Genomic DNA, 56,650 nt, shown 5'->3' with positions numbered 1-56,650 from the left:
AACATGCTGGCCTTTTTTGTGCGTGAAAGCAGCAGATAGCGATTTTTCTTGCTTAGACTCTTACAAACTACTGACATTGTGAAATATTTTGATGGTAATCTCACGCCATGCAAAAGTTTCTGATTGTTTGTTATACACTCCTCAGCTCACCTGTCTGGGCTAATGCGTCATTCCCTGAACAGCTTAGTGCGTTCAGGCTGTCGCTATTGGCTGAACGACCAATTGCTACTTATGCCCTTAATGCTATTCACAGCGAATATCCAAAAGCACTGTTAGTACCTGACAGCCTTCTACCACAGTCCTATAACTATCCGCTGAAAGATCTTAAACGCCTTTATCAGTCATCGGAAAAGTGTAAAGGGCCATGGCCGCTTAGTCCGCTTGTGACAGACCCTTTAGTATTCACCCGCGCTATGTGTTTCAACACCCAGTTACCTTCTGTATGGTTTTCTCGCTCAAACCTGATCCATCCGGGCGGAGGCAGCTATGCAGCAAAATATGTGGAGAAATTCCCGGACCGCCGTGATGAGTTGCTGCGCTTTTTCCATATAAAAGAAAGGTTACTTTCTCCTCCGGAAACTCTGCTCGGGCGCCTTCAGCGCATGCCAGAAAATGGCGTTAATGCATTAAATGGTGGTGCAGAGTCGATTCTTTCTGGTGAAGACTTATGGCTACGTGAGGGTAGTCAATACAAGGTGTACAGTGCAGATTCGTGGATGCCGTTGTTGGAAAATCAAAACCTGTTGGCCTCACCGATCGATGAGAATGGCTTCTGTCTATCGCGTATTGGTAATGTCTGTTGGAACCAGAAGCTTGCGCCATCCTATTGGTCGCAGCTTGTTATTGCGCTGGCTGTTATCAACTTACTGTGGATCGCGGGATGGGTATTTAACCGCTGGACAGTTAAACGCCGCCTTATGCAGGAACGTATGCTGGTTTTGCAGATCCTGACTCATGAACTTCGCACTCCCATTGCGAGTCTGGGAATGACGGTAGAAGGATTTCGTCGTAAATTCGACAGTTTACCTGAGCCCCTTTATGATGAGTTTCGTCGACTATGTGAAGATTCTATGCGATTAAAGCAGCTTGCAGAGGCGAGTAAAGATTATCTGCAATCAAACCAGCAGCAACTGGTGAGGGAAGACATTCCATCATTGCAAGACTGGCTTGGTTACCTGTGTGAGGAACGCCAGGTAGAATTGCAAGTAAAAGATGATGGACCGATTACGGTCAACGTTTATTGGTTGACGACATCACTCGACAACCTTATTAGCAACGCTAAAAAATACGGTGAAGCACCTGTTATGGTGTATGCCGAAAAAAATAGCGGCCTGTTAGCAATTCGTGTACAGGATCAGGGAAGACTGACCGCAAAAGATTGGAAAATGATTCGAAAACCCTTTGTCAGCGAGAAAGGCTTGGGGCTAGGACTGACAATTGTTGAAGCAATGATAGAAAGGATGGGGGGCAGACTGACTTTGTCTGGACCACCAACCACATTTACTTTGGAGATACCTTGTGACCCAACAAACGACTCTGTTGCTGGTTGAAGATGATGCAAACTTGGCAGATGGTCTTCTCGCCAGTTTGGAACAAAACGGATACAAATGCCTTTACGCTGATTGCGCAGGTAAAGTAGAAGTACTTTGGGAGAAAGCTGATCTAGTCGTTCTCGATCGCCAGCTACCGGAAGGCGATTCTATGGAATGGCTTCCTGCGTGGAAAAAGATCAAAGAAGTCCCAGTTATCATGCTGACTGCGATGGTCTCGGTACGAGATCGGGTGGGTGGTTTGGACTCAGGTGCAACTGACTACATGACGAAACCCTTCGCAGAAGCAGAGCTGCTGGCGCGTATCCGTGTTCATCTTCGTCGCTCTGTTACAGAAGATGAAACTTCTGCCGTTGATGATATTGTTGTCGGTAAGTTGCGAATCAATCTGTCTACACGTTCTGTAATTTGTTCTGAGAGCGAAGTCATTCTGACGCGCACAGAATTCGACTTGCTGGCATTTTTGGCCAAGCATGCGGGTCGAGTATTTACCCGTGATGAGTTACTTGATCAGGTCTGGGGTTACAGCCATTACCCAACAACGCGTACTGTTGATACACACGTACTGCAGCTTCGCCAAAAGTTACCTGAAGTAGAAATCGAAACACTTCGTGGCGTGGGCTACCGGATGAAAATGCACTGATGAAACCAACGGTATTCCTCTTTATTATAACGATCTTTCCTTTCGGCATTGCTGCAGCTTGGTTTAGCGGGTCAGATGCATTGACCTCTGCCCACCAGCGTTTACTTGAAGGGAATACCGCCCAAAGTTTTGAAGCCATGGTAGAGGCCTGGCAACAAGACAATACAGATACAGAACAGCGTCATCTTACAGAACTACTCTCTTTGGCTATCAGTGAAGATTGCGGCAGGAGTTTAAGCACTCTCTCACTTCCCAGTTGGCTTCAGGCGATTGTGATTCGTAGAGAAACAGTACAAACCCCAAATCGGGTGTATTACCAATTCTCAATCTATGGATCTTCTGATACCGGGATCTTAAATGTCACCTTTTCAGAGTGGCCCGAGAAGAAGCTACTCAATGCCAATTTGATACCTGATGACGCCAAAAGCTTTAAGCTTGATATTAGAGGTCTATCTGGGGCAGTTCATGCCGGACTCTACAAGCTGGATGTTACCTCGACCGAAGGTGAAAATTGGTCTTCATGGATTTTGGTTTCCCAGCCTGAGCCTATTCAGAAAATCAGTTGGAAAGACAGTCGTAGCTGGCGAATCGCGCCACCGACAGACTTGAAAAGCACTTGCCCCAGACCATTTTTGTCGATGAATCTTTATCAGACCGATGTGGGCGAAGATGCTCCTATTTGGTCAGAAGAGAAAGATAAGAACCTACCGACATCATTACCAGTTATTGACGTACCTAACGGACAATACTGGTTTTCCGTCGCGCTCATCGAAAGGCGTTGGCAAGGAGCCATTCTGTTCGAAGACGTCCAACGAATTGCTAGGTTCATTGATTTGCCTGATGTGGACTTGAGAGAGCTATCTCTCAAGGCAGGGCAAGAATGATATTTCAGTATTAGTCATCCGACCATAAATCAATCGAATAACTCATTGATGCGATTGATGTCACATCTTAAAGAATTGTCTTTATATTGCTAAGAGCCCTCTACTAACATGTCTAATTAAAGCAGACACAATGCCGATTACGAGTGCATAACTCACTGTGTCTCCCGCTTTTGAACCTTTGAGATGGAATTCTTGTCATGAAAAAGAGTTTACTAGCACTCAGCATTGCGCTGATGTCTATGCCAGCGTTAGCTGCAAACTACAGTATTGATAGCCGAATTGACGCTATGGGTGGGGCTGGTACAGCCGCATCAGATTATCTTTCTGCAGGTTTTCATAACCCTGCGCTTGTTGCCATGGATCCTACCAGTTCCTTTGGTGTGCTTTTCCCTGTTGTAGGTCTTCAAGCGCGAGATCCCGATGAACTGGTTGATAGTCTGGAAGACTTTGGCGAAATATACGACGCTTACACTGCTAACCCAACAGATCAGGCGAATCAGACTGCCACTGCAAATGCACTGAGTAATGTACAAAACAAACTTGCTTATTTGAACGGTGGTATTGGTGGGGCAATTACAATACCTACGTCTACTGTCTCTGGCACGTTCTTTGTAAAAGGCTATACCGAAGCCGTTGTTATGCCAGAAATAGAGCAAAGCGATATTGATGCCATCAACAACGGTGTTGTACCTGCGACGTTAGGTTCTAAAGGACGCGTATTGGCGTTTGGTGTGGTCGATGTTGGGCTGGCTCTGGCTAGTAATTTGGAATTTGCTGGTCAACGAATTGCTATTGGTATAACGCCTAAGTCCCAACAGTACTATACATACCACTATGAAGTGAACGTCGACAATTTTGAAGGAGACGATTGGGATTCGGATGTCAACCAAACAGAGGAAAGTGCCTTTAATGTAGATTTAGGGGCAGCATGGCAAACGGGCCCGTTCCGGCTTGGTTTTGCAGCCAAGAATCTAATATCACATGAAATCAATACCGTACCAGTGTCTGGAATTCATAGTAGAGTTTACACTTATCACATCGAGCCACTTTACACAGTGGGTGGTGCGTTTGTGACCGATTTGTTTGTTGCAGCCATTGATGTAGACCTTAATGAACAAAAGCGTTTCTCTGCTCCAGGTGGTCCGGCTATTGTGGACAATACTCAGTTAGTACGTTTGGGGGCTGAGTTTAATGCATTGGGCTGGGTTCAGATGAGAGCGGGTTACATCAACGATCTTGAAGATACTTTGGATGGCACAGTGACATTGGGCCTCGGCCTGTCACCTTTCAATACTGTAAACCTTGATTTGGCGGCGCAGTTGATAGACAGCAATAGCTACGGTGGTTCCGTTCAACTGGCATTTACCTTCTAAGGCAATTGGCAGTAGAATGTGCGGCTTCTAAAACAGATTGATTTCGAGGTCGTAAATGAACGGTATGCCAACGCTGAGCCATGTTGAACAACAAGAAGCAGCGGAACGAATTCACGCACTGATGGCTCAGGGCATGAGTAGCGGAGAGGCCATTATGCTGGTGGCCAATGAGATTCGCGAGCGCGAAGCGTCCAAAAAAGATGAATAATGTGAAAGCGGCCAATATTTGGCCGTTTTTCTTTTTATTTCCTAACGTTATCCTACGAACTGAATTTTTAACCTTGTTTATAATAAGGGAATTATTAGGGTAAAGGGGCGACGTTGAACGATCGGTTAATGCTGGCAAAGAAATTCGCTCGCGCACGTCATGAAGGACAGCGCTATGGAGAATTTCCTTATTACATTCATTTGGACGAAGTTGAGAGGCTAGCACAACCTTTTGGCATCAATGCCATGATCGTAGCTCAATTGCACGATGTGCTAGAAGATACGACGACAAGCGTTGACGAGTTAGTCCATGACTTTGGTGACAAAGTTGCGCTAGCGGTTAGCTACTTAACAGATCCTGTCGCCGGAGATCGAAGCGATAAAAAACGGCAACTTAATCAGCGATTTCTTCAACTTGATGAATCTGATGAAGCGGCAAGACTGGCCTTAATCGTAAAAGCCTGTGATAGATTGTCTAACGTTAAAGCTTGCCGGCTTTTCCATCCGGAAAAATTCGTGATGTATCAGAAGGAACATTCTGAATTTCGCAAAGCTGCCTATCGATATGGCTTGTGTGAAATGATTTGGTGGGAACTGGATATGCTGATTGAAGTCGGGGACAAGATAGCCCGATATTAAATCTCAGGTACCGCAGACAGACAAAAAGCGCTCATCAAGAGCGCGTTTTGTGTTGTTAAGGACGAGTTTATTCGTCGTCGTAAATAGTCGGAATTGGCTGGCGTTTGTGCTGTGTGGCATTGTAGATAGCCACCAAACGATCTTTCACGCGATCTTCAACAGCTTTTCCTTCCAGAAAATCATCGATCTCGTCATAAGTCAGTTGAAGCGCATCTTCATCTGCTTTCTGAGGCGAAAGTTCTTCAAGGTCAGCGGTAGGGGTTTTTACGACCAAGAGTTCAGGTGCACCTAAGTGAGCGGCTAACTGGCGAACTTGCCGTTTACTTAAGCCAAACAGTGGCGCTAAATCACAAGCACCATCACCAAACTTGGTGTAGAACCCTGTGATGTTCTCAGCAGAATGGTCAGTACCTAGCACCAATCCACCCACCATACCTGCGATTTCATATTGGGCCACCATACGAGCACGTGCTTTCACATTACCCTTAACGAAATCGACCTTGGCATTGTCTGTTGGAATTAACCCGGTACCATCCAGCGCGGTCAGTGTTGAAGCATGCAAGCCATCAACACCATCTTTAATGTTCACGCTGACAGAGTGTGTTGGTTGGATAAAGCTTAGTGCCAACTGGGCTTCATCTTCATCCTTCTGAACACCGTAAGGTAAACGCACAGCAATGAACTGATAATCAGATGAACCTGTTTCTTCATTCAGTTTCTCAACGGCTAATTGTGCTAGACGGCCACACGTGGAAGAGTCGACGCCGCCACTAATACCCAAAACCAGAGATTTAGTACCAGAGGCTTTTAAACGGCTTTTGATGAAGGTGATACGACGCTTAACTTCAAATTCAGCATCGATTGTTGGCAATACTCGCATTTCTTCGCGGATAGCTTGTTCCATTTCAAGACAGACCCTTGTTACATGTTTCGTTTATTCTGCAACATCCTACGCGCAAAATCATGATCATTCTTATCTTAAAGTTCGCTTAGCGAAGATTTCCCCGTTTTAGGGCGTGAGTCATGTGTTTTTTTCACCAAATTGATGCAAAAAAGGCGATCTAGATGGTTTCTTGTTCATCCAATCTCGATTTCACTGCAAATAGATTGAAGGGTGCGGATTGAATCGGTTATCAATAGAGAATGGATGCAGAACAACGTAAGAAGAAATGAGTAAAGTGGAATTACGGCAAAACATTGCCATCTTTGGCAGTGCATTTAACCCACCTAGTTTGGGGCACCTCAGTGTCATCCAGCGATTGAGTCATTTCGATCGCGTTTTATTAGTGCCAAGTTATGCCCATGCTTGGGGTAAACAAATGGCGGATTTTTCTAAGCGCTGTGAATGGGTCAGCGATTTCATTGATGAATCAAACTGCGATAATTTAACGCTTTATCGAGAAGAAGAAACCTTGTGCGCAGAAGAATCTGTGACTACCTGGGCTCTGCTTAACCATATTCAGCAGCAACATCCCAACTCTGATCTCACCTTCGTGCTTGGGCCTGATAATCTTTTAAACTTCTCCAAGTTCCACAAATCGGCAGAGATTTTGCAAAGATGGAATGTTCTTGCTTGCCCTGAGAGTCTATCCGTAAGGAGTACGACGATCAGGGAGCGATTACTGGCAGGGGAATCCATTGATGACCTGACTACGCCAGCACTGGCTAACAAATTGAGGTCTGAAGACTTCAGCCAGCTATAAAAACAATGACTTTGTCGGCGCAGATTTTTTGATAAAGCCTTGAGCGAAATCCCGACGCGATAGGCAATTTGGAGGCGCACGATAGAGCAAGGGAAGATGCATACTCATGATTTCTTTATTAATATCAAAATTGATGGCAGCTGCTTTTATTGTTACGCCGTCGTTTGTTTCGGCTGCTTTCATTGAATCCGGTAATGCCATTGACGACGTGGATGTCGTTGAATCCATCAACTTTTCACAAACGCAAAATCGCAGCGTGATCGAATGGCAGGTGGAAGATCAGGTAATACCAACTATCTGGGACAGCTGGAAGCATGACTGGGACATACCACACTTCCTTTCCACACAAACGGGAGCCTCGTACTACGGATTTGGTGTTTGGAAACCGGAAGAGTACCAAAAGCAAAGCTTTACTGAGATTGGAATGGAAGATTGGATTTTAAACCACGGTTTGAACTTCAGTTTTACCACCGAATCTAACAACAGCGATACTCGGTATCGGTTGGATATGCGATGGCATGAAGATACCAATACCGAGTTTCTGCTACAAATGCAGGTGCCAATTAAATAGCACCAACCGTTCTCTCTATCAGCAGCATCAGTTCCTTTTCAGGCATTGATGCTTGCTGTGCAATGTTTTTCAGTTTGTGGCCCGACTTCATTTTCTTTACGCAGTCTCTGACTTTCAGTTGTAGCGCAATCTGATCTTCACTAAAGCCCGTACATTCCAAAACTTCACTACGCTTGAGTCGTTCGTTGCCATCAAGGCGGGCTATGGCATCTGCTAACTGCAAGGTCTTGGTATCATACTTGTCATCCGGTGTGACTGAAGAAAAGTAATCGCGTGCACAGCGCAGCAACCTGCCGTGTGCGCCATCCCAGCTATTGTCGACCGTTTGCCCCAATTGCTCTGCAATACCCGCTACCAACAAAGATGGCGGAACGTAACCGGCAGAATTAGGCATTGATACTGTGGATCGAACAGAGAAATCAAATGAAGAAATCACTGAGTTTTGTAATATGGTGACCGCACTCAGGCAATCGGAAGGTAGCCAGAAGCCTTGTCCCTTACAAACTGGAAGTTCAAATTTGCCCAGGCGGATTAAAACCAAACCCTGGTGGACCAAAATATAGGAGGACTGAGGCTGTTTTTTTCGAGGACCGACATTTAGGTAGTCGGTTTTTTGGTAAAAATATTCTATGGCTTGCTTCATGTTATCTTTCTCTCATTGCGAGGCGCACATAGTGTTGGGTTTTCTAAACGAGATCAAGCAAAGAGAGGGGTTAGTCGCGCCCTGTTGCCCAAAAATCCTCCGCATTGTTACAACTATTAGTAAGGGAGGTGAGGTAAGACCTCCAACCTCTGTATAATGCCGATTAAAACAATGTTCGAAATCCTATATCTGCGTAAAATAGCGCGGTTTTTATCGGAGCAAGTAGAATCACGTGCAACAAACTAACGATCCTTTCTTAGAAATTCGTCCATACAATGACGATGAAGTGCCTGATGCGATTGATCGTCTGATCGAAGATGAAGAATTCATCTCAGCCATTTTAAAGTACCGCTTTCCACAGTTTTCTGGCATAGCAGGTTGGCTCCTTAAGCCGATCTTGAAGCGATACCTTCATTCCAAGTGGAATAAAATCAAAACTGTTCGCGACGTTCAGCTCCATATCGCCACATACATGGACTCAATGATCAAAAGCACGTCAGAAGGTTTGACGACAAGTGGTTTGGACAAATTGGATCCTAACAACAGCTATTTGTTTGTTTCTAATCACCGCGACATTGCGATGGACCCAGCGATGGTCAACTGGTGTCTGCATGAGAATCAGTTTGATACGGTTCGCATCGCCATTGGTGACAACCTGCTTAAAAAGCCTTGCGCAACTGAATTGATGAAACTGAATAAGAGTTTTATCGTTAAGCGCTCTGCGAAAGGCCCACGAGAAATGATGAAGGCATTGGGTCAGTTATCTGCTTACATCAAAGCCTCTTTGGATGAAAAGCAGTCTATTTGGATTGCGCAGAGAGAAGGTCGTGCGAAAGACGGCAACGATAAAACAGATCCTGCGATTTTGAAAATGTTCTTCATGGAAGGGCGTCGTCAGAAAATTGAATTCGCTGACTATGTGGCTTCGCTGCGTATAGTTCCGGTGACAATCTCTTACGAAAACGATCCATGTGATGCAGCAAAAGCGAACGAGCTTTACCGCAAGCAGCAAGAAGGTGGATACGAAAAAGGTGAGTTTGAAGATATCGAAAGCATCGTTCAAGGCATTGTTGGCCAGAAACGCAGAATCCATGTCGCGTTTGGTGACGTGATTGGTAACGAGTTCGATTCACCTGAAGCGCTGGCTGCAGAAATTGATCGACAGATTTATCAAAACTATCACTTGTTCCCAGCAAACTACATTGCTGCGGGCAAAGAGCACAGCTCAATCACCGATAGTGACCGTGCCCAGTTTGATAGCAAGCTTTCGTCATTGCCTGAAGGTGTAGCTCAGATTGTTAAGGCAATGTACGCCATGCCGACCGATAAAAAAGCTGACGCATGACGTTGATTTATTGAACGAAAAGGGTATGTGACATTGTCACATACCCTTTTTCTTTATCAGCTTAAATGACTCGAATATTTTCCGAAAGGAAGTCTACAAAGTGTCTGACCTTCGGTGCCAAATACTCTCTACGAGGGTATACGGCATAAACGGGCAGCTTCAATGTCGGCTTCCAATCCTTCATCAATACCGCCAATTCGCCATTCTCAATTTCACTATCCAATAGATAAGTAGCGATATAAGCGATGCCTACGCCTGATTTGGTCGCTTCCAAAACTGCTGGGGCGTTGTTAATACGGTAAGAGCCTCTGACAGTCACTGATTGTTCGCTACCATCTCGTTGAAATGGCCACTGATCGTAGGTGCGTTGAACACTTTGGTAAGTGATGCAATTGTGCTCGCGAAGGTCGGATGGGTGTTTGGGTGAACCGTTTGCCTCAATGTATGCTGCTGAGGCGACCAACTTAAACTGGCAGTCGCCCAGTTTTCTAGCGACCATTCCTTCTGGTGGTGCTTCATGAATCGCCAGCCAACAATCAAACCCATCTTCAACAAGGTTTGGACGGTGATCGAATAAATGTACTTCCAACTCGAGGGCAGGAAACTGTGCTTGAAATGTAGAAAGTAACTTTGTGATCTGGGCATTACCAAATGACTGAGCAACACCAACCTTTAATCTTCCAGAAACCTCATTTCTAAAACCAGCAACCATGGCTTCGGCATCTTGCATCGTCTCGACAATCTGACGTCCAAAAGCAGCATATTGTTCGCCTGCTTCGGTTAGAGCAACAGAGCGGGTATTTCTTTGCACCAATTGAACGCCCAATCGTTCTTCGAGATAGCGAATTTGCTTACTGACTTGAGACTTTGAAATCCCAAGGTACTCGGCAGCACGGGTGAAGTGCTGTTCATGCGCCACAGTCGCCAAGACCACCATTTGCTGAAGGTTATCTAACATATGGAATTTTCGTTAGTTATCGAGAGGAGGATAGCGTATCACATCTCTTTCAAATTAATTGAGTGACGTTGTCACAAAAAGTGAATCTCCTTTATTTAAATTTGATGTTAGTAGGTAACTGCCAACATTCCTTCAATGTGGAGATAGGAGGGGCATGAACAACATTTTTCTGCGCTGTTGTCATCAAAAATTCATTCAACCAAAAGGCTAGAAGAAACTGCGTAAGGGTTGTGTTCAATGATCCGCACTCTAGTGCTGAACCTGCCCAAATCAGATTCCAGATCGCGTTCTGAAAGGGATTTACGAAATGAGTTGATAGCCAAATTCTTGGTTCTGATTCTAATAAGACATTTTATAACAATGCCTTATGTTGTTTGTTTTCAAGTGGAAACAATATTAAGCCATGTAAGTGAGCACTAACATACATTTGTTGTAAACCTACAGATCGAGAGGATCTTTTGTCGTTATTTTGAATAGATCGTGAACATGACTAAATAGAGAATTAATCAAATCGATATGAAGGATTGATAAGAATTGTTTCTATTCATGGGGCATGAGATTTAAAATTGCGGGAGAAATTCAGGTATTTGATGTGAAACTCATCGATGGCCTGGTTCATTAAGGAGGTTTGTTTTCGGATGTTAGAAGTACTGTTTCGTTTCTTTGTGCTGGGATGCATGAGCTTTGGTGGTCCTGTCGCTCATATTGGCTATTTTCAAAGAGAGTTTGTTGAAAAACGTAAGTGGATTGAAGAAGAAAAGTTTTCGATGGCGTTAAGCCTATGTCAGTTCTTACCTGGGCCTGCAAGCAGTCAGCTCGGGATGTTTATTGGCTATCATCGTGCGGGCTACATTGGGGCAATTGCCGCTTTTATTGGCTTTACCTTCCCATCTTTTGCCTTATTAACGGCAGCAGCTATTTACAGCGCGAGCCTAGGGGAGTCTTCGGCGTTGGCTCTACTTATCTCTGCTGCAAAACTGTTGGCAGTCGTAGTTGTAGCTGATGCTATCTGGACGATGGCACGAAAGTTCATCAGTGACGCTGTCACATTTGTTGTTTGTGTGGCTTCTGCTGGTTGGATCCTTTGGCAGACTGGCCTTGTGGTTCAACTGATGCCAATACTTATCGCCGGTATTCTTGGTTGGTTGTTTATTCGTAAGCCAGATGTAGCGATTGAAGCCAAAGAGCCAACAGGTATTAAGCAAACGGCCATTCTTTTCGGGGTGTTTGCTGCGCTATTGGTACTTCCTGCTCTAAGTGCCGCACCGGTTATCAGCTTGTTTAATCACTTCTATCAAGCAGGCAGCTTTGTATTTGGTGGTGGTCACGTTGTGCTTCCACTGTTGCAACCTTTGATTGGCGACTCGGTTTCTAGTGATGCTTTGGTTGAAGGTTACGCAGCAGCACAGTTGGTTCCGGGTCCGATGTTTACCATTGCTAGCTACATTGGTGCTTCAATGGAAGGGGTCAATCCAATCCTGGGTAGTGCAGTAGCAACCATTGCAATATTCCTTCCTGGGGCATTGCTATTGTTTGCTGCCATTCCTGTTTGGCAGGCTGTGATGAACCATCACAAGTTTGCTGGTTCCGTTGTACTGATTAATGCGGCAGTTGTTGGTCTTCTAGTTGCAGCATTTTACCAACCAGTTTGGATGTCGGCCGTGCATGGTGTTTCTGACATTGTGGCAGTGATTGTTGGCTTTACGGTTCTGCGTAAGTTTAATTTGTCAGTATTCTGGCTGCTTGCAGGTATGCTGGTTTACGCTTTTGCTAAGAGCATGATGTAACACTAAATTGGTCACTCATCATTGAGCCCGCAAATGCGGGCTTTTTTGTTTTTACAGGAAAAATCCACCCATCTTAACGCACTATAACTACTTATCTTTGCGTATTATTGATAGTATAGGAATGACGTTACTTGATGAATTTTTGGGGTTTTCTTGGGCGGGGATGAAGACAGAATAGCTCTCGGCAAAGATATTAAAGCGCCGACGCTTTTCGGCGCTTTGGTAGAGCCCTAAAACTCCCAACGCTCAGTCTTGCCTGCCTCTGAGGCATGTTGGGCAAGTTCTAACGCGTATATACCTTTTACCGCGTCATACGCGTCGATTGGCGGTGTGGTGCCGTTCAAAATGGCGGATGCTAGGCTGGCAAAAAGCTCAGAATAGCAACCATGTTCCAATTCGATATCTTTCTCTGTTCCGTTGTCACCGATTTCAAGCTTGCCAATATGTTGCTGGCGGCCGAATTCTGAATTTGTTACCGTGACACCGTCACGCAATTGCTGTTCCTGAATATCCAAACCGAAGCATGAGAAAGTCGCTTTGTCTCCTTGAACGACAAAGCGAGAGCCTTTGCCTGAACGGTATGGGCTCGAATTCAAAACCACTTCTTTGTCAGCGTAATGCAGCGTCATCTTGAAGTAGTCAGTAGCTTGAGATTGTGGACGCATCGCTTTGCAATGAGCGGTGACTGCTAAGGGTGAGCCGAACAAGTGAAGCGCCTGGTCTACTAGATGAGAACCCAAGTCATAAAGAATGCCCGATCCTTCTCCTGCCTGTTCACGCCAGCGTTGACGAACTTCAGGACGAAAACGGTCGAAGTTCGATTCGAAAACACGAACCTGTCCTAGTTCATCAGATTCAATCAACGCTTTTACTGTTAGGAAATCCCCATCCCAGCGTCGATTCTGGTAAGGACAAAGAACTTTACCGCGAGCATTGGCGATTTTGATTAGCTCCAAGCCTTGTCCGCTGTTTACCACGAAAGGTTTTTCGAGCAATACGTGGCAATCCGCTTCCAGTGATTGTTTGGCAAGATCGAAGTGCGTGTGGTTTGGTGTGGTGATAATGACCAAATCCAACTCTGCATCACGAAGCATTTCTTCAATGTTTGAGTAGTACGCCGCGGAGGGGAGCTTCTCTGCCACTAAATCATGATTTGAAGAAACAACCGCGACAGGTTCGAAATCTGGATGAATAGAGAGAAAAGGAAGGTGGAAAGTCTGGGCAGCAAAGCCAAATCCTACGATGCCAGTACGAATCATTTGTCGTTCCTTGTTTTGTGTTCGTTTAGCGTTTTAATTTTTCCAGGGGCTGTTGACCTTTGGTGGTGAAATTTTGTTCTAGCCATAAGCGTTTTAGGCGCGGCGAGGTGTGTGTAGCCTAGTCATTCTAAGCAAATACACCTCAACAAAGCATAAAACGCTTAGGGCAGAACCCTTCGGGCAGCGTTTGTGGGGAATTTCTGCTGCGTTATCGGCTTCTCATGTAGGCTACTACACATCGACGCCTCTGCCTTGCATAAAATCTCCACAAACTGCTGCAAAAATCATCACCAAAGGTCAACAGCCCCTAGTATACGTGAGCAGATATAAAAAAGCCCTCATCAGAGGGCCACTTACGGAGTTTGCGAAACTTAAGCCAGTACAACAGGGTAATCACCCTTTGGATGAGGCATAACCGAAACGGGCCAGCCGTAAACTTCCTCGATTATTTCAGGCGTCAGCACATCTGTTGGGATGCCATCTGCCGCTATTTTCCCTCTATTTAATATTAAGATACGGTCTGCATACTGTGCAGCGAGGTTGAGATCATGGATCACGGCGATCACGGCTGATCCGGCTTGTGCCATCTCTTTCGCCAAGCTTAAAGTCTTATGTTGGTGGCCAATATCCAGCGCACTCGTTGGTTCATCCAGCATCAATATGGTGTCTCTTGGAGATTTTGCTATTTGTGTTAGCACGCGGGCGAGGTGTACGCGCTGCTTCTCGCCCCCGGAAAGGCTTGGGTAAAGCCTGTTTGCAAGATGAAGTACATCGGTCTTTGCCATATTCTCAGATGCGATCTCAGCGAGTTCGGCTTGGGATACACTCAACGCCAGCCCACCAAGTTCAACCACTTCCCGAGCGGTGAAGGCAAATGTCAGGCTACTGGACTGTGGGAGTATCCCCATTGATGTGGCGAGGTGTTCAGGTTTCCAATCTTTCGCGAATTTTCCATAGAAGCGAAGTTCGCCATTAAATGGCCATTCGCGGCTAATCAGTTTAAGCAGGCTACTTTTACCGGTTCCGTTTGGTCCAAGAATAATAGTTAGTTCACCCAATTTGAAAGACGTGCTGAAGTTATCCAGTAGAACCTTGTTACCCAGCGTGAGCGACGCATGTCGAATATCAATACCCATTATGCCAAACGACCTTTTTGTTTAAGCAGCAATGCCAGGAAGAAAGGCGCCCCTAGAGACGCTGTGATAATGCCTACCGGGATTTCAAGTGGTGCAACAATAGTGCGAGCGATCATGTCGGATGCTAGCAGCACCAAACCACCTAAAATCGCTGAAACCGGAATGAGGGTACGGTGATTTGGGCCTGTCAGCATGCGTCCGATATGGGGAACAACAAGGCCAATAAAACCAATCATGCCGGAAAGGGCAACTGTCACGCCGACGCCTGCAGCTGTGAGAAGGATCAGATTACGCTTGAGCGATTGGACGTTAATGCCGAGATGACGGGCTTCAGCCTCACCAAGAAGTAGGGCGTTTAAAGGTTTTGCGTAACGTTGGAACAGGAAGCCCAATACGGCTAAAGAAACAAAAGCCAACGCAATCGCATCCCATGAAGCGCCTGCTAAAGAGCCCATCGTCCAAAGAGAAAGGTCGCGAAGCTCTTGGTCGTCAGCAAAATAGTTTAGAAGCCCCATGCCAGCACCTGCAATCGCGCCAAGTGCTACGCCAGCGAGTAACATAATGGTGACTGAAGTGCCATTACTACTGGTGCCCATGTAATAGATGGCAAAGGTCGTTAGCGCACCACCCAGAAAAGCAAATACCGGTACCGTACCCAGCACCAGAAATGCCGTATGGGTAATCACGCCACCAAATAGAACTATCGCAATGGCTGCTCCAAGAGAAGCACCGGCAGACACCCCGATAATACCGGGATCTGCCAGGGGGTTTCTGAAAAGCCCCTGCATGACTGTCCCGCACATCGCAAGAATACCGCCTAAAGCAATGGCCAGAAGAGTACGTGGTAAACGGACTTCCTGAATGATCACAGAGACATAGTCAGGAAGGTCCGATTGAACGGGAAGTAGTACTTTCAAACTGTCTGAGAAGCCTATATTCATCGGCCCCAAAGTAATTGAGCTCACGACAGTGATGTACAACAAGATCGAAGAAACGATCATCATCCACCGCGCTGAAACGCGGCGAGTCAGCAAATCATTCATGGAAATGTACTACTCACCAGCCACAATGCGTTTGTTAAGGTCGGTAGCGAGATCTAGGCTTGCCAACCCAAAGCCACCAAGAATTGCGTAGCCAGAAATAGGGATGATGTTGTCGTTCTTGAATGCGGGTGTTGCGCTTAACAAAGGCTGCTGTTTCACCATACCTTCAATACCGCCAACCTGCGAAAGGGTGCGTTCTGATACCAGAATGTATTCAGGCTGCATCTCTACGATCGACTCTGTAGACAGCGGCTTGTAGCTGGTGGTTTCTTTGGCTGCAGGGTTCATGCCGCCAGCCAGCTCGATCACTGTGTTCACCGTGGTTTCATCACCCGCGACGGTCAGTGGGTGGCCATCAGACATCATCATGAACATCACTGAAGGGCGTTTTTCAGGTGCAGAAGCGTTTAGCATTTCAATTTTCTTTGCTACATCCGCTTTAATCTCAGCGCCTTTGACTTCGGTGCCAGTAATCGACGCGACTGAATCCACGCGCTGATTAAAGTCTTCAATGGATGTCCCTGTTGGCAGCTTTTGAACATCGACTTTTGCCGATTTCAATAGGTTCAACGTGCTTTCCGGCCCCATCTCTGGCGAGCCCACGAGATGGGTAGGGCTTAGTGCTAATAGGCCTTCGGCTGATAACTGGCGGTGATAGCCCAATACGGGAATCTCTCTGCCATCAAGGTAATGGCGGCTGGTTAAATCTACTGCAACCACTTCTTTTTCTGCGCCTAGTGCAAACAAAAGTTCAGTGACGGTTGAGCCAGCGCTGATGATCCTTGCACCCTGGGCGAACGCCGATGAAGTAAATAAGCCAGTAAAAAGCAGCGCAGCTGCGCCAAGTTTGAAATTCTTTTTCATTGTTCTTCCATCACAATATTGGTGGCGTTGATATTGTTGTTTTGCATGAAGGCGAGGACTTTAAGCATGCTTTCCACATTGGCTTGTTTGTCCGCAGCGATCACCACCGGTTTATCAGGGGCTTGCTTAATGGCTTCCAGAAGCTGTGTCGTAAAGGTTTCCCAGTCGTGAAGATGCTCACCTTGAAGCGCCCATGAAGGCTCGCCACTCAACACGTTGATGGCGATAACTTCACGGTTTGGAGATTCCAGAACTTCTGAATCATTGGTTTGGGGAATCGCGATATCCATGGTTTTAAACTGGATGTTTGCCGTAAGCAGCAAAAACACCATCACGATAAAAATAATGTCCAGCAACGGCGTGAGATCCGGCGTGAATGATGTTGATTCACTTTCAGGTTGAGAGCGGATCATGCGGCGCTTTCCCTCGGTGACTCTGAGCTTGAACCAGCGCAAGGCTTGCAATGCTTCGGACAGTCCGCGCTTTCATCGAATGACACACCGGCGAGATGCAAATTGAAGTGGTTCAGCACGTATTCAATTTTTGCCAGTGTGCGATCTGCCCACAGCGCAAAAACTTGTGATGAAGCAATAGCTGGTAGGGCAATCAGCAAACCCGCTGCCGTTGTAGACATCGCCAATCCCAAGCCATCGGCCAATTCTGCAGGTGAAATACCACCTTGTGTGGCTGAAAGTCCTTTAAACATTTCAATCAGGCCTACAACGGTTCCCAGCAGACCAATCAAAGGACTCAGCACGCCAATAATGTTCAGCAATTTGAGACCAGCAGTGAATTGACGGCGTTTCTTTTGCAGCCAGATAGAAACAGCTTCTTCACGCAAAGATTTAGTGAAATGACGATGATTGATCAGCATGCAGATCCCTTGGGATAGGGTGCTTTTATCCTGCTGATGACGTTCTACATACGTTTCTAGCTGTTTGTCATTGGTCAGCGAAAGTGAGTAGATCTCTTTTTGCAAAGGTTTGCTGCCCGTTTTGGTATTCATAACAACGAAAACGATGCGCTCAAAAATGAGCATCAACATGAGTGCGGAAAGCAGTGTCAAAGGCCAGGTCATGATGCCCAGTTGAGCGTGGATTGACGTGAAAAATTGTAAGTCGAACATGATTAATCCAAATTAAAACGAACAGGAATTCTTACTCTGTGCGCCAGGGCGACACCATTTTCTTCGTGGCCGTTGAAGCGCCACTTTTTCACTGCATCCATTGCAGCGCCATCAAGCAATTCAAACCCGGAACTTTTTAGTAGGGAGCGATGGGTTTGATGGCCTTCTTCGTCCAGCCAGACTTCTATAAGCACTGTGCCCTCCATCCCTTTACGTTTTGCCATTCTCGGGTACTTAGGTTGGGAAGGGCGGACTTTAAATGTGGGCCTTTCGACCAACATAGGAGAAGATGATTTTGCCTGAGTAATCTGGTTTTCTTCGCTTATCTCCTCAGCAGTCTCTTCCGTTTTTTCCTCTGGTTTTTCTATTGGTTTTTTCGGCGGAAGAGGCTTTGTTTTCTCTTCTTTGCTTTCCTTATTCGTCACCTTCTCAAGTGGCTTTTTCCTGGTTTCTTTTGGCGGGCTGACCTCTGGTTTCACCTTTTTCTGAGGTTGGACTTCTGCCTTTTTTGGTGGCTCCTTTTTTACTGAAGGAGATTTAACCGGTTTAGGTTCTGGCTTTGTCGTTTCTTGCTGTGGTGGGTCTTCAACAGGAGTAGGTTCTGGTTCTTTTGGTATCTGTTTCGTCGACGCAATGAGCTGGATAGCCACACGGTTACCCGTATTGGCATCGTTAATTGTGAATTGAGGCGAGGGCGGTTGAGCCCAAATCGCCAAACTGTGCAGTGCAACTGAAACGACACCACAAACTACGTACCGTCGAGTGTTCACACGTACTCCTGAAGAACTGATTTTAATAAGTGATTAGGTGCATTATGCATGAAATGCTAATGAGATCAATTATCAGTTGCATTATTATCTTTTATGAATATGATTGAAATCACTAGGAAACAGCTCGCAGTTTGACGCTGTTAATGTTAAAGGTTGCAAAATGAGATGAATGTTGATCTTCACAATCCGGAATTGGTCGGGCTAAGAACACCTGATCCACTTCGTTTTGCTTTTCAACGCAAGAAGAGTGCGCATGCCGGTGGCATGATGCGTTCAGTTAATTCTGAAGATATCCAAACCACGCTTGAAAAAGCACATGCAATCCCAGCGTCATCGGCGCATGCACCACGCTGTCTGTACATTCACATTCCGTTTTGTCGCGTGCGTTGTACCTACTGCAACTTCTTCCAATACGCATCCAGCAAGTCATTAATTGAAAGCTACGTTGAAGCACTGCGCGCAGAAATTCGATGGAAAGCCTCGCAAGTCTGGAGTCAGTCAGCGCCGTTCCAAGCGGTATACATTGGCGGAGGAACCCCAACCGATCTTAGTGGCGAACAAATCCGAATGATCGTCTCTGATATCCGCAGCCAATTTCCGCTGACACCGGACTGCGAAATCACACTAGAAGGTCGTATCAACCGTTTTGGATTGGACAAATTTGAAGCGGCACTGGAAGGGGGCGTTAACCGATTCTCATTCGGCGTTCAAAGCTTCAACACTCAGGTTCGTCGAAGTGCGAAGCGCCTTGATGACCGGGAAGTGGTGTTGGACAAAATCCAGCAATTGGTCAAATACAATGCGGCTCCTATCGTTCTGGATTTACTTTATGGTTTGCCTCACCAAACTCTGGATATCTGGCAGCAGGACTTGAATGACTATCTCGAGTCCGGTGCTCATGGTGTCGACCTGTATCAGCTTATCGAAATGCAGGGCTTGCCAATGGCAAAGTTGGTTGAGCAGGGCAAATTGCCGTATCCGGCAGATACACAAATGAAGGCCAGTATGTTTGAGATGGGCGTGAACTTCATGGCGAAGCACCATCAGAAACGTCTCAGTGTTAACCATTGGTCTTCAGACAACCGCGAACGCAGTATTTACAACTCGTTAGCGAAAACGACTGCAGAGATCATGCCTTTAGGGGCCGGGGCTGGTGGCAATGTCAATGGCTGCCAGATGATGCAAACCCGCGATATGGATACCTACATCTCAGCGATTAATGAGATGCATTACCCTGTCACCATGATGACACTGGCACCTGCCAATAGAGGTGTGTCTGCTGAAGTGAAAAGCGGATTTGATGCGGGTGTGCTGGCTCAACACAAGTTGGATTCAGTGGCTGGGCAAGGCTCGTTTGAAGCGCTGTCTCCCTTGTTCGAAGCGTGGCAGGAAAACGGGCTGGTCTATCTTGAAAAGAATGAAAATGGCAGAAGTTATCTCACGTTGACTCTCGCCGGACAGTTCTGGGCGGTCACACTGGCCCAAAACCTGATTGAAGTATTACAAAACCAAACAGCGCAGAAAGTGCAAAGAAAAGCGGCAAATGTCGCAGCTTAGGAGTAGTTAAACGATGCAACAAGCGATCATCGTGACGGAAGAAACCAAACAGCGCGTGGCTGAATATCTGGCCCAGGATGAGCACACACCAGTATCAAACATGGTGGACTCACTGAAACTGACGGAAGGTGAAATTACGCTGGCACTCCCGGAAAGTATGATTTCCCACGCGAAGGGTGAACTTGCGCAGACCATTCTGGAAGCAATGCCAGCATGGGGTAAGGTCACCACCATCGTACATTCCGGCGGTTCTGTCTTTGAATTTAAAGCGCCATTTCCGAAAGGAAAAGTTGCACACGGTTACTACAACCTGATGGGGCGCGAAGGCCAGTTACATGGTCATCTTCGTCTAGATTTGGTCTCTGACATTGCGTTTGTCAGCAAGCCATTCCGCGGTACCGAGAGCCACTACATTGGTTTCTTCGACAACACTGGTCACTGTGTATTTAAGATTTACCTTGGCCGTGACAAAAAGCGTCAGCTATTCCCAGAACAAATTGAACTGTTTAACGCCATGAAGCAGGAGTTGGCAAAATGAGTGACAAAGCAGAACGTCTACAAAACCGTCTAGGCCCAGAAATTCAGGAGTTTCGTGATTCTCGCAACACGCTTCAATTGGGCACTGTAGACAAAGAAGGTAAACCACATACCAGCTATGCGCCTTTCGCTTTCTCTGAAATGGGTTACTACATTCTGGTTTCAGATCTTGCTACTCATGGTCAAAACCTCAAGCACCGCAAAGCCGTCTCTATCATGATGATCGAAGACGAAAGCGAGGCGCGCTCGATCTTTGCGCGTCGCCGACTGTCATTTGACACCAATGCTGAATTGATTGAGCGTGATTCAGAGCACTGGACCACAGCAATTCAAGTGATGCGCGATCGTCTGGGCGAGATGATCGACAACCTCAGCCAACTCGGCGATTTCAATCTCTACCGTTTGAATCCAGTCATCGGCCGTTACGTGAAAGGCTTCGGTCAGGCATTTGATGTGTCGGGCGAAGACATGCTTTCCGTGATCCACCTGAATGAAGGTCACGTGAAGAAGATGAAAGAAAAGAACGCTTAATCTCTTTTATCAGGCCCTTATTCTGAGGGCCTGATCTGATTTATCCCATAACGATAAAAATCGCACGGAAACCAGTGTGAGTAGGTTTCTTTTGCCTGAAGAAAACTGATTGGGATTTCTCAGGCGCTTTAAAGAGTGGAAATTATGACTATCAAGAAAAACAAGCTGGCGATTTTGGTCGGCCTTCTCTGCGCGGGCAGTGCTTCAGCCCAAGACGTTTATACCTTTGACGAAGTGGTTGTCTCTGCGACCCGAAGTGAGCAAAACATCAGTGATGTAGCCGCTTCTGTTGACGTAGTGAACAGCGAAACAATCGAAGAGAACCTTGCTCAGGACCTCGAGCAGGCGATTGCGAATGAGCCGGGCGTGTCGATGCCGGGCACGGGTCGTTTCGGTAACTCAGGCTTTAATATTCGTGGTTTGAGCGATAACTACGTAAAAACCATGGTGGATGGTGTTGAACAACCTTCATCTTTCAACCCTGGCGCAGATGTGATGCGCAAATACAACAACACTGTTGAGACCGACACCTTGCAGCGTGTAGAGATAAGCAAAGGTCCTGCCTCCAGCCTATACGGCAGTGATGCACTGGCCGGTGCTGTGATCATCCGCACCAAGAACCCGGGCGATCTTCTGGTCGCTGAGGGTGATGACACCTATGCCAGCGTTAAAGGCGGTTACTACAGTGCTGATGAGAGCTACAAAGCGACTGCAACTCTGGCAAACCGTACTGGCGATCTGGAAACCTTGCTGATTTTCACACATCGCGATGGTCACGAAACAACGACCCACGGCAGTGGTGCTGATATTGAAGGCCGCGAACGTGGACAGGCTGACCCATTTGATATCAACTCAGACAACCTTTTGCTGAAAGCTTTCTATCAGTTGAATGATGCGCATCGAATAGGCCTGACCGGTGAGATTTATAACCGAGAAGCAGATGGGCTGGTGCTGTCTAACGAAGGCTATGAAATCATGCCAGGCTTCGTATATACGCGTAACAGCGCCAGTGATGAAGACAAGCGCAAGCGCGTAACCTTCGAGCATGAATGGCAAGCGAACAACGTCGCGTTCGACCACCTGAAGTGGCAAGTGACCGCGTTGGAAAGTGAAAGTAATCACAACACCTTTGACGAAACGCCACAGCCGCCAACGTCATTTGGTCATGGATACCGTCAGCGCATGCGTAACGGTGTAGATAAGAGCGCCCAGTTTGATGCTCAGTTCGACAAGGCTATTGAACTTGAGAACAGTTTCCACGAAATCAGCTATGGCATGAATTACATCACTAACGAGTTTGATCTGGATTACCGCGATTATTACCTAGAGGGCTACAAAGCGGGTACGTCAGTAGATAAAACCGGTGAAGTGCCAAACGCAGAGTCAGTGAAATGGGGCATCTTTGTACAGGATCAAGCTTTCTTCCTGGAAGAACGACTGGTAGTGAATGCGGGTCTTCGCTATGACAAGTTTACCGCAGAGCCAAAACAAGCTTCCGAAGATAATCCAAAGTCCAAAAGTGATGCGTTAACGGCGAAACTGGGTGCGGTTTATCACTGGACCGAAAGCCTGAGCAGCTTCGGTAACGTCAGCCAGGGTTACAAAGCGCCAACGCTTCAGGATTTGTACTACTTCTACGAAACTGACGCTGCTAGGGGAGCTGTGTTCGAGGCAAACCCTAACCTGAAGCCGGAAGAGAGCATTGGTTATGAAACTGGTCTGCGCTTCACTCAGGACTTCGGTCGCATTGAGTTCTCTGTCTATTACAACGACTACAAGAACTTTATCGAAACGCACAAATTGGCAGATGACAACGGTCAGGGTAAAGAGCTTTGGACCAAAGAGAACATCAGCAAAGCTGAAATCTATGGTGCTGAGCTGAAAACACATCTTGCATTGGATGTTCTGTTTGGCGCCCCGACAGGTCTTTACAGTGATATGAGCGTGGCTTACACCCAAGGTGAAGACAAAGAAAACGGGGAAGCACTGGATACAGTTTCGCCGCTTACAGGCTACTTAGCGCTGGGCTATGCCGACGTTGAAAACACTTACGGTGGTAAGTTGTCAGTGAAAGCTGTTGCGGGTAAATCCGGTTCTGATTGGAGTAACGCTAACGGGACTGAAAACGTGAATGCACCAGGTTACGCTGTAACAGATGTGACAGCATTCTACCGACCGATGACCGATCTGACGCTGCGTGCCGGTCTGTTTAACGCTTTCGATAAGAAATATTGGGACTACAACGACCTGATTGGTGCGGAATCAACTACTGACGGACTTGATCGTCGCACGCAACCAGGACGTAACTGGGGTATAGAAGCCGAATACGTGTTCTAACCGCAGATTAACCCCTGACGATAAACACCCCGGATTTCTCTGGGGTGTTTTCGGTTGCGGCTAGGGTATAGACTCAACATTAGAAAAATTAAAAAATGACAAAGAATTCTGGAGATACAGTGACTAGCAGTACGCTAACAACCATTTCGACACGTTGGTTGATTGAGCAGGCGAAAAAGCACAAGAAACGCCTGATTACCGCCAACCTTATCGCTATCTGTGCGACGCTCATCAGCGTGCCAATTCCTCTGTTTATGCCGCTAATGGTCGACGAGGTGCTGCTAAACAAACCGGCCGGTGGGGTGAATTTCTTCAATCAGATTTTGCCTGAGTCACTGCAGCAACCAGCCAGTTATATCGTCATGGTGCTGATACTGGTGATTGTGATGCGGATTGTCAGCCAGGCGCTGAATATCTGGCAAAGTCGTCAGTTTACGCTGGTTTCCAAGTCCATGACTTGCAATATCCGCCAGCAACTCCTCGATAAGCTTGGCCGCATCAGCATGAAAGAATACGAAGAGCGTGGCAGCGGCGGAGTGAGTTCTCATCTGGTGACGGACATCGAGACTATCGACTCTTTCCTCGGCAACAGTTTAAGCCGTTTTGTAGTGGGTGTTCTGACGGTCTTTGGCACGGCAATTATCCTACTATGGCTCGACTGGGCGCTTGGCTTGTTCATTTTGCTGGTTAACCCGTTAGTCATTTACCTCTCCCGCAAGATGGGCCAACGCGTTAAGCATCTGAAGAAGGCAGAAAACCAATCTTTTGAGCGATTCCAGCAACGTCTGGTAGAAACGCTGGATGGCATCTATCAGCTCCGTGCTGCTAACCGTGAACGTGCCTACCTTGATGTTCTTAAGACAGATGCCGAAGCGATTCGCCACGATGCCGATAAGTACGCTTGGCAGTCAGAAGCGGCGGGGCGTGTTTCCTTCCTGATGTTCCTGATCGGTTTTGAGCTGTTCCGTGCGGCGGCGATGCTGATGGTACTGTTCAGCGACCTGACTATTGGCCAGATCTTCGCGGTGTTTGGTTATCTTTGGTTTATGCTAAGCCCGATTCAAGAACTTTTGGGTATTCAATACGCCTGGTTCAGTGCTTCTGCAGCGATGAAACGCCTGAACGGTTTACTCGCTCTGGATGAAGAGCCACGTAACGCATCCGAGAAAGATCCGCTGGAAAGCAAAGACACCTTTGGCGTGGAATGTCGCGACCTGACCTTCAGTTACGACAGTGAGAAAACGGTGTTGAATGGTCTTTCTCTGAATATTCCTCAAGGCAAGCGCGTGGCGCTGGTTGGCGCATCAGGTGGCGGTAAATCCACACTGATTCAGCTGCTGCTGGGGCTTTATCGCAAATCTGACGGTGAAATCCTGATTGATGGCAAACCTGTCGAAGAGATTGGTTATGAAACCCTGCGCCAGCATACGGCCGTGGTCTTGCAACAACCGATGATCTTCAACGATACATTGCGTGAAAACCTGACATTAGGACGAACTGATTTCTCCGACGATAAGCTTTGGCAATCACTGGAAATTGCTCAGTTAAGTGATGTTGTCGATAAACTGGATAACGGCTTGGAATCCCAGCTGGGCCGGCAAGGCCTCAAGCTTTCTGGTGGGCAGCGTCAGCGCTTAGCCATTGCCCGTATGATCCTGACCAATCCTAAGTTGGTGATTTTGGACGAAGCGACCTCAGCGCTGGATACTGCAACAGAAGCAGCGTTGCATGAGGCGCTGAACAACTTCCTTCAAGGCCGAACCACACTGATTGTGGCGCACCGTTTGTCCGCAGTGAAACAAGCTGACCTGATTTATGTACTGGAAGATGGCAAGGTGGCACAAAGCGGTAACCACAGCGAACTGGTGCAGGAAGAGGGGGTTTATCAAACCCTGTATGGCAACCTCCAAGTCGGCTAATTACAAACAACGCCTTAAACGAAAGCCCTGCATCAGCAGGGCTTTTTACTTGCCGGAGCGGTACGGATTATTTCACTGTCAGCGAAGCGCCTTGGGTTTTAATCACGTCTTGATACCAGAAAAAGCTTTTCTTACGTTTTCGTTCGAGAGAGCCACTGAAATCGTCGTGTCGGTCGACATAAATAAAACCATAACGTTTACGCATTTCCGCGGTGGAATTCGCGACGAGATCAATCGGTCCCCACGTTGTGAATCCCATTAACTCCACACCGTCTAACATGGCTTCACCTGCCTGAACTAAATGGTCATTAAGGTAAGCAATGCGGTAGTCATCCTGAATCTCACCGTTTTCATCCAATTCATCGATTGCGCCTAGTCCATTTTCAACGATGAACAGAGGCTTCTGGTAACGGTCATAGAGGAAATTCAGCAGAATACGTAGGCCTTTCGGGTCGATGAGCCAACCCCATTGACTCTTCTCCAGATAAGGGTTTGGCACGCTGGCGACGATATTTCCGACTTCTTTTTGTTTAGGATCTGCACTCGCACAGCCGCTGGCGTAATAACTGAACGAGATAAAATCGACTGAAGCACTGGCGATCACGTTCAGATCGCCATCTTCCATTGCGATTTCGATACCATTTTCTCTGAAGTAACGAAGCATGTAGCCCGGGTATTTGCCGCGCGTCTGAACATCACCAAAGAACAGCCATTTGTTATTCTCATGCATGGCAGCGATGACGTCGTCTGGGTTGCAAGTAAATGGGTAATTGATAGCTCCCAACAGCATGTTACCGATCTTAGCGACTGGAATAATCTCATGGCAGAGCTTCACCGCTTTTGCATTAGCCACCAACTGATGGTGAATCGCCTGATAGATTTCCTGCTCGCTGGCATCTTCCTGAAGCCCAACGCCGGTAAAAGGCGCATGTAGCGACATATTGATTTCATTGAATGTCAGCCAGAGCTTAACTTTGTCCTTATAGGGGTCACGCGACGATTCGGAAAATATTGTACGCTAAGAGTATAAATGAGCTATTTATCAGTCACCTAGCAAAATGCAACTCCAGCCAGTCCAAGTTACGACCAGTGAATATGCTTTTCCCCGGCCCACTTTATCTGCGAATGGGCTCACTTTAGATGAGAATTAAATCGCAAAGATAATCCTTCGACCCACTTTAATTGAGAATTCAAAAAGAGAGGTTTGACGTACCCAACTCGGCAGATTTAGGCACTACTTTCACGTTGAATAGCGTGGACAACGCTTGGCTTGAACAAATTCACGGGTCAATGAATCTCATGTCCAACTAATGAGGCGTACACAACGATTGTCGACTACCTATAGTCATATTGGGTGTACGGCAATAGGTAGAAACACCGTTATTGTCTGCTGCAAGTCCTCGCTGCGCCATGCCGTACACTCCCTTTCCTTCGCTCTTTCAAAGGGTGAAATAAATACTATTAAAACAATGCATTAACCCCCTTAGCGTTGTTTTCTGTTCCGTTGGACTTCGCTCATGCAAGGTAATAATTCCGCATATTACTCTCGCTCCGATGGCGTTTTCTTTGATACCCGTATCACTGTTCTTTCCGATACACCGGCTAGTTTAGCGGTGTCAGCAATACTAAGCTGATTTGTCACTCTAAGTTGGTAGATTTTATCGTGAAGATCCTTATCTGGCTGGCGTCCCTTGTACTTCCCTTCATTTTTAGCCTTTGCAATCCCTTCACGCTGTCTGCGCCTTCGGTCCTGATAGTCCTTTCTAGCAATGGCGGCCAACATATCTAGCATCATATTGTTAATGGCCCTGAGCATAGATGAAGTGAATTCATCACTGAGGGGGGAAACGAGCGCGGCATGACTAGTCGGTAAATCCAGGCTGATCACTTTGAGATCTTTTTCGTGCAGCATCTTTTTCAATGTTGCCCAACCCGCTTCATCCAATCTTGAAAGCCTGTCGACTTGCTCGATTAAGATTGCGTCACCATACGTTGCATCTTCAAGTAACTGCATCAATTGCGGCCTTTTGAGTGAAGCCCCCGATTCGTTTTCAATATACCATCCAGCAATACGGTGCCCTTTTTCAGTCAGAAAGTTTATTAACCTGTTCTTGGCCCTTTTCGCGTCTTGCTCTTTCGTTGAAGCTCTCAAGTATCCAAAGATGTACATTCCGCTCCCTTAGTGACACATAAGTCATGATCTATATCATAGTGACAGATAGGTTATGACATTGCACGTTTTAGGGGAAATCTTAGCTATGACAACAGGGTGTACCTATATGGCAGAACATCATTGGCTGGTTAGTGACTATTAGGGTCAGTATGAGTTCAGCCTGGTCCAAATCAGAACCAGGCTAAAGTGACTGAGAATCAATTCTTGTATATGAACAATGGGACACTTATCTGGTTAGAATATCTTGTAAAGTCTGAATATCGGGATGAAGCACATTCAAAGAGCGACGAAATGGGAGTTAAGATGAAAATATTGAAGTTACTTTTATCAACATTTTTAGCGCTTCCATGTATCGCTTATGCCACATGTGAAGAAGGCGTCTCTAAACAAATTAGACAAAATGGTCATCTGACTGAGTCTGATCGAGCACGGTTATTGGATGATTGCACTAAATTTCAGAAATATAGAAACAACCTAGATAAATATGCTGATGGCGCATACATCCTCAATCCAGGTAGTTTTTCTTGCGAAAAAAGAGAGGATTATGTCAATGCATACAATTGGGTTGTAGAGCGAGGGGGGGAGGTACTCTCCGTCTTTACTCGATAAGTACAAATCCTGCCGTACAATTAAATTGCCTACCCTTGTTGCAGTGAGAACACCAAAAGACCCTTCTGATCCAGTTTTAGCGATTCTATACGCAAATGAATACAGTGTTTACTATTTACACTCGCAGTGGGTACATGCATCCGAATTAGTGCCGTACAAAGAATTAATGGGTAATAAGGTTAAGTGATTTTATGTTTAGTGATCGAGAGCATGAGATAAGAGCGATTGAGTTCCTTGATAGTGGCATGTCGGGCATAGATGCATTTCCCGAGTCGACTGGAATTAACAAAGCCGACCTCCTCCAGATGTATATGGATGCAAGGAATATAGTCAGAATGAATGTCGAGGACCTCTCATTGCGCAGAGCTGCAGAATCTGTTTGTTCAACTTGTATCGGGGTAGTCAGGTGCTCAGGTGTTCTAGGCGAGGAAAGTAAAAAATTAGTTATCAATCAAAAGACCTATGAGCCTGAAGCCTTCCAACAATACGAACATGCCATAGACCTATACCGAAAAATGCAGGAATACTCCTAATACATCTGAGCCCTTTTGAAAGCAACAACAGTCCGCTATTTCTCTGGATACTGAATAAGAAGCTCAGGGATTTCAGGAGGCATGTCGGCCTGTTGCTCCCGGGCAAGGGCATCGTGTTTTCTGGCCGCCAGTAACGCAGGGATATCCAGTTTCACCCCATGGGTGGTTAACCAGTGTTCAGCGCTTCGTGGGTCGAGCGGGTGGCGTAGAATCCCCAGCGGCCTTCCCCTAACAGACAGTATTCCTGTACCAGCCGGTGCTCATGAAAATGGTAGTAGTAGCCTTCGGTCGGAAACCCGAGCCGGGCCCCTAACTGTACTGCCGGTGTCACCGGAATGAAGGCATCGCGCACAGCCGCTTTGCCCGTGGGTTTGAGGGAGACGGGAGCGCGTCGGCTCACGCCCATTTCCGGTGCTGCAACCCTGGTGATAAGGCGTCTGGGATGACCGGTTGTGGCCCGGGCGATAAACGCTGTGCCCTGCTCGGAAGGCTGTTTGTCAAAGCTGCCGATTTCCGCTTCACCCTGTGTGCGGCCAAGCGCAAACTGACAGCCCACTTCCTGGTTGAGTGTGGCTTCGGAGCAGGCGACTTCAAAACGGTATTCATAGGCCAGTGCCGGTGCCCCGGAAGCGTCATCGACGACCGGCTCTGGCGAGTAGGGAGGCTCAGGCAAGGGAGGGTGTAACGAACCATTGCGGGATGCACCGCCACGCATCTTTGTGCGGGCCACAAAGGCTTTCTGGGCCTGGGGAGAAAGCTGGGAAGTGGCGGCAGGATTCACCGTCCAGGCCATGTCTCCCATACGCCCTTTCACCGCCTGAAGGGCCGGTACTGCCGGCGCATCGCTGAGCAACACCAGATGGCCGTCGTACAGTTGGGATTTGAAGCTGTCGAGGGTCATGCCCGTGGGCACCACTCGTTCCAGCTCCCGTGCATCCAGATGACGGAACCCGCCTTCCACTTTGCTGAATTCGTAGGTCATCAAATCCGTGACCTTGACTACCCGTAGACTCACTGCCTTCGTGTTCCTGCTTCCCTGTTATCTGAATACGCATGATGAAAGAGCGGGGTGTATTCGTCCAGACAAGTATGCAGGTTTTCAGTGAGTTATCCGGCAAATGAGACAGGATATCTTCTGTGTTCCGATTCAAATAGAGAGTGTCCCCGGAGGCATAGCGTATCACTTTACGCCCCCATCCCATACGGGCTCATTAACCGAAAAAGGACTTCATCTTGCCACGCAAAACCTTGTTTACCCCGTCAGAGCGCCAGCTGCTGCTCGCCTTCCCTGAAGAAAGACAATCTCTCATTCAATGCTATCTATTCAGTGATGCGGATTTGGCCCTGATTAACCAAAGGCGGGGAAAGCACAACCGATTGGGATTCGCCGTCCAGCTTTGCTATCTTCGCTACCCGGGTATTTCGTTGCCACCAGACGGCCAACCCCCGGCTTCCTTGCTCCGCTATGTCGGTGAACAGCTCCAGATATCGGTCAACTACTGGGCGAATTATGCGAAAAGAAAAACAACCCGACGTGAACACCTTCTGGAGTTGATGTCTTTTCTTGGTCTGACACCTTTTACCCGGGCACATTTCCGGCAGGCGGTTCATCATCTTCTACCCCTCTCGGTACAGACGGACACTGGCAGGGTGTTGGCCATCGCGCTGATGGACTACCTGCGTCAGTGCCATATCGTGATCCCCACCATTGACGTCATTGAAAGGATTTGTGCTGAGGCCGTTGCCCTTGGCACCCGGCGTATTTACCGCGCATTAACGGCGCGTCTGTCTTCCGGGCAGAAAGAGCAGTTAGACCGTTTGTTGCTACCGAAAGACCAACAAGGACAAACCTTTATCCATTGGCTTCGCCAGCCTCACGGAGTGCCCAATGCCAAACATATCTTGCTGCATATAGAGCGCATCGAGTACCTGCAAGGCCTTTCCCTTCCAGAAGGAATAGCGACATCTGTTCACCAAAGCAGACTGAAAAAGATGGCCAGGGAAGGGGGACAAATGACCCCACAGCACCTGAGAGACTTTGAGCCACTGAGACGCCATGCCACTCTGGTTGCTGTGGTCCTCGACACACGGGCCACCCTGATAGATGAGTTGATTGATATGCATGACAGGGTCATGGCCAGCAAGGAGAACATCGCGAAACGCAAGCATGCCGATCAGTTCCAGCGCTCTGGGAAAAACATCAATGATCAGCTCAAGGTACTGTCATGGGCAGGAAGGGTACTGCAAACCGCGAAAGCGTCAGGCCTCGACCCCTTCAAAGCCATTGATGAGGCAATGGGGTGGGACGTGTTTATCGGCAGTGTCGAACATGCAGAGCAACTCAGTCAGCCCGAGTTTGACCATCTGTCGTTGCTGATAGACGCCTATACCCAACTGCGTCGATATACGCCAGCACTATTGGAGACGCTTGAGTTAAGCGCAGCTCCGGCCAGAAGCACCTTACTCGCAGCGGTCAACCTGCTTAGACGCATGAACCGGACACAGGCCAGAAAACTGCCTGAAGACATCCCGACTGATTTTATCCGCAAACGCTGGGCCTCTTTGGTTTTCGGGCCGGATGGCGTCAATCGCCGGTACTACGAACTGTGTGTATTTTCAGAACTGCGTCATGCACTGAGAGCCGGTGATATCTGGGTTCAACACTCACGGCAATTTATGGACTTTGAGGCTTACCTGTTGCCCCAAGACACCTTTCAACGCCTTCGGGAGGATCATGCGCTGGGGTTATCGGTAGACACTGACGGCCAGCGGTTTCTTGAGAAGAAAAAAGCGCAACTCATTAACGCGTTAAAGCAAGTGGATCAGGACGCCGCCAACAACCGTCTTCCGGGCGCGCTGGTCACCTCTAGCGGCATGCGGATTTCTCCTCTGGTGAACAATGTACCGGACGAAGCAGAATCATTGATCCGTAAAGTCGCCGCCTTGATGCCGAAAGTTAAAATCACGGAGCTGCTGCTGGAAGTCGACAGTTGGACAGGCTTTACCCGTCACTTCACCCACCTGAAAGGAGGACAACCGGCACAGGACCGTATCATGCTGATGACAACACTGCTGGCAGATGGCATCAACCTGGGGCTGACGAAAATGGCGACCTCTTGTCCAGGAACGTCTTACGCCAAACTTTCCTGGCTTCAGGCATGGCACATACGTGATGAAACTTACAGTGGTGCATTAGCCGCATTGACCAACGCACAGCACCATCACCCGTTTTCCCGTTGGTGGGGAGATGGCACCACCTCTTCTTCGGATGGCCAGCGGTTTAAAGCCGGAGGGCGCGGGGAGTCAAAAGGCCATGTTAACGCGAAGTATGGCCGTGACCCGGGAAGCATGTTTTATACGCATATTTCAGATCACTATGCCCCTTTCCACACACGGATCATTAACTCGCCAGCCAGAGACGCCACCTACGTGTTAGATGGACTGCTCAACCATGAGTCAGAGCTGAATATTGAGGAGCACTATACCGATACAGCGGGATTTACAGACCATGTCTTTGCTCTGATGCCCATCCTTGGTTTCAAGTTTGCGCCCCGGATACGCGATCTTTCAGACAAGAGAATATATATCGCTGGTGCCAAGTCGGACTACCCGACGCTGGGAGGGCTTATCGGTGAAGAGATCAACTTTGACTACGTCGCTCTGCACTGGCAAGAGATCCTTCGGTTAGCCGCATCCATAGGCAAAGGAACAGTGACCGCTTCACTTATGCTAAGAAAGCTTGGCAGTTATCCGCGCCAAAATGGTCTTGCCCTTGCACTGAGAGAGCTGGGCCGAATAGAAAGGACATTATTCACGCTCGAATGGATGAAGGATATGGATCTCAGACGCAGGGTTCAGGCGGGACTCAACAAAGGTGAAGCCAAAAACGCTCTTTCCCGGGCGGTGTTCTTCAACAGACTGGGAGAGTTGAGAGACAGAAGCTTTGAAAATCAGCGGTACCGGGCCAGTGGACTCAACCTTATCGTTGCAGCCATTACGCTTTGGAATACTGAACTTACCATGAGGGCGGTAGAGATACTGAGAAAGAAGGGTGAAAAAATAGATGATAGCCTCTTGAGGCATCTGTCGCCATTAGGTTGGGAACACATTAATTTAACCGGGGATTACATTTGGCCAGATATCTGATAAATAGTCTATTTATGCTCTTAGCGTACAATATTTTCCGAATCGTCGCGTGACCCCTTATACCGTTCGAAAACGGTACTGACATACCGCTCAAAGAAGCCGATCAGTTGTCGGTCTGCCCAGCCTCCATAGTTTTCTACCAGAGCGTAAGGCATTTCATAATGTGAGAGCGTCACAAAAGGCTGGATATTGTGTGTAGCCAATTCATCGAAAATACGGTCGTAATAGGCGAGGCCAGCCTCGTTAGGTGATTCCTCATCACCGTTCGGGAAAATACGGGTCCAGGCAATGGAAAGACGCAGGCAGTTGAAGCCCATTTCATTGAACAGGGCAATGTCCTCTGGGTATCTGTTATAGAAATCTATGGCCACATCTTTAATACCCGGCGTGCGTTCTTGGCGGGTTTGGTGAGGGCTTAGAATCCCAGAGGGGAGCATGTCGGACGTCGAAAGGCCTTTGCCTTCGAGAGCATAAGATCCTTCAACCTGGTTGGCCGCAATTGCGCCACCCCATAGAAAATCTTTTGGAAATAACGTCATGTGAACCTCTGCTTTCACGGTTTCAACAATAGTGTGGACAGGCATCAGTATGGACAACTCTATGGGATGGAAAAAGAGAGTTTTTGAACCTAAAACGATTCCTCATTTGAATAACATGAATCCACAAATTGTCTGTTTTAAGTGTCATAAAATGGAAAGAGGAAGGCATTTATAGCTGGAATTGCATTTTTAATAGTTGAATCTAACGCAATTGGCGTCTGGTGCTGGCAAGTGTCTTCAAGGTGTTCCACGCTTATTGGTGTACACCTCAATAGAAGGGCGTTTTTTCCAATGAAAGTACTGCTGAAATCAAACATAACCTGCCCAAAATGCGAACACGTAAAGTCAGAACTCATGCCTATCGATACACCTCTACAGCATTATGAATGCGAGAGCTGTGGTGAGGTTTTGATAGCTCAAGAAGGTATGTGCTGTGTTTTCTGTGCCTATGGCGATGCGCCTTGCCCACAGGCTCAGGTTAAAGGTGTCAGCCGCTGCACCGATAAGCTCCACTGATTACTCTACGTGGCCAGCCGGATAAAAACAGCCAGTCAAACGGTATCTTCATCCGAATTTGTCCAGCTCACTTTGTGCTTAGTATGGGCGGGAATATCGAGATGATCCCTCGTTTTTAAAAACATCGACTTACCGCTTTCAAACGTCAGCTCAGCACTCTCTTGCAAAACAACCACCCATTCATTCTCGTCTTATCGTACCAACTGGTCTCAGGCGAAGTTTGGCCACGTGACACTATTCTCTTAATCCTGACAAACGGGTGTTTGATTAAATATTCAAAAACTTCATGATTTCTGGCGTTTGGTAAGGATTTAAACAGGTTTTCTTGTCTAAACATTTTTTCAATCTTTTTAATATCAAATTGTTGAATATAAAGCATAAAAATAGTCAAAGAGTACACATGAACATGCATATAAAATTCAACTGAGTACTTAATTCTTGGCAAAAATTCTTCAGGAAAAAGTCTATTTCCGTCTAATTACTCTATGTCTCAATAATGCATCACAAATTGGAAGTTATATGAAATTACACTCATTGCGAAGGAGCAAGGTTTTTGGCAAGGAGATAACGATGAGTGTACACACTTGGTATTGCGCTAATTGTAAAAAAGAAACTGGACATGAAGTACGTGAGCAAGCTCACCATGACCCAGCCATTCGCGCGCTGACCACGCCACCAATCAGTGGTAATTATAGAGACCACACTGAGTGTACTTGCACAGTATGCGGAACGGTAGATTGGGTTGATCCCGTCGATATCTTCCACTTAGATGTGCATGATTTCGGTGATTAAGTGGTCACAGGTTAAGGAGTAGAGTAGATTTGCTCCTTTAATTTTAACTATTTAATGCACTATAACTTTTCATAGCCCTTAAAAATTTACTCTAACTACCTATGCATAAAAACTTTTCCCTTATCATCTAACAACTCTTCCTTTTTCATCTTCAGAATTCCAGCAAATAAAAGGGAATGATGCTTCGTCTTTACGGTTATAGCATGTGTAAATATAAAACGGCGTTCAATTATTGGATTTACTTTGCAAAGCACTGACAATTCGGTCTTTACAGATGACTAAGATTGGCCGCCTTATCAATACGCATATCTTTGACGCAACGCGTCAGATTAAAGCCCTCAATGTATGAGGGAAGCAAGAAGGAGAGAATTTATGCGTAAATCAATTCCCGTTGTAACTTTGCTTGCGACTTCATTGGTGTTGGGAGGCTGTGCCTCGAATGCTGGGTCTGGCGCTGCTATTGGTGCCGCTACTGGTGCTGTTTTAGGTAAAGCCACCGGTAACCACAAAGACAAACGTATCTTCATAGGCGCTGCTATTGGTGCACTGGCAGGGGCTGCAGTGGGGCAATATATGGATCAACAAGAGGCCGCATTCCGTGAAGAATTGGCGGGTTCTGGAATCGAAGTCGTGCGTGAAGGTGACAATATCCGTCTAGTTATGCCATCCAACATTACATTTAGCACAAACCAGAGCGGTATCTCCCCAGGTTTCTATCAATCTCTTGATGCTGTTGCGCGCGTGATGAACGAATACAACAAAACCTTCCTGAGCATCGAAGGACACACCGACAGCACAGGTGATGCAGCATACAACATGACCTTGTCTGAAAAGCGTGCTGAGAGTGTGAAAGGGTATTTGCAGCGTTCTACGATTAACGCGAAGCGTTTGTATGTGACTGGCTATGGTGAAACTCAACCCATCGCTTCTAATGATACCTCTTCAGGCCGCGCTAAGAACCGACGTGTAGAGGTTCAAATCGTACCAAACCAAGCATAATCCTCACCCGAAGGGGAAGCTGTCCAGCTTCTCCTTCACACCATTTCCGTAAGAAAGTATCTGTTTTTCATGAATTTAATCAGGAAATTGATCGTTTCAGCGATTTCTTGTCGATCCATCTAGTTAGGTAAAGCGACTCGTAATAGTATATATACCCAAACGACCTGAAGATGCTTGAATTCAGAGGTCATCAATGCGTTCAATTCGAGGCAAATTTCGCGAGGAATAGTCGTTCTATTTCCGTGGAATTTAACGAAGAAGTGGGCGTATTGAAGGTCTCCATTAGAGCGATTTGGGTATTGTGCATAACGCCAGCAAAAAAGCATTCGCTTGGCGGTCATTAAAAAGATTCAAAAAGGAATAAGAGGTCTACATGCCATTAGTTGCTTGCCCAGTTTGTGAAAAGCAGGTTTCCAAACGTGCGCTGTCTTGTCCTGGATGCGGAGAGCCTGATCCAGCCCGTTATCACTCGCGTAATACTTGGCTTTCACGTCTATTTTGGTTGCTGGTATGGATTGGTATCGGTGCGGCAGTTTGGTACAAAGTCATACCGCTGGTTATGGATATCTTCAAACAGTGATCGATTAGAGAGAGGGTGGCAAAGCCATCCCTCTTTGTCATCAGGTTTGATCTAAGAACCCATGGAATCCATGTGTTCACCCTGTAGTGGGGACCAATCACACAAGCTCAGATGAGTAAGTAAAACGCCTGGTGAACTGTCGCCAACAGCAATAGAATAAAAAAGTGCCGCAATCTCTTCATCACCTCCATAACAACGCAAAATCGAGTTGATGATCTCTGCTTTTTCAAAACCTTCTTCGACCTGTCTTCTTATCCAGTCATACTCCATAGAGCTTTCATTGATGATAGCTTTCCGGCCCAGCGAAAATATCGTCATGATGCCTCCCGACACCTTTGTTTTTATCTGTCATCCAGTACGTTTCTCAGACCATTAAACCTCATAGGAAATATTGTTAGTTGAACCTATATCGCAAAAATATCCAAATGATTGAATATAAAAGTGTGTGATTATTGAGCATTTATGTTTCAGATCACATCAATTCGAGAATGGTTATTTATACTCAACGCGCGGAATAGTTAAAAAGTGGTGCTTAAAGCGCAAAAAATTTGGATAGGCCTAACCCAAATGTATGGAAGAGTGGTAGGTTAGCGTCGTTGATAGACCCAAGACTTTTAAGCCTATGAAATGGATTCTAACGAACTGGATTCGCAAGAAGAAGTTTGAGAAGTTCTTCACCCGTGTAGAGGAAGGCTTCTTTAATAAGAAGAAATACACACCATATCTTGAAGAGAGGATCCTTGAATCCCTCAGAGAGGCGGGTGAGACTAAGCCTAAACGTGCATCGCGTATTGTGCTTGCTTGTATCAGACAAGCACTACTGGACAAATACCTTACTGAAAACCGATATATCCGTTTTCTTGAAGACAACAGAAAAGAGTTCTTCCTGGAGCGGGTGTCAGGTAGTGATGTAGATGTTAGTTACGAGCATATTATTCGTAACTTCATCCACAACAAACACAGTGAATGTTCAGATTACATCCTTTCCCATGTGCCTCGGTACTTCCAGAAATTCGCAAAAGACTTGGAAGTCGACATGGACTACCCCATGAACGGGCAGGGAGAAAAGGAGATGCTAGACGACATCATCATGCTACTGAATCACAAATAAAAAATTTCACATCAAGGCGGGTGACTATCCGCCTTTTTCACTAGTCTCACTAAAATTCCATATGAAAAATCATTTTACCGTTTGTCGTTCCTTTAAAGCGGCTTGCCGTTCTACATAAACCGAGTAGAATCATGCTGTACATATAAACAGTATTTGTTGTTATGCCTGCAATCCGATACCGACACAATTACAAAGCCGTTGTGATGAGCGGCACAGACGAGCACCGAAAGGGGCAGATGATCCCTGCTTACTTGAAAGACGGTAGCTTGATTTACTATCCATTTGGCGGCTTTGTCCGTCGAGAAGTGTTGACCTATGAACAGTATGTGAAACTGACGTTCATAGATGCGTTTTCACATTCTGATGATGGCGTAACGTGGGAAGACATCAGCAGCCACAAAGTGCTAGGAGTGTTTATGCGAGGAGAATACTTTGTGGTCCTCTCAGGTGGAAAACCCATCATGGTTCAGTAGAAAATTCCTGCAGTGCTTTCAGCGCTGAGTTTTCTGCCTGCACAAAGATATGATCGTGATAGTAGGCGGCGAGCACATTGGCACTGATATCTTTCTCAGCCAACTTAGTTGATATCTCTGCAGTTAAACCCACAGCATCCAGGCTGGAATGGACTGTTAGGATAATTTGACGATAGACGCTTTCGAACGCAATGTTTGCAGATTCAGCAGCCGATTTCTCCATCAGCAACGTTAACCCTTCGGCTTCCCGGAAAGTAGCCAACGGCTCAAGCTCTATGTAATCCGACAGCGCACCCGATACGGTACAAAACACAACTCACCGTCAATTAAAGCTGGTTCCATCGATGACAAAAGAGCATCTAATTCAAGAATTCCCGCCATATTTATCTCCCTGTTAGAGGCACAATTACCTGTTACTGGTCAATCAAAAGAAGTGGGTGGATCAAATTCTCAAAAGTACCACTTTTACCAAGAACTGTATTTATATACAGTATCGATTGTTAATCATACATATTCAGGGGAAAAAATGAGAGATTCACTGCGCGAAAAAGTTATCGAAGTCTGCAAAAAGAAAATCCTGATCAAAGGGGATAACGTCAATGTCTCCTTCTATGCCTTCTTTGCGAACAAGAATGACGACCCCGAACTACTCATGGAAGCTGCCACCTGGTGGATCAAAACCCATGAACTCGATCATTTCGTGAAAGCGCGGGATGTTATCACTCTGGTCGAGAACGGCAGATAATCAGTGTGTTGCGAATAGAAAAATGGCGCAACAGCGCCATTTCTTGTGGCAGAGACCACGTGAAAACTACAAAGAGAATAGGGCGCATAACTGCTTACGCGCCTAGCGTCAGAATCTTAGTTCACGATTTCGGACAGCAGATCTTTGTTCACCACAAGGTTACGCACGCCATGTGCGTGGTCTTCATCGAAGACATTGCCTTCACACCATTCACCAACGGATTCGATACTCACTTTCGCCACTTTCGGACGAACGCTCCAAGTCACCTGGAAGGGTGAACCTTTCTCATTGTAGCCAGGGCCTGTGGTTGAGCCCATGTATTGAATTGGCTTGCCCGTGTTAGTAGGAATCGCGATCGCCTGATGCACACCATCTTGAACTTCATGTTCTGTCAGTTCTTCAAAGTCGTAAGCATTTTTGTCGTTCACCAGCACGTAAACCTGCGTTTCTACACGAAGTTGCGGGTTTTTGTTGGCATCACTCAAACATGCGCCAAGCGTCGGACCGGGTTCAACCTGCGCAGTTGAGTGAACATAGTGAACCTCGATGGTATCACCAGGTTTCAGATCACCATAATTGCTTGGACAAACTACATTCTTAACCGGTGCTAGTTCAGCATCTGACAGCTTTCCGGAGTAGCGGTAACCCGTGTGGTAGCCTTTACCGTCGCCATTTCCTGCATAACGCGTAAACTCACCGCCTTTGTGCTCGGCGTTTTTGTGGAAGTGGATGTTACAGAGGTTCGTTTCTGTGTAAGACGGAGCAGTGCTGAACAACGTGGTGTTATTGCCTGCTTTAGAATCAATATCACGCGGTGATTGAGGACCAAATCCTTTATCTTCCGTATTTTCAGCCAGTTCCTGACGTTGGTCTGAAATTACAGCGTCTGATACTGATGTGTTTGTGTCTTTTGCCAACACACACAATGACGTTGTCATAGCCAATGTAATAATGCACAGGTTGATTGCTTTCATTGGTTTATCCTTTTTAATTGAAATGATTCGATAGGCGTTTTCAGTAAATTCAATGTGAAAAGACAACCTGATAGTTTCACATGTGCTGAACGCAGTTTTCCGTCTACTGAGAACACATGACGAGAGTATCGAAACTCAGTTCAGATGTTCATAGCGGAATTAGTGTGCCTAAGATCTTTACGAGTAATTCTCTGAACCAAAGCAATTTGATGCATCGAAGGCAATGTATTTGTGGGAGGTGTCATGTTTGGGCTTTATCGCTATCGTCCGCGTTGGCGGCTGTACGTGAAAATACTCTGCGCCTCCGTCTAACGAATTGAAATTTTGCTGATAAAAGTTTCGGAAACAAGTAAATCAGCATTCATGTAGCTTCCTTGTTCGGGATGATAAATATGAGCTAGGGCGGCTTGCTGGTAGCTCAAGGCGGAACGAGAAAGCGCATGTAAACGGCAGCAGAAAACCCAAAGCCATCTTATTTACATCACAGCCATTAGTTCGCATTATCTATCTTATGTTAAATACTATCTACAGCTACGCTAAATCTGACTCTCCTCTGTCTGTCATTATCCACTTTCTTTAAATATTTCAGCGTATTGAACGTAATTATCTATTTACCATAAAATAGATAATTACCAATTCTTTAAGACGCTCATATTGGATCATTCTGCTCCAACTGAGTTCTTCTAGCTTCGGTAAATTATCGAAAAAAACTTCCATACTGGAAGCATTTAGCCGTCGTTGGGTTTATAGATGGTTACCAACTTTCTAAGGTGTCGCTGTCTAAAAACCTTGGTTTGAATTCAAAGAAACCCCTCACAAGTGAGAGATTTCTTTGTTTAAAGCTGCCGGCCTATGAAGATGTATTAGGGATAACTATGGCAACAGCGCGAGAATTCTGGCCTGCGCCTGGGAGCCGCCTTGAATAGGTAAAACACCAATGATCACGGTTGCTCCTTTGGGAGGAAGAGCCGTCAGGTTAGCCATGTTTTCAATCTGATATTTCCCAGCTTTTAACATCACAATATGCGTCGCGAAACTCTGACTAGGTCCGTGATCTAAACTTAGCGTATCGATTCCAATGCCTGTTACGCCCCTATCAACTAGCATCGCTGCTGCCTCAGGTGAATACCCTGGAAAGTGCATAACATTATTTTTGTCCATATTGATGTATTGTTCTGGGCTGTTAAACCGGGTGTGCCACCCGGTGTTCATTACAAAGAGTGATTTTTTAGGTATGGTTCCATGCTCTGATTCCCACTGCTTCAAATCTTCCACTGACAATTGATAGTCAGGATTAACCATCACCTGCTTTCTTGCATCAATGACAACAACAGGAACAATTAAGCTGCTTAGAGGGATATCTTCAATGGTAGATCTGTTCTTAATAAAATGAATGGGCGCATCAACATGTGTACCTGTGTTTTCGCCCATACTGAATTTGTGCAGCAGATACCCGCCATTTTCGTGTGTCACGAGTGCTTCTTTTTTAAATGGTACGCCGCCAGGCCAAAATGGCATGTCATTGTGCATCGGGTGGGTTAAATCAATGGCTTTCGATGCCGAGAAAGGGGAAATGGGTTCGGCCGCATTAGATATCGCTGTTGAAACCAGACATAAAAATGCCACTACGTACTTCATCATTGGATACTCCTTTCCTTTCAATTCATATTTCGTCTGCGTTGAGTGAACCTCTCCCCTTAAAATGGACTATACGCTTGGGGCTCGAGCAGCACTCATAGCATTACAATACCGCACACACATAGGCAAAAGATTAGCCTTTTTCCAACCACTCAAGGCCCAATAGACTTATTGGCATTAATTAGCACTATGCGTGGTTAACGTCTTTTATCCTAGGCCACTTTAATGCCCTATCGCATCATTTTCTTGAGACGGCTGTCATAGTAAAAATCTCGTTGATCGATGATCTTCACTTTCCGGCTTTCAGTGTGGAGGGGGTTAATGAGAAAGTTGTATTCGCTGGCGATAATAGCAGATGGTAATTGGATGACTGGCGTGGTCATTTCGCGAAGCCAGACAGTACCGTAATTCCGGGATACATCTGCGTCTGGCACAGCGTCCCAGCCTTCAGGAAGTTCTTGCTCAGAAACGCGCTTAATGGGGAGATCGTCTGGAATGTAGATGGTCATCATGACCAAAGGTGGCATTTGTACCGGACTTTCATGAACGAAACGCTCCAGTGCTGCCAAGGATCGTGAACCAGCAGTATATAGAACAGGTTGGCCTTTTTGGTGCCAACGACCAGATCCAAATATGCCCCCCATCCCACTGAGATCGGCAAACCGTTTAACAGAAAGTCGAAATACTTCCATTAGGCAGTCATGCCATGCATCAGACGGTTGAGTACGTTTTCGACATATTGAATGCCCGTGTTGGTATCCAAGTAGTCAACAGCGGCCTTTCCACCAAAAGCCACTTGTGGTGTTTTTAACCAATCCAAAGCGATTGAACGATCGCCATAGTAATCAACGGCAAGATCAACCACACGACGAATAGCCAGTGTCTTTTCTGATTGCGAAGGTGTTAGAAGGTCTGAATCGCTCTTGCGCTGGAGGCTTCGTGGGCTTAAACCAATCAAAGTGACCCACTCGCCACTACTCATCGCCATTTCTTTCATAACTTTACGCGCATGTTTAACTTTCAGTCCATGGCGGATGATATCCAGTTCCATATCCTGATTGATAATCTGGCCTTCTTTGACGATGCCAAGCGACATTAACTGATCTGCGTACATATCAACCTCCATTAGCTTTGGTTAAATTATGTGCGTCATCTGTCGTATTGTAAAGCGACACTTGTCGTTTACGTATCCATCATATCAGCATTTAGAGCGGAAGCGCGAAAACAATTTCCCCAAATAACCTTAAGGGTGCAGGGTTCTGGTTATTTGAGGGAAGAGCTAAATGGGTAATCGGGAACGTTTTTTGACCTGACCAAAAGCAAAGCTGGATTCGATTGCGGCGATGTTGGGAAGACGCGTCAGTTCCCTGCGAATAAACCGCTCGTAAGTTTTCAGCGATTCACTCACAACATGAAGAAGGTAATCATGAGTGCCTGTCATCAGAAAACACTCCAACACCTCATCCATTTGGTCGATCAAGGTTTCAAATTTAACCATATTATCTTCGGTCGGTTTTTCGAGTTTCACCAACACAAAGACATTAACAGGTAGCCCACATTTGTCTTGATCAACATGAGCATGATAGCCAGTAATTATCCCTTTTTGCTCGAGTACCCTGACACGACGAAGACAAGGCGATGGGGATAAAGAAACCCTATCTGATAACTCTTGGTTGGTTAAGCGCCCTTCTTTCTGGAGTTCGCCCAATATCTTCTTATCTATACTATCAAGATTATGCTCCATTTCTTTTCCTCGTTTCCATTACTAGCGCATAACACTTAAATATTGGCAGGATCTGCCAATTGTTAACAATTATAGGGTGTATTTCGCAATCATCCTTATCGCTGCTTTAACTAACGTGATCGTTATAGACACAAACAATCTTTAGTTAAGGGAATTAGCGATGAATAAAGCAACTCAACTTAGTCCTCTACGAAATACGACAAAGCAGGAAGACGCGGCATCTTTAGCCAACGAGCAGGCAAGGCACTTCGGTATCGATACAGAGTCAGACTTCGGGCAAGCACTGGTCTCCCTTGCAACTAGCTTATATACCGCGAATCATCATACTCATGATCTTTGGGCCATTACGTTGAATGGGCTGAATGATTTAGACAGAAATGATCGCATTGCCTGGTTTAACGCAAAGCGGTTCCTATCATTTCAGTTAGCGAAAATTCTCGATAACCTACAAAACCCGATGCGCACAACCTACAAGTCCATCGTAACCAAAAACGGGCATTTCTCGGCGAAAGGTGCTTACCCTATTTTTGATAACGTTGCGGCCATTTTTTCTGCAGCCCCAGTCATCACACGTACTGCCACTTATTTATTTGCCTGTACTGAATGGGTGGAGGATGCATTCAATGGGAGGGAGCCATTACATGAAATTTATTCCCGGCTGCTGAATCCAACATCCATTGCGCTCGCGAACCATATCGTCGATATCGAAGCCGGAGACATGGCCGACCAATATCTCGCCTGGAACTTTAACTCTGGGATGGCAGCAATTGACGGTTTGTTGAGTCACCTGCTGGGACGAGAAGATATCGTGCTGACCTCACGAAATATTTATGGAGGCAGTTACCAACTCCTTCAAGACTGGTATCGCAAGTCCTCTAATCTGGACGTGGCGATAGAATGGGTGGACGGCTACGATGACGCAACTTTTGCTAAAGCCATGGACGCAGCTGAGAGGAAATATGCGGACAGAATAAAAGCTGGCCGTAAGATATATGTGTATCTGGAAAGCCCCTGTAACCCTCACGGCTTCGTACTGGATGTTGCTGGCATAAGCCGAGCGGCCCATGAACGTGATTGGCGTGTTATGGTGGACACCACTGTAGGCACTCCCTTCCTCCACCCTGTGTTAAAAAGAAGTGACCCGATGGAACGTCCAGACTTCGTGCTTCATTCGTACACGAAAGAATTAGCTGGTTCTGGAAGCACAACTGCAGGTGTGGTCATTGGCCGGAATGAGGATATGTTCATTCCAAAAGGTGACACCGTCACATGCAAAACACCAAGTGGTAAAGAACGTGAGGTTAACTGGAATCACACGCTGTTCTGGAACGTTTATTACATAAAAGGCGCGTTCCTCGATGCTGATAAAGCATTTGAGGTTCTCAATGGGATGAAGACTTTCGAATTACGTGTATTACAAAAAGCCATCAATACCCTGTCGCTAGCGCGTATATTCGCACTTCACCCCGATATCAATGTGTCATGCCCTGCTCTGCCTGACAGCCCGAACTACGCGTTAATGCAATCGCAAATGCGCCTGGGGTTGCCAGCCTCCTTATTCACTATCGATATGGAAGGCAAAGCTGATCGCAAAGCCATTGAACAGTCGGCATTTAAGCAATTTTTTGACATGCTTGAACCTGCCATTGGTATGCAGGTCAGCCTTGGACAGACCAACACAGTTGCTTTATGCCCTGCAATGACAACACATTCAGAGCTTTCAACAGATGCACTTAATGAGGCAGGAATTAAGCCAACGACACTGCGTATTGCAGTGGGTTTAGAAGATCCTCGAGTTTTTATCGCTCATATGCAGCGGGCGGCTGAAATGACGATAGACCTTAAACACCCTGGATTTTCGGCTCTCTTTCCGGCCGCTGATAAAATTGATGACATCTACAGGAAAACATATTTGGATGTGCAGCAGCGGTTTGTTGAGCACCTTCCTAACTACAGTACCTTGATTCAGTAAGCCTGTGCAGGAATTGTTGTTGTAATAGACGTTAAGGTTCTAGCGTCAGGTTGTGAGTGAAATCCAAAGAAGAAGCGCTGGACATCATTGTTGTCCCGTCCTGGTTGAGGTAGCAAAGCGTCACTTGGTATTGAGGGCGAACACTAAGCGGTTGCAGCTGTTCTATTTGGTTGGCCAACTGAACATTTGGCTCGCAGCCTGTATCACCGATGCGATGTAACTCTCTGTCAAAATCGGTGTCTACAACGTGGGTACGAAGTATCTCAATTTTCATCGCGAGACGGCGTTTTTCGAAGCTAGAGTACTGGCTGGAAAGCAGTTTAGCGAGCGTTTGTTCAAGCATATCAACCTGTTGTGGGGCCAGCACGGTTTCGCCCGATGCTTCCAGCGCATTTTGTGCTTTAACCATCTCTAAAGAAACTGACGGCAGTGCTTCTAAATACTTCGTCATAAGCACCCTGCTTGAGTCTGATTGCTTTTGCAACACCACATCTGACGCTATCGTTGCTGCAACTATGGCAGTAAAGATAAACGTTGGTGAGGCGGAGAACTTTGTTAACCACTGCATGACTGAACTACTAAACTACTAATAAGAAGTGACTAATAATGCTTAAAATAGAGAACTTGTTGGGTATATATTCTTAACGTGACTTAACTCGCTAATAACCAGAATGGTTGGCGAAAAATTGCCCAATACAGAGTATCTAGTTTACTGCGGAGAGACAGAAGCTATACATTAAGTTCGTATCATATTTAAGAATGACTAACTTATTTACAACCTCACACTTTTCTAATTCCAGTGCTATTTTCTTGCTAATTTAAAATTGTCTTAAATTAGCAGCACTTTCTCCTGTTTGGTTTTTTGGAAATAGTTATTTAAATTCATCTGTTAACAACACCTTGTATCGGTCTGCTTTACAGTAGTGCAACACATACCCCAACAGAAAGCGCTTGCAGCCTTATGAATAAATTAAAGAAAGTCAAAATAATAAATGTACAATTAATTATACATATATTGCCGAATTATTTTATCGTCGAGTAAATTCGCGAAATAAATTATGAATGGGAGGTTTTGGTAGAAAAGTGTGAGCGCTTTATCTTGTTATAAAAAATGCAAAATTACGGGGTCGAAATATATTGCAAATATGTTTATACGTGAAATAATCCGCAGCGCAACAGTTGTTAACAAACATGTAACACATCATGTTGCGGTAAGTTTGAAAGTAATATAAAAAAGAAAAGGACTCGGTAATGAAACGTATAATGACGACTGCTGGACTTTCGTTGTTTGCAAGCTCAGCCTCTGCGGCAGGGATCGATGAAGCAATCAATGAAATAGTCGCACCAATTGTAAACCCATTCGTGGGTATGATCTTCTCCTCTGTTCCACTCCCCTTTCTAGATGCTGAAGCGCCATGGATCGTAATGTGGCTGGTTGTTGCCGCTGTCATCTTCACGCTGTATCTAGGCTTTATCAACTTCCGTGGATTCACTCATGCAATCCGTCTTGTTAAAGGTGACTACACAGATCCAAAAGAGCCAGGTGAGGTTTCGCACTTCCAGGCGCTCGCAACAGCGCTATCCGGTACGGTTGGCCTCGGTAACATCGCGGGTGTTGCTGTCGCAATCTCTATCGGGGGTGCAGGTGCAACATTCTGGATGATCCTAGCGGGTCTACTTGGTATGTCTACCAAGTTTGTAGAGTGTGCGCTCGGTGTTAAATACCGCAACACAAACCCAGATGGCTCTGTTTCCGGTGGTCCAATGTACTACCTGAGCAAAGGTCTGGCTAACAAAGGTAACCCAGCATTTGGTCGTACCCTCGCCGTTTTATTCTCAGTTTGTGCGGTCGGCGGTGCTTTGGGTGGCGGTAACATGTTCCAGGCTAACCAGGCGTTTAAACAAGTTGTTGGCGTTACTGGTGGCGACATGTCCTTCTTCGCGGATAAAGGCTGGTTGTTCGGCCTGATTATGGCTGTTGTCGTTGGTGTGGTTATCATCGGCGGTATCAAGTCAATCGCGAAAGTTACCGAGAAAGTTGTTCCTTTCATGGCCATTGTTTACGTTGGTGCTGCTCTGGTCATCATCCTTATGCACATTGACCAAGTAGGCACAGCATTCGGCGCAATCTTCAACGGCGCATTCACCGGTGAAGGTGTCGCGGGTGGTGTTATCGGTGCCATGATTCAGGGCTTCAAACGAGCCGCGTTCTCGAATGAAGCAGGTGTTGGTTCGGCGGCGATTGCTCACTCAGCAGTAAAAACCAAAGAACACATGTCTGAAGGTTTCGTCTCTCTGCTGGAACCGTTCATCGATACCGTTGTTATCTGTACTATGACTGCACTGGTTATCATCATCACTGGCCAACTGTATGAAGGTCAGGAGTTGAGTGGTGTTGCACTGACTTCTGCAGCTTTCGAGGCTTCAATCTCTTGGTTCCCTCTGATCCTTGCTGTGGCAGTTGTACTGTTCGCGTTCTCAACCATGATTTCTTGGTCTTACTATGGCCTGAAAGCTTGGACTTACCTGTTCGGTGAGAGCAAACGCGCTGAGATGATTTTCAAAGTCATGTTCTGCTGCTTCGTTGTCATCGGCGCATCGATGAATCTGGGTCCAGTTATCGACTTCTCTGATGCAATGATCTTTGCAATGGCTCTGGTTAACATCATTGGTCTGTACCGTCTGGTTCCAGAAATCAAAGCGGACATGAACGATTACCTGGCGCGTCTGGAAAGCGGTGCTATCCAACGTTACAAAGGCTAATCAACATTCCTCACTTGTCTAACAAAAAAGAGATGTCAGTTGGCATCTCTTTTTTATATCACTCTGAAGAGGAAGATTAACCACCTGCCAGTTTTACCGTGTGACCTTTCTTCTCAAGGTAAGCTTTAATTTGGTCACGCTTATCGCCTTGAATTTCAATCACACCATCTTTCACTGAACCTCCACAGCCGCAGACTTTCTTAAGCTCAGCCGCAACTAATTTCAATTCTGCATCATCGAGATCCATCCCCGTAACCAGACAAACGCCTTTACCTTTGCGACCTTTGGTTTGACGTTGAATACGAACAACGCCATCACCCTTTTCACGGACTGGCGCCTGCTTTTCTTCTTTGATACGCCCGGAGTCGGTGGAATACACCAGTCGGCTATTATCGTCTCTCATCATTCACTCTTAGACGTTTGTTGATTGCGCCAATGCTACCAAAACTCACGCAGTCAGAACACGGTAAGCTTTGGATTATGGTGGAATTAGCGCGACAGCGCATTTTGGTCGATAAATTGCTTAATCTTTGGCAATGGACCTTTAAGAAGTTGCCCCCGAACCAAGATATACCAAAGGCCCGGTTGTTTGTCGTCAGACATGATCTGAATGCCTTTATAAACTTCCGAGGAAGGGCCCGTTGCGGTTCGGAAGGATTGACGTTCGAATTCGGCAGGACGACGGAAGATACGGGTGTCACTCCACCAATCTATACACTGTTTTACGCCCAGCATCGTGCCGGATACACTTCTCCCTGCAACAATTGACGTATAAACATCGTCCTTACATTCAATAGTATGGCCACGATGAGAATATCGCTTTTTCATTCACTACCTGTTCTATGGATTGCTTACCCATTAACTTAACCACCAGGGATCAGGCGCTTAACAGTGATTTGGGTATAAAGTTATTATCGCGGGCGATTTTAATGAAAAAGAAAGGATAATTCGACTATTAACGTGGTATCTGCCCAACATTTATCTTCGTAAAAACGATTCGATAAAACGGTGATAACAAGCTAACCAAGACTTGATAACGAGCCTTTTGTCGAAAAAGGTTATCAACGCATATTTGGCAAAAATCGCGTTCTTTGGCAGACCTTGAACTTATCTATATATGAAGAGTTTATGTGATCATTGGCGCTATCAACTTGTCCGATTCGGTGGAATAATAGATAACAGAAAAATAAGTTATAGTGCATTACGTCATGAAAAAGATAGAACCTATTACTGACCCGAAGGCTGTTAAATCCAGTATATTATTGTTTAAACAGGGTGCTCTCTCTCTAGAGGATTGGCATGTTCTCACTCAAGGACTTTACAGTAAAAATTCCTTGCTGAGTTTCCAGAATGACTGGCAAGTTTTCGTCGAATACTGCCGTGAAGTGAATGTTTGTCCCCTCCCTGCTGCTGTAACAGCGGTACGGCGCTTTATAGAAGCCAAATCGACATTGCGAAAAGCATCCAGTATCAAGCGCTATATCATTACAGTTTCCATGATGCATCGAGTCCATGGCCTCTCCGACCCTACCCGCCACAGAGAGGTTCGCTTCACGCTAAATAAGTTGTATCAGGAGAAAGCGGATGAAGCAGATCAAGCGACAGCATTCCACTACCACCACCTTCAATCGCTGCATTCCAAACTCTGCACTAGTGATCGGCTCAAAGACATCAGGGACTTGCTCATCTGGACGCTCTGCTTTGAATGCATGTTAAAACGCAGCGAGTTGGCTGCAATTCAATTTGAAGACATCATTAAAACTGAATATGGTTTTACGCTCCAAATTTCGGACACCTCCATGGCGCTTTCTCCTGAAGCCTCGGCCTTGATCGAACTTTGGTTTGAAATGACCGCCATAACAGACGGTCCCCTGTTGCGCAGAATTAATAAACATCAGCAGCTTGGTGATGCCCCAATGGATCACTCGTCTATTTACCGTGTGTTCCGTCGGGCAGCAGAAGAATTAGGTGTTCAGGGGACACTGACTTTCTCAGGCCAATCGCCGCGCGTGGGTGCCAGTCAGGATTTGTCAGACTCAGGTTTGACGATCAAAGAGATTCAGCAACAGGGGAGATGGAAAAGCCCCGCGATGCCAGCCCAATATGTGGGAAACAAACAGGCTCGAGACGAGGCAATGGATAAGTTCAAACGTAAACTGGATAAGGACTAATTAGTCCCTGAGCGGATACAACTCGCCAGATACTCAGAGAATGGGTGACCATTGTGCTCAACGAGCTTCGGGAACATTGAAATTGGCGTCATACCAGGGAAGGTATTGATTTCATTCAACAGCACCTCACCTTCCGGCGTTAGAAAGAAGTCTATACGAGACAAGTCTTTCAGCTTCAAGTGAACAAATGCTCTCTCTGCATACTCACGCATTTTTTCGACCTGATATTTCGTCAGATTTTCTGGCTCTACTGTCGTCTGACTGTGGCTTCCTTCGCTGTATTTCTCTTCGTAGGTGTAGAAGGTGTCTTCTGGACAAGCAATCTCACCGGGACGCGTCACAATGACTTGGCCATCATAATGATAAGCGGCAATTTCCAGTTCGCGTGGACGAACGGCTTTCTCAACCAACACTTGGTTGGAGTAGCTAAACGCACTTTCAACCGATTCACGCACGGTTTTTTTATCTGACACTTTGTAGCAACCGACAGAAGACCCCTGACACGCTGCTTTAACGAAAATTGCACCCCAGCGGTCAAAAGCTTCTTCCGCTTTTTTAATACTGTCTTCGTCGTTGTCAGTCAGGAAAACGTATGGAGTGTTCGGAATACCAATCGCATCAAACCAGAGTTTTGAAGTGATTTTGTTGAAGCAAACATTGCTGGCGGAAGAATCGCACCCCATGTAGGGAACGCCAGCCAACTCAAACAAAGATTGGATGTCACCCGTTTCGCCCGGAAACCCATGAATACACGGCACGGCAAAATCGATATTGATAACTTCATCACCGACTTTAAGCGTCTTATCCAGATTCAGACGGCAATCTTGTCCGTTACTGTCCTTCCAGCCATCATTTTTTGTGATTTCAACGCGAACAACTGAAACGGATGGCAGTTTCTTTAATTCAGATTCCAGATAGTTTGCTGACACCATCGATACTTCATGTTCAGCGCTACCGCCACCACACAGCAACAATACTTGAGTTGGGTTCATGACCATTCCTACATCGCCCTGATAAATCGCTCAGGGATAACTAAATCTAATCGCACAATCCGTGAGGCACCTACTATACCCAAACGACCTGAAGATGCTCTCACTCAGGGTGTTTGGGTATAGTAAACAAACACATTGGCGCTTTCACTCAATCAAACGCAAATAACTGGCAAATTTTGCGTGATCGCGCAAAAACCCGTCATTACTTGATTCATAAGCCACCGCAGACCCTGTGTTTCAAAAAACAAGCAAGAAAAAAGAGAGCCTTAGCCCTCTTTTCCATTTGAATTGTCTATTCAGTTCAAGCGTTTTACTTCTGGTGTCGCTGACGACTTAATGGAAGCAAATGAACGAATAAATGGACCGTATTGTTTAATGTCATTCGGCAGTGCTTTGAGTGCATTTTGCGCTTCAGTCTTGGATTTAAACTCACCGTAGAGCAAGGTGTACCAAGGGAGACCATCAACCATCTTCTTATTTGACCAAACTGGCTTATCAGACGGCAGTCTGTTCATGTATTCACTGAAGCCCTTGTTGTGGCTCAATGCGATGACCTGAATGGTGTAAGTTGATGAAGATATCGCAGATGGTTTTTTAACAGGCTTAGGTGTCGGCTTAGGTTTCTTCTGCGCAGTCATGACCGGCTTAGGTGTCGGCACTTTCGGTTTCTCCACCGAAACTGGCTTAGGCATAGGTTTTGTCATCTCTGGTTTTGAAGATGGCACCATGGTTTCAGTCACAGGCATCACTTCTTCTTCAGAAGATTGGGTTAGAATTTGTGTGGTGCTGGTTCCGCCAGCACAACCGGCAAGAGCAAGTGTGAAAGCGAGCGAAAGGATTTTCTTCATGAATATTCTACTTTTAGGAGCCACTGCCCTTATTCTGTACCCACCCTGCCATTCATTCAACTTAAACCAAGCCCACTCTGATAAGTATCTGCCACATGTCACACATCATTTCCCAGTTTCTGCCAATCTGACGATGCTTTTAGCGGCGGATCACAGCCATGCTAACCGATTGAAACATCGTGATGCGAAAAACAGTAGACTGTCTGAGAATAACCAAGTCGGAGGGCGAAATGACCAGCCTGGATACGCTGTTTAAACCTAAATCAATTGCTGTTGTTGGCGCTTCTGACACTCAGGGACGCGCAGGTAACGTGATTATTCGTAACCTGCAGTCCGGCGGTTTTCGAGGCCCAGTTATGCCTGTCACACCTAAATATCAGGCGGTTGCTGGAGTCCTTGCTTATCCAACCATTGAATCCCTTCCTCTTGTACCTGATCTCGCCATACTCTGCACCCAAGCTTCGCGCAACAGCGAACTGATTCGTCAACTGGGCGAAAAAGGCGTCAAAGTGGCAATTATTTTGGCTGCTGGTATGAAAAAAACCAAAGCAGAAGATGGCCGCAGCGAATTTGACGTAATGAGAGACATCGCTTCCCAATATGCCATGCGAGTAATAGGGCCAAACAGCCTTGGATTAATCCTACCTTGGCTTAACCTGAATGCTTCTTTCTCTCCGATTCCGGCCAACCGTGGGAACATTGCTTTTGTTTCCCAGTCCGCAGCGGTTTGTACCACTATTCTGGACTGGGCACGTAACCGCAGAATTGGTTTTTCCACCTTCATTTCTCTTGGTGAGGCCAGTGACATCGACTTTCCCGAACTGTTGGATTACCTAAGCCGCGAAAGCAAAACCGACGCCATTCTGCTGTACATCGATAATATCCAAGACGCCCGTGCTTTCATTTCTGCGGCCAGAGCAGCGTCACGTAACCGCCGCGTTCTCGTCCTGAAAAGCGGACGCACGCCTGAAGGAGCTTCGATCCTCCCTCATTTACAGGAAAGTGAAATCGGGTTGGATGGCGCTTATGACGCCGCTATCCGACGTTCAGGTATGCTGCGTGTGCGTACCACGCATGAATTGTTCGCCGCAGTGGAAACCCTCTCTCATTCAGTGCCACTTCGTGGTGAGAGACTGGCGGTTATTTCCAATGGTGGCGGCCCAGCTGTGATGGCGGTTGATACCTTACTGGAAATGGGGGGTAAACTGGCGGTCCTCAGTGAAGAAACTAAGGCAAAATTGGATGCCATACTTCCAGTCAGTTGGTCACAGTCAAACCCCGTTGATATCGTGGGTGATGCTGACACTGAACGCTATAAGAAAGTAACCGAAATTCTTCTGGAGAGTGATGAAGCTGATGCCTTGTTGATCCTTCACTCCCCTTCAGTGACAGCACCCGGTCTGAAAACAGCAAAAGCGCTTGCAGATATGCTGAAGAACTCCCAGCGCGCTAAACGCTTTAATATCCTGACGAACTGGCAAGGCGAAAGCGATGATGCGACAGTCGCCCGTCTGGCTTTTGCTCATGCAGGTTTTCCCGCTTATCGCACGCCAGAAAGTGCAGTCACAGCGTTCATGCACTTGGTCGAATACAGACGAAACCAGAAGCAACTGATGGAAACACCGACCTCTATCGGCCAAATTGATTACGATGTTGAAGGCGGAAAGGCACTCATCCAACAAGCATTGGAAGAAAACCTGCGCATACTGACCACCCATGAGGCTCGTCCTTTCCTCTCCAAGTACGGTATCAATGTGATGGCGACTTGGTTGGCGTCAGATGCAGCTGAAGCCGCCCAGATCACTGAACAGGTTGGCTACCCTGTAGCAGTCAAACTCCGCTCACCTGATATCGCCCATAAGTCCGACGTGAACGGCGTCATGCTCGATTTGAACAACGCGACTGAAGTGGCAAATGCAGCACAGTTAATGTTGAACCGTGTCGGTATGACTTACCCAACTGCCCGCATTGAAGGCCTGCAAATACAAAGTATGGCTAACCGCGCAGGTTCTCAGGAACTTCGTGTTTGTGTACGTCACGACCCTGTTTTCGGCCCAGTCATTCTTTTGGGAGAAGGTGGTTCAGAATGGGATGTAAACCGCGATGCTGCTGTAGCTATTCCACCACTCAACATGGCGCTTGCACGTTATTTAGTGATAGGTGCGATTAAGAGTGGAAAGCTCCGCCAACGTGGCCACCCGTATAATCTGGATGTGAATGCGCTGTGCCACTTTCTTGTGACACTGTCACAGATTTTAATAGACTTTCCAGAAATCACCGAGTTAGACATTCACCCTCTGCTCGTGACAGGCGATAGTTTTACTGTGCTGGATGCGTCTATCAAACTATGTGTATTTGAGGGAGATGCGAATACGCGCTTGGCAATTCGTCCTTACCCGAAAGAAATGGAAGAGCGAGCAGAGTTAAAGGATGGAAGAACAATTTTGCTGCGCCCCATTCTTCCAGAAGACGAACCAAACCATAAATCATTTATCGAGCATGTATCGGTTGAAGACCTCTACAAGCGTTTCTTCTCTGATGTCGGCGAGTTGAACCATGAAGCTTTGGCTAACCTGACACAGATTGATTATGACCGCGAGATGGCTTTTGTTGCGGTTCATCGATTAGAAAACGGTTCTGACGAGATATTGGGTGTCGTTCGAGCCCTAGCCAACCCTGAACACACAGATGCAGAGTTTGCTGTCTTGGTTCGTTCTGATCTTAAAGGCATGGGCCTTGGCGCAATTTTGATGGAAAAAATCATTAATTATGGCCGGGTGAGTGGCCTTAAACGCTTTAACGGTATGACTATGCCTTCAAACTCAGGGATGATTGCTCTTGCACAAAAAGTCGGCTTCACTATCGACGTACAACTTCAGGACGGTATTGTCGAAATGGACATGACACTATAACCTACCGCGCAGTGTTTAAATATGATCCAAAAGCCGCTTCATGATGCGGCTTTTTTCTGTTCAATGCCCGTCGAATGAAGCAACAGGTAAGGTATAATCCACCACAATAATATCTTCAATATGCGGCACAAACACTTCTTTCAACGCCTCATGCTCCGGGTGGAGTAAATAGTTCTGGCGTCCTTCTTCATCGGCAAAGGTCATAAAGACAACATGTGTGTAGCCTTTGTTTTTACCTTCAGGACTGTCATTTTCACCCCACTCAACAGAGACAACACCTTCGACACGTTCAATCATCGACATAAACTCTTCGCGAATTTCTTCAAAATCCGCTTCATTAGAAGTCGGCTTGAATTTTACCAGTAGTACGTGTCTGATCATTGATTGCTCCATGTGCAGCGTTATCCTGCTTCTTCTTCAGGAATAGGCTGAATCACTTTTAGTAATCTAGGAATTTCACGGATCATCCAGCTTTTCGCATTCCCCATTCGATTGCGCTTCCACGCCATCACCCAACAGAGCTTGTAAGGCTTGCTGCCTTTAATCACCTTCAGGCGGCCTTCCTCAATGTCTTTGCTCACCCACCAATCTGGCATGGTTCCGATACCATAACCATCAAGGATTGCGTGGTATTTTTCTGTCATTGAAGAAACCGTCAAACGTGGCTGCTCATCGAGAATGTTAAAGGTATAGGTTTTGGTACTGCGCGCAGAGTCCGCGACTGAAATACTGCGGTAAAGACGACGCACGTCTGCATCATAGGGGTTAGAGTGACGGTGAATGGGGTGATTGGCTGCCGCCACCCAATAGCCATCTGAATACCCAATTTCCTGTATTTTGATGCCTGGAGGCGCAGCAGGGGGCTTGGGACTAATCAAGATATCAGTACGATCGTCCTCAAGAGACTCCCATGCGCCAGCCAGGATCTCTTCTTGAAGACGCACACGCGTGCTGGCTTCGCGACCAAGTTTATCCACCAGCGGAAAGAAATGACGGGCGGTCAACAAGCCATCGAATGCGATCGTAATGTCCAACTCCCAACCATGAGCTAAAGATTTCGCATCCGCCACTAGCTCGTCAGCAGCGTTCATCAGAATACGTCCTCTTTCAAGCAGCAACTTACCTGCATCTGTAAAGATGGCTTTATGTCCGGAGCGGTCAAAAATCACTAGGTCTAAATCTTGTTCGAGCTTTTGAACTTGATAGCTTAACGATGAAGGAGCCCGGTTGAGTGAGTCAGCAGCGGCAGCAAAGCTGCCTTTGCGCTCGATGGCATCCAATACCTGAAGCGCTTCGAAAGATAGCATGGGTTTTCTCGTTCCTTGTTCTTATTCCAAAGCCAATTTTGATGTCTTTTCGGGCCTAGGGTCTATAGACCTTTGGTACTTATATGACCCGATAAGAGACGTTTTGTATTCGTTTCGGGATGCATAAGAAATTATGATTGTTGCAAATGTGTCACAATCAGCTGATAGAAAACAGAAAAATCTGTCAAATCAGAAAAACCGTGATGTTCACACCTCCGCTCGCTGGTTATCTGTCTTAGGCTTTAATAGAGGTGGTTATGAAGTTAGATCGCATTGAGATTTCCGGTTTCAGGGGCATTCGACGCCTTTCTTTGAGTCTTGATGAGCTCACCGTGCTCATCGGAGAAAACGCTTGGGGTAAAAGTTCCCTACTAAATAACTGATCCGAATAGTGCTACATTTTCGCCGTGCCGTGGCAACCTCCCGGGTACGGCGATACGTTATCCATAAAGTGCTTCACCTTCCTGAGCAATTGCCACATATGTTTACACCTGTGATTCCGAGTAATTGTCTCATGGAGAGCATTCCACAATCGTTCTATGACGTTGACCCAAGGGCAATAAACGGGCTGGAACAGCAGCCTGAACTTTGGGTTCTTCTTGAGCCAAGCCTTCGTTTTTTTACTTTTGTGGATGATGTAGTTATCCAGTATCAAGGTGACACTTTTGGCTCGGCGGTAGTGCCACTTTAGCTTCTCCAGCATGGCAATGAATAGGTCTGAGTCTTTCTTT

At 46.4% G+C, this 56,650-nt stretch carries 54 protein-coding genes and 5 pseudogenes; 29 read left to right on the top strand and 30 right to left on the bottom strand.

The genetic code is table 11. The annotated features are described in order from the left end of the window. The first annotated feature begins 107 nt into the window (after positions 1–107). The 6 genes from GMA8713_RS08450 (at position 108) to GMA8713_RS08430 (ending at position 5,296) form a co-directional block, all read left to right on the top strand. Positions 108–1,550, top strand: coding sequence for an ATP-binding protein (locus GMA8713_RS08450; RefSeq protein WP_062707917.1), 1,443 nt, complete (start codon positions 108–110; stop codon positions 1,548–1,550). After that, entirely contained in the window at positions 1,519–2,193 is a 675-nt protein-coding gene (locus GMA8713_RS08445; RefSeq protein ID WP_062707916.1) for a response regulator transcription factor, read from the top strand. The genes GMA8713_RS08450 and GMA8713_RS08445 overlap by 32 nt, the downstream gene beginning before the upstream one ends. Continuing rightward, positions 2,193–3,077 (top strand): DUF2861 family protein, encoded by an 885-nt coding sequence (locus GMA8713_RS08440; protein ID WP_062707915.1) that lies wholly within the window; start codon positions 2,193–2,195, stop codon positions 3,075–3,077. The genes GMA8713_RS08445 and GMA8713_RS08440 overlap by 1 nt, the downstream gene beginning before the upstream one ends. Before the next feature lie 197 nt (positions 3,078–3,274). Beyond that, entirely contained in the window at positions 3,275–4,450 is a 1,176-nt protein-coding gene (locus GMA8713_RS08435; protein ID WP_062707914.1) for a conjugal transfer protein TraF, read from the top strand. Positions 4,451–4,505: 55 nt separating this feature from the next. Then, complete coding sequence (locus tag GMA8713_RS26640) at positions 4,506–4,658, top strand: YoaH family protein (RefSeq protein ID WP_157515540.1); 153 nt, start codon at positions 4,506–4,508, stop codon at positions 4,656–4,658. 113 nt (positions 4,659–4,771) lie between these two features. Beyond that, complete coding sequence (locus tag GMA8713_RS08430) at positions 4,772–5,296, top strand: nucleotidyltransferase family protein (RefSeq protein ID WP_062707913.1); 525 nt, start codon at positions 4,772–4,774, stop codon at positions 5,294–5,296. A 67-nt stretch (positions 5,297–5,363) separates the two neighbouring features. On the opposite strand, the gene nadE is transcribed toward GMA8713_RS08430, so the two are convergent. Then, on the bottom strand, positions 5,364–6,200 hold the full coding sequence (gene nadE, locus GMA8713_RS08425) for an NAD(+) synthase (protein ID WP_062707910.1): 837 nt from the start codon (positions 6,198–6,200) through the stop codon (positions 5,364–5,366). A gap of 265 nt (positions 6,201–6,465) precedes the next feature. On the opposite strand from nadE, the gene GMA8713_RS08420 reads away from it, so the two are divergent. Both GMA8713_RS08420 and GMA8713_RS08415 read left to right on the top strand, forming a co-directional pair. Then, positions 6,466–6,999: a nicotinate-nicotinamide nucleotide adenylyltransferase gene (locus GMA8713_RS08420; RefSeq protein WP_062707907.1), complete on the top strand. Its 534-nt coding sequence runs from the start codon at positions 6,466–6,468 to the stop codon at positions 6,997–6,999. A 106-nt stretch (positions 7,000–7,105) separates the two neighbouring features. Then, positions 7,106–7,570, top strand: coding sequence for a hypothetical protein (locus GMA8713_RS08415; RefSeq protein ID WP_062707904.1), 465 nt, complete (start codon positions 7,106–7,108; stop codon positions 7,568–7,570). Here GMA8713_RS08415 and GMA8713_RS28045 read toward each other — a convergent pair. After that, positions 7,563–7,964 carry a hypothetical protein gene (locus GMA8713_RS28045; RefSeq protein WP_232314393.1) on the bottom strand — a complete coding sequence of 134 codons (402 nt, stop codon included), beginning with the start codon at positions 7,962–7,964 and terminating at the stop codon, positions 7,563–7,565. The two genes, GMA8713_RS08415 and GMA8713_RS28045, sit on opposite strands and share 8 nt — an antisense overlap. A 481-nt stretch (positions 7,965–8,445) precedes the next feature. On the opposite strand from GMA8713_RS28045, the gene GMA8713_RS08405 reads away from it, so the two are divergent. After that, a complete protein-coding gene (locus GMA8713_RS08405; RefSeq protein ID WP_062707898.1) occupies positions 8,446–9,558 on the top strand; it encodes a 1-acyl-sn-glycerol-3-phosphate acyltransferase in 1,113 nt (370 codons plus the stop codon). Between the two features lie 61 nt (positions 9,559–9,619). On the opposite strand, the gene GMA8713_RS08400 is transcribed toward GMA8713_RS08405, so the two are convergent. Next, positions 9,620–10,516 (bottom strand): LysR family transcriptional regulator, encoded by an 897-nt coding sequence (locus tag GMA8713_RS08400; protein WP_062707895.1) that lies wholly within the window; start codon positions 10,514–10,516, stop codon positions 9,620–9,622. A 638-nt stretch (positions 10,517–11,154) separates the two neighbouring features. Between GMA8713_RS08400 and chrA the strand changes: the two genes are divergently transcribed. Then, positions 11,155–12,303: a chromate efflux transporter gene (gene chrA / locus GMA8713_RS08395; RefSeq protein ID WP_062707892.1), complete on the top strand. Its 1,149-nt coding sequence runs from the start codon at positions 11,155–11,157 to the stop codon at positions 12,301–12,303. Positions 12,304–12,533: 230 nt separating this feature from the next. Here the strand turns inward: chrA and GMA8713_RS08390 are convergent, their stop codons facing one another. The 7 genes from GMA8713_RS08390 to GMA8713_RS08360 all read right to left on the bottom strand — a co-directional run bounded on the left by GMA8713_RS08390 (position 12,534) and on the right by GMA8713_RS08360 (position 18,381). Beyond that, positions 12,534–13,562 (bottom strand): Gfo/Idh/MocA family oxidoreductase, encoded by a 1,029-nt coding sequence (locus GMA8713_RS08390; protein ID WP_062707890.1) that lies wholly within the window; start codon positions 13,560–13,562, stop codon positions 12,534–12,536. 371 nt (positions 13,563–13,933) lie between these two features. Beyond that, positions 13,934–14,698 carry a heme ABC transporter ATP-binding protein gene (locus GMA8713_RS08385; protein WP_062707887.1) on the bottom strand — a complete coding sequence of 255 codons (765 nt, stop codon included), beginning with the start codon at positions 14,696–14,698 and terminating at the stop codon, positions 13,934–13,936. Beyond that, positions 14,698–15,741 carry a FecCD family ABC transporter permease gene (locus GMA8713_RS08380; RefSeq protein ID WP_062707884.1) on the bottom strand — a complete coding sequence of 348 codons (1,044 nt, stop codon included), beginning with the start codon at positions 15,739–15,741 and terminating at the stop codon, positions 14,698–14,700. Before GMA8713_RS08380 ends, GMA8713_RS08385 begins: the two co-directional genes overlap by 1 nt. Positions 15,742–15,750: 9 nt before the next feature. Next, a complete protein-coding gene (locus GMA8713_RS08375; RefSeq protein WP_062707881.1) occupies positions 15,751–16,605 on the bottom strand; it encodes a heme/hemin ABC transporter substrate-binding protein in 855 nt (284 codons plus the stop codon). After that, positions 16,602–17,018: an ExbD/TolR family protein gene (locus GMA8713_RS08370; RefSeq protein WP_062707878.1), complete on the bottom strand. Its 417-nt coding sequence runs from the start codon at positions 17,016–17,018 to the stop codon at positions 16,602–16,604. Before GMA8713_RS08370 ends, GMA8713_RS08375 begins: the two co-directional genes overlap by 4 nt. After that, on the bottom strand, positions 17,015–17,731 hold the full coding sequence (locus GMA8713_RS08365) for a MotA/TolQ/ExbB proton channel family protein (protein WP_002535873.1): 717 nt from the start codon (positions 17,729–17,731) through the stop codon (positions 17,015–17,017). The genes GMA8713_RS08370 and GMA8713_RS08365 overlap by 4 nt, the downstream gene beginning before the upstream one ends. A 2-nt stretch (positions 17,732–17,733) precedes the next feature. Then, positions 17,734–18,381: an energy transducer TonB gene (locus GMA8713_RS08360; RefSeq protein WP_232314392.1), complete on the bottom strand. Its 648-nt coding sequence runs from the start codon at positions 18,379–18,381 to the stop codon at positions 17,734–17,736. A gap of 285 nt (positions 18,382–18,666) precedes the next feature. On the opposite strand from GMA8713_RS08360, the gene hutW reads away from it, so the two are divergent. The 5 genes from hutW (at position 18,667) to GMA8713_RS08335 (ending at position 25,382) form a co-directional block, all read left to right on the top strand. Further along, positions 18,667–20,058 (top strand): heme anaerobic degradation radical SAM methyltransferase ChuW/HutW, encoded by a 1,392-nt coding sequence (gene hutW, locus GMA8713_RS08355; RefSeq protein WP_062707872.1) that lies wholly within the window; start codon positions 18,667–18,669, stop codon positions 20,056–20,058. Positions 20,059–20,071: 13 nt separating this feature from the next. After that, positions 20,072–20,596, top strand: coding sequence for a heme utilization cystosolic carrier protein HutX (gene hutX / locus GMA8713_RS08350; RefSeq protein ID WP_062707869.1), 525 nt, complete (start codon positions 20,072–20,074; stop codon positions 20,594–20,596). Further along, positions 20,593–21,126, top strand: coding sequence for a heme utilization protein HutZ (gene hutZ / locus GMA8713_RS08345; protein ID WP_062707866.1), 534 nt, complete (start codon positions 20,593–20,595; stop codon positions 21,124–21,126). Before hutX ends, hutZ begins: the two co-directional genes overlap by 4 nt. Positions 21,127–21,270: 144 nt before the next feature. Further along, positions 21,271–23,463: a TonB-dependent hemoglobin/transferrin/lactoferrin family receptor gene (locus GMA8713_RS08340; protein WP_062707864.1), complete on the top strand. Its 2,193-nt coding sequence runs from the start codon at positions 21,271–21,273 to the stop codon at positions 23,461–23,463. A gap of 119 nt (positions 23,464–23,582) precedes the next feature. Then, entirely contained in the window at positions 23,583–25,382 is a 1,800-nt protein-coding gene (locus GMA8713_RS08335) for an ABC transporter ATP-binding protein (RefSeq protein WP_062707861.1), read from the top strand. Positions 25,383–25,449: 67 nt separating this feature from the next. Here GMA8713_RS08335 and GMA8713_RS08330 read toward each other — a convergent pair. Both GMA8713_RS08330 and GMA8713_RS08325 read right to left on the bottom strand, forming a co-directional pair. Beyond that, positions 25,450–26,370, bottom strand: a pseudogene (locus GMA8713_RS08330) (family 1 glycosylhydrolase); the annotation flags it as partial. A 552-nt stretch (positions 26,371–26,922) separates the two neighbouring features. Next, a complete protein-coding gene (locus GMA8713_RS08325) occupies positions 26,923–27,552 on the bottom strand; it encodes a recombinase family protein (RefSeq protein ID WP_062707858.1) in 630 nt (209 codons plus the stop codon). 306 nt (positions 27,553–27,858) lie between these two features. Here GMA8713_RS08325 and GMA8713_RS08320 point away from each other — a divergent pair, with 306 nt between their 5' ends. Then, the gene (locus tag GMA8713_RS08320) at positions 27,859–28,164 is read left to right on the top strand and encodes a hypothetical protein (RefSeq protein ID WP_157515538.1); all 306 of its coding nucleotides are present in this window, start codon (positions 27,859–27,861) and stop codon (positions 28,162–28,164) included. Positions 28,165–28,863: 699 nt separating this feature from the next. On the opposite strand, the gene GMA8713_RS08310 is transcribed toward GMA8713_RS08320, so the two are convergent. Next, positions 28,864–29,679 (bottom strand): hypothetical protein, encoded by an 816-nt coding sequence (locus GMA8713_RS08310; protein WP_062707849.1) that lies wholly within the window; start codon positions 29,677–29,679, stop codon positions 28,864–28,866. Between the two features lie 251 nt (positions 29,680–29,930). On the opposite strand from GMA8713_RS08310, the gene GMA8713_RS08305 reads away from it, so the two are divergent. Beyond that, positions 29,931–32,843 (top strand): Tn3 family transposase, encoded by a 2,913-nt coding sequence (locus tag GMA8713_RS08305; RefSeq protein WP_062707843.1) that lies wholly within the window; start codon positions 29,931–29,933, stop codon positions 32,841–32,843. Between the two features lie 56 nt (positions 32,844–32,899). Here the strand turns inward: GMA8713_RS08305 and GMA8713_RS08300 are convergent. Then, positions 32,900–33,382: pseudogene (locus tag GMA8713_RS08300) on the bottom strand (family 1 glycosylhydrolase); the annotation flags it as partial. Between the two features lie 291 nt (positions 33,383–33,673). On the opposite strand from GMA8713_RS08300, the gene GMA8713_RS28415 reads away from it, so the two are divergent. Further along, on the top strand, positions 33,674–33,898 hold the full coding sequence (locus GMA8713_RS28415) for a GDCCVxC domain-containing (seleno)protein (protein ID WP_084387683.1): 225 nt from the start codon (positions 33,674–33,676) through the stop codon (positions 33,896–33,898). A gap of 35 nt (positions 33,899–33,933) precedes the next feature. On the opposite strand, the pseudogene GMA8713_RS28040 reads toward GMA8713_RS28415, so the two are convergent. Continuing rightward, positions 33,934–34,235 (bottom strand): annotated as a pseudogene (locus GMA8713_RS28040) (cupin domain-containing protein). A 233-nt stretch (positions 34,236–34,468) separates the two neighbouring features. On the opposite strand from GMA8713_RS28040, the gene GMA8713_RS26625 reads away from it, so the two are divergent. From GMA8713_RS26625 to GMA8713_RS08285, 3 genes are all read left to right on the top strand, one after another. Continuing rightward, positions 34,469–34,690: a hypothetical protein gene (locus GMA8713_RS26625; RefSeq protein ID WP_084387682.1), complete on the top strand. Its 222-nt coding sequence runs from the start codon at positions 34,469–34,471 to the stop codon at positions 34,688–34,690. Between the two features lie 372 nt (positions 34,691–35,062). After that, positions 35,063–35,689: a YiaD family glycine zipper/OmpA-like lipoprotein gene (locus GMA8713_RS08290; protein ID WP_062707840.1), complete on the top strand. Its 627-nt coding sequence runs from the start codon at positions 35,063–35,065 to the stop codon at positions 35,687–35,689. 373 nt (positions 35,690–36,062) lie between these two features. Further along, positions 36,063–36,269: a hypothetical protein gene (locus GMA8713_RS08285; RefSeq protein WP_062707837.1), complete on the top strand. Its 207-nt coding sequence runs from the start codon at positions 36,063–36,065 to the stop codon at positions 36,267–36,269. Positions 36,270–36,320: 51 nt separating this feature from the next. Here the strand turns inward: GMA8713_RS08285 and GMA8713_RS08280 are convergent, their stop codons facing one another. Then, on the bottom strand, positions 36,321–36,587 hold the full coding sequence (locus tag GMA8713_RS08280) for a hypothetical protein (RefSeq protein ID WP_062707835.1): 267 nt from the start codon (positions 36,585–36,587) through the stop codon (positions 36,321–36,323). Positions 36,588–36,891: 304 nt separating this feature from the next. Here GMA8713_RS08280 and GMA8713_RS08275 point away from each other — a divergent pair, with 304 nt between their 5' ends. Further along, on the top strand, positions 36,892–37,380 hold the full coding sequence (locus tag GMA8713_RS08275; protein WP_062707833.1) for a hypothetical protein: 489 nt from the start codon (positions 36,892–36,894) through the stop codon (positions 37,378–37,380). 161 nt (positions 37,381–37,541) lie between these two features. Continuing rightward, positions 37,542–37,853, top strand: a complete 312-nt coding sequence (locus GMA8713_RS08270; RefSeq protein WP_062707830.1) for a hypothetical protein — start codon at positions 37,542–37,544, stop codon at positions 37,851–37,853. Here the strand turns inward: GMA8713_RS08270 and GMA8713_RS08265 are convergent. Continuing rightward, a pseudogene (locus tag GMA8713_RS08265) lies at positions 37,840–38,234 on the bottom strand (ACT domain-containing protein). The gene GMA8713_RS08270 and the pseudogene GMA8713_RS08265 sit on opposite strands and share 14 nt — an antisense overlap. Before the next feature lie 145 nt (positions 38,235–38,379). Between GMA8713_RS08265 and GMA8713_RS08260 the strand changes: the two are divergent. Further along, entirely contained in the window at positions 38,380–38,598 is a 219-nt protein-coding gene (locus GMA8713_RS08260; protein WP_062707827.1) for a DUF6500 family protein, read from the top strand. A 116-nt stretch (positions 38,599–38,714) separates the two neighbouring features. On the opposite strand, the gene GMA8713_RS08255 is transcribed toward GMA8713_RS08260, so the two are convergent. The 5 genes from GMA8713_RS08255 to GMA8713_RS08235 all read right to left on the bottom strand — a co-directional run bounded on the left by GMA8713_RS08255 (position 38,715) and on the right by GMA8713_RS08235 (position 42,954). After that, positions 38,715–39,536 (bottom strand): delta-class carbonic anhydrase, encoded by an 822-nt coding sequence (locus tag GMA8713_RS08255; RefSeq protein ID WP_422615196.1) that lies wholly within the window; start codon positions 39,534–39,536, stop codon positions 38,715–38,717. Positions 39,537–40,445: 909 nt separating this feature from the next. After that, the gene (locus GMA8713_RS08250) at positions 40,446–41,213 is read right to left on the bottom strand and encodes a cyclase family protein (RefSeq protein ID WP_062707821.1); all 768 of its coding nucleotides are present in this window, start codon (positions 41,211–41,213) and stop codon (positions 40,446–40,448) included. Between the two features lie 227 nt (positions 41,214–41,440). Continuing rightward, positions 41,441–41,902 (bottom strand): RES family NAD+ phosphorylase, encoded by a 462-nt coding sequence (locus GMA8713_RS08245; protein WP_062707818.1) that lies wholly within the window; start codon positions 41,900–41,902, stop codon positions 41,441–41,443. Then, on the bottom strand, positions 41,902–42,324 hold the full coding sequence (locus GMA8713_RS08240; RefSeq protein WP_062707815.1) for an Xre family toxin-antitoxin system antitoxin: 423 nt from the start codon (positions 42,322–42,324) through the stop codon (positions 41,902–41,904). Before GMA8713_RS08240 ends, GMA8713_RS08245 begins: the two co-directional genes overlap by 1 nt. Before the next feature lie 165 nt (positions 42,325–42,489). Further along, positions 42,490–42,954, bottom strand: a complete 465-nt coding sequence (locus GMA8713_RS08235; protein WP_062707812.1) for an Lrp/AsnC family transcriptional regulator — start codon at positions 42,952–42,954, stop codon at positions 42,490–42,492. 160 nt (positions 42,955–43,114) lie between these two features. Here GMA8713_RS08235 and GMA8713_RS08230 point away from each other — a divergent pair, with 160 nt between their 5' ends. After that, positions 43,115–44,926: a trans-sulfuration enzyme family protein gene (locus GMA8713_RS08230; protein WP_062707808.1), complete on the top strand. Its 1,812-nt coding sequence runs from the start codon at positions 43,115–43,117 to the stop codon at positions 44,924–44,926. A 31-nt stretch (positions 44,927–44,957) separates the two neighbouring features. On the opposite strand, the gene GMA8713_RS08225 is transcribed toward GMA8713_RS08230, so the two are convergent. After that, positions 44,958–45,377, bottom strand: a complete 420-nt coding sequence (locus GMA8713_RS08225; RefSeq protein ID WP_062707805.1) for a hypothetical protein — start codon at positions 45,375–45,377, stop codon at positions 44,958–44,960. 800 nt (positions 45,378–46,177) lie between these two features. On the opposite strand from GMA8713_RS08225, the gene GMA8713_RS08220 reads away from it, so the two are divergent. After that, complete coding sequence (locus tag GMA8713_RS08220) at positions 46,178–47,689, top strand: alanine/glycine:cation symporter family protein (RefSeq protein ID WP_062707802.1); 1,512 nt, start codon at positions 46,178–46,180, stop codon at positions 47,687–47,689. 76 nt (positions 47,690–47,765) lie between these two features. On the opposite strand, the gene yciH is transcribed toward GMA8713_RS08220, so the two are convergent. After that, positions 47,766–48,092: a stress response translation initiation inhibitor YciH gene (gene yciH, locus GMA8713_RS08215; protein ID WP_062707799.1), complete on the bottom strand. Its 327-nt coding sequence runs from the start codon at positions 48,090–48,092 to the stop codon at positions 47,766–47,768. 86 nt (positions 48,093–48,178) lie between these two features. Next, a complete protein-coding gene (locus GMA8713_RS08210; RefSeq protein ID WP_084387681.1) occupies positions 48,179–48,517 on the bottom strand; it encodes a DUF3319 domain-containing protein in 339 nt (112 codons plus the stop codon). 380 nt (positions 48,518–48,897) lie between these two features. On the opposite strand from GMA8713_RS08210, the gene GMA8713_RS08205 reads away from it, so the two are divergent. Then, positions 48,898–49,860: a tyrosine-type recombinase/integrase gene (locus tag GMA8713_RS08205; protein ID WP_062707790.1), complete on the top strand. Its 963-nt coding sequence runs from the start codon at positions 48,898–48,900 to the stop codon at positions 49,858–49,860. Here the strand turns inward: GMA8713_RS08205 and GMA8713_RS08200 are convergent. Together GMA8713_RS08200 and GMA8713_RS08195 are read right to left on the bottom strand one after the other, a co-directional pair. Beyond that, complete coding sequence (locus GMA8713_RS08200) at positions 49,857–50,852, bottom strand: D-alanine--D-alanine ligase (protein WP_062707787.1); 996 nt, start codon at positions 50,850–50,852, stop codon at positions 49,857–49,859. The two genes, GMA8713_RS08205 and GMA8713_RS08200, sit on opposite strands and share 4 nt — an antisense overlap. A gap of 296 nt (positions 50,853–51,148) precedes the next feature. Next, complete coding sequence (locus tag GMA8713_RS08195) at positions 51,149–51,700, bottom strand: SPOR domain-containing protein (RefSeq protein ID WP_062707784.1); 552 nt, start codon at positions 51,698–51,700, stop codon at positions 51,149–51,151. A gap of 230 nt (positions 51,701–51,930) precedes the next feature. On the opposite strand from GMA8713_RS08195, the gene GMA8713_RS08185 reads away from it, so the two are divergent. Then, positions 51,931–54,612 (top strand): bifunctional acetate--CoA ligase family protein/GNAT family N-acetyltransferase, encoded by a 2,682-nt coding sequence (locus tag GMA8713_RS08185; RefSeq protein WP_062707777.1) that lies wholly within the window; start codon positions 51,931–51,933, stop codon positions 54,610–54,612. 60 nt (positions 54,613–54,672) lie between these two features. Here GMA8713_RS08185 and GMA8713_RS08180 read toward each other — a convergent pair whose 3' ends face one another. Continuing rightward, positions 54,673–54,993, bottom strand: a complete 321-nt coding sequence (locus tag GMA8713_RS08180) for a Dabb family protein (RefSeq protein ID WP_062707774.1) — start codon at positions 54,991–54,993, stop codon at positions 54,673–54,675. A gap of 20 nt (positions 54,994–55,013) precedes the next feature. Further along, entirely contained in the window at positions 55,014–55,919 is a 906-nt protein-coding gene (locus GMA8713_RS08175) for a LysR family transcriptional regulator (protein WP_062707763.1), read from the bottom strand. Between the two features lie 257 nt (positions 55,920–56,176). Between GMA8713_RS08175 and GMA8713_RS26620 the strand changes: the two are divergent. Further along, positions 56,177–56,296, top strand: a pseudogene (locus GMA8713_RS26620) (DUF2813 domain-containing protein); the annotation flags it as partial. Positions 56,297–56,313: 17 nt separating this feature from the next. Here the strand turns inward: GMA8713_RS26620 and GMA8713_RS08170 are convergent. After that, on the bottom strand, positions 56,314–56,650 hold a 337-nt coding region (locus GMA8713_RS08170), incomplete at its 5' end, for an IS630 family transposase (protein WP_157515497.1).

It is taken from the genome of Grimontia marina, assembly GCF_900060185.1.
GTDB classification, from domain to species: domain Bacteria; phylum Pseudomonadota; class Gammaproteobacteria; order Enterobacterales; family Vibrionaceae; genus Enterovibrio; species Enterovibrio marinus.
This window is presented reverse-complemented; position numbering and strand designations above follow the sequence as displayed.

What these genes read in the sequence shown, in the direction of transcription:
- GMA8713_RS08375 (WP_062707881.1), bottom strand. Translation starts at nt 16,605, where the DNA reads ATGAAAAAGAATTTCAAACTTGGCGCAGCTGCGCTGCTTTTTACTGGC.
- GMA8713_RS26625 (WP_084387682.1), top strand. Translation starts at nt 34,469, where the DNA reads ATGAGTGTACACACTTGGTATTGCGCTAATTGTAAAAAAGAAACTGGA.
- GMA8713_RS08435 (WP_062707914.1), top strand. Translation starts at nt 3,275, where the DNA reads ATGAAAAAGAGTTTACTAGCACTCAGCATTGCGCTGATGTCTATGCCA.
- GMA8713_RS08195 (WP_062707784.1), bottom strand. Translation starts at nt 51,700, where the DNA reads ATGAAGAAAATCCTTTCGCTCGCTTTCACACTTGCTCTTGCCGGTTGT.
- GMA8713_RS08275 (WP_062707833.1), top strand. Translation starts at nt 36,892, where the DNA reads ATGAAATGGATTCTAACGAACTGGATTCGCAAGAAGAAGTTTGAGAAG.
- GMA8713_RS08365 (WP_002535873.1), bottom strand. Translation starts at nt 17,731, where the DNA reads ATGTTCGACTTACAATTTTTCACGTCAATCCACGCTCAACTGGGCATC.
- GMA8713_RS08200 (WP_062707787.1), bottom strand. Translation starts at nt 50,852, where the DNA reads ATGAACCCAACTCAAGTATTGTTGCTGTGTGGTGGCGGTAGCGCTGAA.
- yciH (WP_062707799.1), bottom strand. Translation starts at nt 48,092, where the DNA reads ATGAGAGACGATAATAGCCGACTGGTGTATTCCACCGACTCCGGGCGT.
- GMA8713_RS08210 (WP_084387681.1), bottom strand. Translation starts at nt 48,517, where the DNA reads ATGAAAAAGCGATATTCTCATCGTGGCCATACTATTGAATGTAAGGAC.
- GMA8713_RS08205 (WP_062707790.1), top strand. Translation starts at nt 48,898, where the DNA reads ATGAAAAAGATAGAACCTATTACTGACCCGAAGGCTGTTAAATCCAGT.
- GMA8713_RS08320 (WP_157515538.1), top strand. Translation starts at nt 27,859, where the DNA reads ATGAAAATATTGAAGTTACTTTTATCAACATTTTTAGCGCTTCCATGT.
- GMA8713_RS08180 (WP_062707774.1), bottom strand. Translation starts at nt 54,993, where the DNA reads ATGATCAGACACGTACTACTGGTAAAATTCAAGCCGACTTCTAATGAA.
- GMA8713_RS08185 (WP_062707777.1), top strand. Translation starts at nt 51,931, where the DNA reads ATGACCAGCCTGGATACGCTGTTTAAACCTAAATCAATTGCTGTTGTT.
- GMA8713_RS08390 (WP_062707890.1), bottom strand. Translation starts at nt 13,562, where the DNA reads ATGATTCGTACTGGCATCGTAGGATTTGGCTTTGCTGCCCAGACTTTC.
- GMA8713_RS08220 (WP_062707802.1), top strand. Translation starts at nt 46,178, where the DNA reads ATGAAACGTATAATGACGACTGCTGGACTTTCGTTGTTTGCAAGCTCA.
- GMA8713_RS08235 (WP_062707812.1), bottom strand. Translation starts at nt 42,954, where the DNA reads ATGGAGCATAATCTTGATAGTATAGATAAGAAGATATTGGGCGAACTC.
- GMA8713_RS08285 (WP_062707837.1), top strand. Translation starts at nt 36,063, where the DNA reads ATGCCATTAGTTGCTTGCCCAGTTTGTGAAAAGCAGGTTTCCAAACGT.
- GMA8713_RS08175 (WP_062707763.1), bottom strand. Translation starts at nt 55,919, where the DNA reads ATGCTATCTTTCGAAGCGCTTCAGGTATTGGATGCCATCGAGCGCAAA.
- GMA8713_RS08370 (WP_062707878.1), bottom strand. Translation starts at nt 17,018, where the DNA reads ATGATCCGCTCTCAACCTGAAAGTGAATCAACATCATTCACGCCGGAT.
- GMA8713_RS08420 (WP_062707907.1), top strand. Translation starts at nt 6,466, where the DNA reads ATGAGTAAAGTGGAATTACGGCAAAACATTGCCATCTTTGGCAGTGCA.
- GMA8713_RS08230 (WP_062707808.1), top strand. Translation starts at nt 43,115, where the DNA reads ATGAATAAAGCAACTCAACTTAGTCCTCTACGAAATACGACAAAGCAG.
- chrA (WP_062707892.1), top strand. Translation starts at nt 11,155, where the DNA reads ATGTTAGAAGTACTGTTTCGTTTCTTTGTGCTGGGATGCATGAGCTTT.
- hutZ (WP_062707866.1), top strand. Translation starts at nt 20,593, where the DNA reads ATGAGTGACAAAGCAGAACGTCTACAAAACCGTCTAGGCCCAGAAATT.
- GMA8713_RS08225 (WP_062707805.1), bottom strand. Translation starts at nt 45,377, where the DNA reads ATGACGAAGTATTTAGAAGCACTGCCGTCAGTTTCTTTAGAGATGGTT.
- GMA8713_RS08340 (WP_062707864.1), top strand. Translation starts at nt 21,271, where the DNA reads ATGACTATCAAGAAAAACAAGCTGGCGATTTTGGTCGGCCTTCTCTGC.
- GMA8713_RS08280 (WP_062707835.1), bottom strand. Translation starts at nt 36,587, where the DNA reads ATGACGATATTTTCGCTGGGCCGGAAAGCTATCATCAATGAAAGCTCT.
- nadE (WP_062707910.1), bottom strand. Translation starts at nt 6,200, where the DNA reads ATGGAACAAGCTATCCGCGAAGAAATGCGAGTATTGCCAACAATCGAT.
- GMA8713_RS08255 (WP_422615196.1), bottom strand. Translation starts at nt 39,536, where the DNA reads ATGACAACGTCATTGTGTGTGTTGGCAAAAGACACAAACACATCAGTA.
- GMA8713_RS08270 (WP_062707830.1), top strand. Translation starts at nt 37,542, where the DNA reads ATGCCTGCAATCCGATACCGACACAATTACAAAGCCGTTGTGATGAGC.
- GMA8713_RS08380 (WP_062707884.1), bottom strand. Translation starts at nt 15,741, where the DNA reads ATGAATGATTTGCTGACTCGCCGCGTTTCAGCGCGGTGGATGATGATC.
- GMA8713_RS28415 (WP_084387683.1), top strand. Translation starts at nt 33,674, where the DNA reads ATGAAAGTACTGCTGAAATCAAACATAACCTGCCCAAAATGCGAACAC.
- hutW (WP_062707872.1), top strand. Translation starts at nt 18,667, where the DNA reads ATGAATGTTGATCTTCACAATCCGGAATTGGTCGGGCTAAGAACACCT.
- GMA8713_RS08325 (WP_062707858.1), bottom strand. Translation starts at nt 27,552, where the DNA reads ATGTACATCTTTGGATACTTGAGAGCTTCAACGAAAGAGCAAGACGCG.
- GMA8713_RS08400 (WP_062707895.1), bottom strand. Translation starts at nt 10,516, where the DNA reads ATGTTAGATAACCTTCAGCAAATGGTGGTCTTGGCGACTGTGGCGCAT.
- GMA8713_RS08245 (WP_062707818.1), bottom strand. Translation starts at nt 41,902, where the DNA reads ATGGAAGTATTTCGACTTTCTGTTAAACGGTTTGCCGATCTCAGTGGG.
- GMA8713_RS08385 (WP_062707887.1), bottom strand. Translation starts at nt 14,698, where the DNA reads ATGGGTATTGATATTCGACATGCGTCGCTCACGCTGGGTAACAAGGTT.
- GMA8713_RS08240 (WP_062707815.1), bottom strand. Translation starts at nt 42,324, where the DNA reads ATGTACGCAGATCAGTTAATGTCGCTTGGCATCGTCAAAGAAGGCCAG.
- hutX (WP_062707869.1), top strand. Translation starts at nt 20,072, where the DNA reads ATGCAACAAGCGATCATCGTGACGGAAGAAACCAAACAGCGCGTGGCT.
- GMA8713_RS28045 (WP_232314393.1), bottom strand. Translation starts at nt 7,964, where the DNA reads ATGCCTAATTCTGCCGGTTACGTTCCGCCATCTTTGTTGGTAGCGGGT.
- GMA8713_RS08290 (WP_062707840.1), top strand. Translation starts at nt 35,063, where the DNA reads ATGCGTAAATCAATTCCCGTTGTAACTTTGCTTGCGACTTCATTGGTG.
- GMA8713_RS26640 (WP_157515540.1), top strand. Translation starts at nt 4,506, where the DNA reads ATGAACGGTATGCCAACGCTGAGCCATGTTGAACAACAAGAAGCAGCG.
- GMA8713_RS08440 (WP_062707915.1), top strand. Translation starts at nt 2,193, where the DNA reads ATGAAACCAACGGTATTCCTCTTTATTATAACGATCTTTCCTTTCGGC.
- GMA8713_RS08250 (WP_062707821.1), bottom strand. Translation starts at nt 41,213, where the DNA reads ATGATGAAGTACGTAGTGGCATTTTTATGTCTGGTTTCAACAGCGATA.
- GMA8713_RS08310 (WP_062707849.1), bottom strand. Translation starts at nt 29,679, where the DNA reads ATGACCTACGAATTCAGCAAAGTGGAAGGCGGGTTCCGTCATCTGGAT.
- GMA8713_RS08450 (WP_062707917.1), top strand. Translation starts at nt 108, where the DNA reads ATGCAAAAGTTTCTGATTGTTTGTTATACACTCCTCAGCTCACCTGTC.
- GMA8713_RS08260 (WP_062707827.1), top strand. Translation starts at nt 38,380, where the DNA reads ATGAGAGATTCACTGCGCGAAAAAGTTATCGAAGTCTGCAAAAAGAAA.
- GMA8713_RS08415 (WP_062707904.1), top strand. Translation starts at nt 7,106, where the DNA reads ATGATTTCTTTATTAATATCAAAATTGATGGCAGCTGCTTTTATTGTT.